55 protein-coding genes and 2 tRNA genes (2 of these 57 cut by a window edge) are annotated in these 55,590 nt (G+C 68.3%); 25 read left to right on the top strand and 32 right to left on the bottom strand.

Translation table 11 applies throughout. The features are described 5' to 3' along the window. The 4 genes in view from AB0P21_RS32035 to AB0P21_RS32050 are tightly spaced (at most 48 nt apart) and all read left to right on the top strand, a layout consistent with a single transcriptional unit that may run on beyond the window. A protein-coding gene (locus tag AB0P21_RS32035; RefSeq protein ID WP_363701441.1) for an ABC transporter permease crosses the window boundary here: on the top strand, positions 1–343 show its final stretch. It extends 482 nt beyond the left edge of the window; 343 of the gene's 825 nt are visible here — the last part of the coding sequence; its start codon lies beyond the left edge, outside the window; it ends in the stop codon at positions 341–343. A gap of 48 nt (positions 344–391) precedes the next feature. Next, the gene (locus AB0P21_RS32040) at positions 392–1,339 is read left to right on the top strand and encodes an SRPBCC family protein (RefSeq protein ID WP_363701443.1); all 948 of its coding nucleotides are present in this window, start codon (positions 392–394) and stop codon (positions 1,337–1,339) included. Further along, positions 1,332–2,600 carry a methyltransferase gene (locus tag AB0P21_RS32045; protein ID WP_363701445.1) on the top strand — a complete coding sequence of 423 codons (1,269 nt, stop codon included), beginning with the start codon at positions 1,332–1,334 and terminating at the stop codon, positions 2,598–2,600. Before AB0P21_RS32040 ends, AB0P21_RS32045 begins: the two co-directional genes overlap by 8 nt. After that, complete coding sequence (locus AB0P21_RS32050) at positions 2,600–3,241, top strand: TetR/AcrR family transcriptional regulator (protein ID WP_363701447.1); 642 nt, start codon at positions 2,600–2,602, stop codon at positions 3,239–3,241. Before AB0P21_RS32045 ends, AB0P21_RS32050 begins: the two co-directional genes overlap by 1 nt. On the opposite strand, the gene AB0P21_RS32055 is transcribed toward AB0P21_RS32050, so the two are convergent. Continuing rightward, the gene (locus tag AB0P21_RS32055; protein ID WP_363701449.1) at positions 3,221–3,922 is read right to left on the bottom strand and encodes a pyridoxamine 5'-phosphate oxidase family protein; all 702 of its coding nucleotides are present in this window, start codon (positions 3,920–3,922) and stop codon (positions 3,221–3,223) included. The two genes, AB0P21_RS32050 and AB0P21_RS32055, sit on opposite strands and share 21 nt — an antisense overlap. A gap of 67 nt (positions 3,923–3,989) precedes the next feature. Here AB0P21_RS32055 and AB0P21_RS32060 point away from each other — a divergent pair, with 67 nt between their 5' ends. Then, positions 3,990–5,357 carry a PLP-dependent aminotransferase family protein gene (locus AB0P21_RS32060; protein ID WP_363701451.1) on the top strand — a complete coding sequence of 456 codons (1,368 nt, stop codon included), beginning with the start codon at positions 3,990–3,992 and terminating at the stop codon, positions 5,355–5,357. Here AB0P21_RS32060 and AB0P21_RS32065 read toward each other — a convergent pair. The 6 genes from AB0P21_RS32065 to AB0P21_RS32090 form a co-directional block, all read right to left on the bottom strand. Beyond that, positions 5,354–6,256: a glycoside hydrolase family 43 protein gene (locus AB0P21_RS32065; RefSeq protein ID WP_363701453.1), complete on the bottom strand. Its 903-nt coding sequence runs from the start codon at positions 6,254–6,256 to the stop codon at positions 5,354–5,356. The two genes, AB0P21_RS32060 and AB0P21_RS32065, sit on opposite strands and share 4 nt — an antisense overlap. Before the next feature lie 101 nt (positions 6,257–6,357). Next, complete coding sequence (locus AB0P21_RS32070; protein WP_363701455.1) at positions 6,358–8,586, bottom strand: family 43 glycosylhydrolase; 2,229 nt, start codon at positions 8,584–8,586, stop codon at positions 6,358–6,360. 25 nt (positions 8,587–8,611) lie between these two features. Beyond that, positions 8,612–9,439 carry a carbohydrate ABC transporter permease gene (locus tag AB0P21_RS32075; protein ID WP_363701457.1) on the bottom strand — a complete coding sequence of 276 codons (828 nt, stop codon included), beginning with the start codon at positions 9,437–9,439 and terminating at the stop codon, positions 8,612–8,614. After that, positions 9,436–10,317 carry a sugar ABC transporter permease gene (locus AB0P21_RS32080; protein ID WP_363701459.1) on the bottom strand — a complete coding sequence of 294 codons (882 nt, stop codon included), beginning with the start codon at positions 10,315–10,317 and terminating at the stop codon, positions 9,436–9,438. Before AB0P21_RS32080 ends, AB0P21_RS32075 begins: the two co-directional genes overlap by 4 nt. Beyond that, the gene (locus tag AB0P21_RS32085; RefSeq protein ID WP_363701461.1) at positions 10,314–11,642 is read right to left on the bottom strand and encodes an ABC transporter substrate-binding protein; all 1,329 of its coding nucleotides are present in this window, start codon (positions 11,640–11,642) and stop codon (positions 10,314–10,316) included. Before AB0P21_RS32085 ends, AB0P21_RS32080 begins: the two co-directional genes overlap by 4 nt. Next, a complete protein-coding gene (locus AB0P21_RS32090) occupies positions 11,639–13,141 on the bottom strand; it encodes an alpha-N-arabinofuranosidase (RefSeq protein ID WP_363701463.1) in 1,503 nt (500 codons plus the stop codon). The genes AB0P21_RS32085 and AB0P21_RS32090 overlap by 4 nt, the downstream gene beginning before the upstream one ends. Before the next feature lie 169 nt (positions 13,142–13,310). Here AB0P21_RS32090 and AB0P21_RS32095 point away from each other — a divergent pair, with 169 nt between their 5' ends. After that, positions 13,311–14,312, top strand: a complete 1,002-nt coding sequence (locus tag AB0P21_RS32095) for a LacI family DNA-binding transcriptional regulator (protein WP_363701465.1) — start codon at positions 13,311–13,313, stop codon at positions 14,310–14,312. Here the strand turns inward: AB0P21_RS32095 and AB0P21_RS32100 are convergent. Then, positions 14,309–15,970 (bottom strand): M14 family metallopeptidase, encoded by a 1,662-nt coding sequence (locus AB0P21_RS32100; protein WP_363701467.1) that lies wholly within the window; start codon positions 15,968–15,970, stop codon positions 14,309–14,311. The genes AB0P21_RS32095 and AB0P21_RS32100 overlap by 4 nt on opposite strands. 166 nt (positions 15,971–16,136) lie before the next feature. Beyond that, complete coding sequence (locus AB0P21_RS32105) at positions 16,137–17,285, bottom strand: NAD(P)/FAD-dependent oxidoreductase (protein WP_363701469.1); 1,149 nt, start codon at positions 17,283–17,285, stop codon at positions 16,137–16,139. 109 nt (positions 17,286–17,394) lie between these two features. Here AB0P21_RS32105 and AB0P21_RS32110 point away from each other — a divergent pair, with 109 nt between their 5' ends. After that, positions 17,395–17,967 carry a TetR family transcriptional regulator gene (locus AB0P21_RS32110; protein WP_363701471.1) on the top strand — a complete coding sequence of 191 codons (573 nt, stop codon included), beginning with the start codon at positions 17,395–17,397 and terminating at the stop codon, positions 17,965–17,967. A 163-nt stretch (positions 17,968–18,130) separates the two neighbouring features. Here AB0P21_RS32110 and AB0P21_RS32115 read toward each other — a convergent pair whose 3' ends face one another. Both AB0P21_RS32115 and AB0P21_RS32120 read right to left on the bottom strand, forming a co-directional pair. Beyond that, positions 18,131–18,868 carry a rhomboid family intramembrane serine protease gene (locus AB0P21_RS32115; protein ID WP_363701473.1) on the bottom strand — a complete coding sequence of 246 codons (738 nt, stop codon included), beginning with the start codon at positions 18,866–18,868 and terminating at the stop codon, positions 18,131–18,133. A gap of 86 nt (positions 18,869–18,954) precedes the next feature. Continuing rightward, complete coding sequence (locus AB0P21_RS32120) at positions 18,955–19,485, bottom strand: peptidylprolyl isomerase (protein WP_363702318.1); 531 nt, start codon at positions 19,483–19,485, stop codon at positions 18,955–18,957. Between the two features lie 254 nt (positions 19,486–19,739). Between AB0P21_RS32120 and AB0P21_RS32125 the strand changes: the two genes are divergently transcribed. Then, positions 19,740–20,516, top strand: a complete 777-nt coding sequence (locus AB0P21_RS32125) for a hypothetical protein (RefSeq protein ID WP_363701475.1) — start codon at positions 19,740–19,742, stop codon at positions 20,514–20,516. A 142-nt stretch (positions 20,517–20,658) separates the two neighbouring features. Here AB0P21_RS32125 and AB0P21_RS32130 read toward each other — a convergent pair whose 3' ends face one another. Continuing rightward, positions 20,659–20,979, bottom strand: coding sequence for a hypothetical protein (locus tag AB0P21_RS32130; RefSeq protein ID WP_363701477.1), 321 nt, complete (start codon positions 20,977–20,979; stop codon positions 20,659–20,661). Positions 20,980–21,142: 163 nt separating this feature from the next. Beyond that, complete coding sequence (locus AB0P21_RS32135) at positions 21,143–21,622, bottom strand: methylated-DNA--[protein]-cysteine S-methyltransferase (protein ID WP_363701479.1); 480 nt, start codon at positions 21,620–21,622, stop codon at positions 21,143–21,145. Positions 21,623–21,733: 111 nt separating this feature from the next. On the opposite strand from AB0P21_RS32135, the gene AB0P21_RS32140 reads away from it, so the two are divergent. The 4 genes from AB0P21_RS32140 to AB0P21_RS32155 all read left to right on the top strand — a co-directional run bounded on the left by AB0P21_RS32140 (position 21,734) and on the right by AB0P21_RS32155 (position 25,924). Beyond that, positions 21,734–22,462, top strand: coding sequence for a DUF4328 domain-containing protein (locus tag AB0P21_RS32140; RefSeq protein ID WP_363701481.1), 729 nt, complete (start codon positions 21,734–21,736; stop codon positions 22,460–22,462). 205 nt (positions 22,463–22,667) lie between these two features. After that, a complete protein-coding gene (locus AB0P21_RS32145) occupies positions 22,668–24,869 on the top strand; it encodes a DUF4328 domain-containing protein (RefSeq protein WP_363701483.1) in 2,202 nt (733 codons plus the stop codon). 4 nt (positions 24,870–24,873) lie between these two features. Continuing rightward, a complete protein-coding gene (locus AB0P21_RS32150) occupies positions 24,874–25,638 on the top strand; it encodes a sugar phosphate isomerase/epimerase family protein (RefSeq protein ID WP_363701485.1) in 765 nt (254 codons plus the stop codon). A gap of 124 nt (positions 25,639–25,762) precedes the next feature. Continuing rightward, complete coding sequence (locus AB0P21_RS32155) at positions 25,763–25,924, top strand: hypothetical protein (protein WP_363701487.1); 162 nt, start codon at positions 25,763–25,765, stop codon at positions 25,922–25,924. Here the strand turns inward: AB0P21_RS32155 and AB0P21_RS32160 are convergent. From AB0P21_RS32160 to AB0P21_RS32200, 9 genes are all read right to left on the bottom strand, one after another. Further along, complete coding sequence (locus AB0P21_RS32160) at positions 25,902–26,930, bottom strand: S-adenosylmethionine:tRNA ribosyltransferase-isomerase (RefSeq protein ID WP_363701489.1); 1,029 nt, start codon at positions 26,928–26,930, stop codon at positions 25,902–25,904. The genes AB0P21_RS32155 and AB0P21_RS32160 overlap by 23 nt on opposite strands. Further along, positions 26,927–27,646, bottom strand: coding sequence for an SDR family NAD(P)-dependent oxidoreductase (locus tag AB0P21_RS32165; RefSeq protein WP_363701491.1), 720 nt, complete (start codon positions 27,644–27,646; stop codon positions 26,927–26,929). The genes AB0P21_RS32160 and AB0P21_RS32165 overlap by 4 nt, the downstream gene beginning before the upstream one ends. 42 nt (positions 27,647–27,688) lie before the next feature. Beyond that, on the bottom strand, positions 27,689–29,866 hold the full coding sequence (locus tag AB0P21_RS32170) for a discoidin domain-containing protein (protein ID WP_363701493.1): 2,178 nt from the start codon (positions 29,864–29,866) through the stop codon (positions 27,689–27,691). A gap of 116 nt (positions 29,867–29,982) precedes the next feature. Next, positions 29,983–30,852 carry an alpha/beta hydrolase gene (locus tag AB0P21_RS32175; protein ID WP_363701495.1) on the bottom strand — a complete coding sequence of 290 codons (870 nt, stop codon included), beginning with the start codon at positions 30,850–30,852 and terminating at the stop codon, positions 29,983–29,985. A gap of 35 nt (positions 30,853–30,887) precedes the next feature. Continuing rightward, positions 30,888–32,207 carry an ABC transporter substrate-binding protein gene (locus tag AB0P21_RS32180; protein ID WP_363701497.1) on the bottom strand — a complete coding sequence of 440 codons (1,320 nt, stop codon included), beginning with the start codon at positions 32,205–32,207 and terminating at the stop codon, positions 30,888–30,890. Further along, positions 32,204–33,220 carry a branched-chain amino acid ABC transporter permease gene (locus AB0P21_RS32185; protein ID WP_363701499.1) on the bottom strand — a complete coding sequence of 339 codons (1,017 nt, stop codon included), beginning with the start codon at positions 33,218–33,220 and terminating at the stop codon, positions 32,204–32,206. The genes AB0P21_RS32180 and AB0P21_RS32185 overlap by 4 nt, the downstream gene beginning before the upstream one ends. Then, entirely contained in the window at positions 33,217–34,068 is an 852-nt protein-coding gene (locus AB0P21_RS32190; RefSeq protein ID WP_363701501.1) for a branched-chain amino acid ABC transporter permease, read from the bottom strand. Before AB0P21_RS32190 ends, AB0P21_RS32185 begins: the two co-directional genes overlap by 4 nt. After that, positions 34,065–34,790, bottom strand: coding sequence for an ABC transporter ATP-binding protein (locus AB0P21_RS32195; RefSeq protein WP_363701503.1), 726 nt, complete (start codon positions 34,788–34,790; stop codon positions 34,065–34,067). The genes AB0P21_RS32190 and AB0P21_RS32195 overlap by 4 nt, the downstream gene beginning before the upstream one ends. Then, on the bottom strand, positions 34,783–35,577 hold the full coding sequence (locus AB0P21_RS32200) for an ABC transporter ATP-binding protein (RefSeq protein WP_363701505.1): 795 nt from the start codon (positions 35,575–35,577) through the stop codon (positions 34,783–34,785). The genes AB0P21_RS32195 and AB0P21_RS32200 overlap by 8 nt, the downstream gene beginning before the upstream one ends. A gap of 159 nt (positions 35,578–35,736) precedes the next feature. On the opposite strand from AB0P21_RS32200, the gene AB0P21_RS32205 reads away from it, so the two are divergent. Both AB0P21_RS32205 and AB0P21_RS32210 read left to right on the top strand, forming a co-directional pair. Beyond that, on the top strand, positions 35,737–38,403 hold the full coding sequence (locus AB0P21_RS32205; protein ID WP_363701507.1) for a LuxR family transcriptional regulator: 2,667 nt from the start codon (positions 35,737–35,739) through the stop codon (positions 38,401–38,403). A gap of 34 nt (positions 38,404–38,437) precedes the next feature. Beyond that, positions 38,438–40,054: a PQQ-binding-like beta-propeller repeat protein gene (locus AB0P21_RS32210; protein WP_363701508.1), complete on the top strand. Its 1,617-nt coding sequence runs from the start codon at positions 38,438–38,440 to the stop codon at positions 40,052–40,054. On the opposite strand, the gene AB0P21_RS32215 is transcribed toward AB0P21_RS32210, so the two are convergent. After that, positions 40,038–41,615, bottom strand: a complete 1,578-nt coding sequence (locus tag AB0P21_RS32215; protein ID WP_363701510.1) for an FAD-binding oxidoreductase — start codon at positions 41,613–41,615, stop codon at positions 40,038–40,040. The two genes, AB0P21_RS32210 and AB0P21_RS32215, sit on opposite strands and share 17 nt — an antisense overlap. Before the next feature lie 93 nt (positions 41,616–41,708). Between AB0P21_RS32215 and AB0P21_RS32220 the strand changes: the two genes are divergently transcribed. From AB0P21_RS32220 to AB0P21_RS32230, 3 genes are all read left to right on the top strand, one after another. Continuing rightward, positions 41,709–42,341, top strand: a complete 633-nt coding sequence (locus AB0P21_RS32220; RefSeq protein WP_363702319.1) for a helix-turn-helix domain-containing protein — start codon at positions 41,709–41,711, stop codon at positions 42,339–42,341. Further along, a complete protein-coding gene (locus AB0P21_RS32225; protein ID WP_363701512.1) occupies positions 42,338–43,867 on the top strand; it encodes a glycerol-3-phosphate dehydrogenase/oxidase in 1,530 nt (509 codons plus the stop codon). The genes AB0P21_RS32220 and AB0P21_RS32225 overlap by 4 nt, the downstream gene beginning before the upstream one ends. A gap of 93 nt (positions 43,868–43,960) precedes the next feature. Next, positions 43,961–44,878 (top strand): DUF4328 domain-containing protein, encoded by a 918-nt coding sequence (locus AB0P21_RS32230; RefSeq protein WP_363701514.1) that lies wholly within the window; start codon positions 43,961–43,963, stop codon positions 44,876–44,878. A 90-nt stretch (positions 44,879–44,968) separates the two neighbouring features. On the opposite strand, the gene AB0P21_RS32235 is transcribed toward AB0P21_RS32230, so the two are convergent. Beyond that, a complete protein-coding gene (locus tag AB0P21_RS32235) occupies positions 44,969–45,700 on the bottom strand; it encodes a protein phosphatase 2C domain-containing protein (RefSeq protein ID WP_363701516.1) in 732 nt (243 codons plus the stop codon). Between the two features lie 229 nt (positions 45,701–45,929). Then, a complete protein-coding gene (locus AB0P21_RS32240) occupies positions 45,930–46,841 on the bottom strand; it encodes an NAD-dependent epimerase/dehydratase family protein (RefSeq protein ID WP_363701518.1) in 912 nt (303 codons plus the stop codon). Between the two features lie 63 nt (positions 46,842–46,904). Between AB0P21_RS32240 and AB0P21_RS32245 the strand changes: the two genes are divergently transcribed. Beyond that, on the top strand, positions 46,905–47,516 hold the full coding sequence (locus AB0P21_RS32245; RefSeq protein WP_363701520.1) for a pentapeptide repeat-containing protein: 612 nt from the start codon (positions 46,905–46,907) through the stop codon (positions 47,514–47,516). 98 nt (positions 47,517–47,614) lie between these two features. Here AB0P21_RS32245 and AB0P21_RS32250 read toward each other — a convergent pair whose 3' ends face one another. Continuing rightward, positions 47,615–48,502 (bottom strand): VanZ family protein, encoded by an 888-nt coding sequence (locus AB0P21_RS32250; RefSeq protein ID WP_363701522.1) that lies wholly within the window; start codon positions 48,500–48,502, stop codon positions 47,615–47,617. A gap of 392 nt (positions 48,503–48,894) precedes the next feature. On the opposite strand from AB0P21_RS32250, the gene AB0P21_RS32255 reads away from it, so the two are divergent. The 6 genes from AB0P21_RS32255 (at position 48,895) to AB0P21_RS32280 (ending at position 53,095) form a co-directional block, all read left to right on the top strand. Next, positions 48,895–49,800, top strand: a complete 906-nt coding sequence (locus AB0P21_RS32255; protein ID WP_363701524.1) for an AraC family transcriptional regulator — start codon at positions 48,895–48,897, stop codon at positions 49,798–49,800. A gap of 42 nt (positions 49,801–49,842) precedes the next feature. After that, positions 49,843–50,490 (top strand): helix-turn-helix transcriptional regulator, encoded by a 648-nt coding sequence (locus tag AB0P21_RS32260; protein ID WP_363701526.1) that lies wholly within the window; start codon positions 49,843–49,845, stop codon positions 50,488–50,490. Further along, positions 50,487–51,566 carry an alanine racemase gene (locus AB0P21_RS32265; RefSeq protein WP_363701528.1) on the top strand — a complete coding sequence of 360 codons (1,080 nt, stop codon included), beginning with the start codon at positions 50,487–50,489 and terminating at the stop codon, positions 51,564–51,566. Before AB0P21_RS32260 ends, AB0P21_RS32265 begins: the two co-directional genes overlap by 4 nt. Positions 51,567–51,788: 222 nt before the next feature. After that, positions 51,789–52,082 (top strand): hypothetical protein, encoded by a 294-nt coding sequence (locus AB0P21_RS32270; RefSeq protein WP_363701530.1) that lies wholly within the window; start codon positions 51,789–51,791, stop codon positions 52,080–52,082. Between the two features lie 158 nt (positions 52,083–52,240). Continuing rightward, on the top strand, positions 52,241–52,600 hold the full coding sequence (locus tag AB0P21_RS32275) for a YciI family protein (RefSeq protein ID WP_363701532.1): 360 nt from the start codon (positions 52,241–52,243) through the stop codon (positions 52,598–52,600). A 150-nt stretch (positions 52,601–52,750) separates the two neighbouring features. After that, positions 52,751–53,095: a hypothetical protein gene (locus AB0P21_RS32280; protein ID WP_363701534.1), complete on the top strand. Its 345-nt coding sequence runs from the start codon at positions 52,751–52,753 to the stop codon at positions 53,093–53,095. Here the strand turns inward: AB0P21_RS32280 and AB0P21_RS32285 are convergent. The 5 genes from AB0P21_RS32285 to AB0P21_RS32305 form a co-directional block, all read right to left on the bottom strand. Then, positions 53,077–53,376 carry a hypothetical protein gene (locus AB0P21_RS32285; RefSeq protein ID WP_363701536.1) on the bottom strand — a complete coding sequence of 100 codons (300 nt, stop codon included), beginning with the start codon at positions 53,374–53,376 and terminating at the stop codon, positions 53,077–53,079. The genes AB0P21_RS32280 and AB0P21_RS32285 overlap by 19 nt on opposite strands. Before the next feature lie 292 nt (positions 53,377–53,668). Then, positions 53,669–53,741, bottom strand: a tRNA-Ala gene (locus AB0P21_RS32290). A gap of 10 nt (positions 53,742–53,751) precedes the next feature. Beyond that, on the bottom strand, positions 53,752–53,880 hold the full coding sequence (locus AB0P21_RS32295) for a DLW-39 family protein (RefSeq protein ID WP_363702321.1): 129 nt from the start codon (positions 53,878–53,880) through the stop codon (positions 53,752–53,754). Positions 53,881–53,917: 37 nt separating this feature from the next. Next, a tRNA-Ile gene (locus AB0P21_RS32300) sits at positions 53,918–53,991 on the bottom strand. Positions 53,992–54,098: 107 nt separating this feature from the next. Next, positions 54,099–54,677, bottom strand: a complete 579-nt coding sequence (locus AB0P21_RS32305; RefSeq protein WP_363701538.1) for a DUF3566 domain-containing protein — start codon at positions 54,675–54,677, stop codon at positions 54,099–54,101. Between AB0P21_RS32305 and AB0P21_RS32310 the strand changes: the two genes are divergently transcribed. After that, positions 54,664–55,116 carry a hypothetical protein gene (locus AB0P21_RS32310; protein WP_363701540.1) on the top strand — a complete coding sequence of 151 codons (453 nt, stop codon included), beginning with the start codon at positions 54,664–54,666 and terminating at the stop codon, positions 55,114–55,116. The genes AB0P21_RS32305 and AB0P21_RS32310 overlap by 14 nt on opposite strands. A gap of 82 nt (positions 55,117–55,198) precedes the next feature. Here AB0P21_RS32310 and gyrA read toward each other — a convergent pair whose 3' ends face one another. Then, on the bottom strand, positions 55,199–55,590 hold the 3' end of the coding sequence (gene gyrA / locus AB0P21_RS32315) for a DNA gyrase subunit A (protein WP_363701542.1). Its footprint extends 2,260 nt past the window's final position; the window shows 392 of its 2,652 coding nt (coding positions 2,261–2,652); its start codon lies off the right edge, out of view — the gene reads right to left on this strand; it ends in the stop codon at positions 55,199–55,201.

The following is a 55,590-nucleotide window of genomic DNA, read 5'->3' on the forward strand; positions in this document are numbered from 1 at the left end:
CGGCCTGCTGGTCGCACTGACCGTCGCACTGACCTGGTTCGGGGTCGCCCTCGGCCTGGTCAGCAAGACAGCGGAGGGCGCCAGCAACATCGTGCTGCCGATCTCGCTGCTCCTCCCGCTGCTCAGCACCACCTTCATCCCGCTCGACGCGATGCCCAGCGGTCTGCGCTGGTTCGTCGAGTACCAGCCCTTCACCCCGATCATCGAGACCCTGCGCCACCTGCTGCTCGACACCCCGCTCGAATCCGGCAACGGCTGGCTCTCGGCGGCCTGGTGCCTGGCCATCGGCATCGTCGGCTACTTCTGGGCGCAGAAGAACTACAACAAGGGCACCGCAGCCTGAATCCGATGGTTTTGAGCGATCGCTCAAAACTGGGTCTATGCTGGCCAAATGACACCGCCACCGGACCTGCCGCCCTACCAGCCACCGCAGTACTCGGCGCCCGAACCGGCCCCGGCTCCACCATCACGGAGCTGGGGCGGTCGTGCGTTCGCGCTCGGGATCGTCGCGGTCACGGCGGCGACCGCCCCCTTTCTCCTCGTCCGCTCCGGCCACGTCGACACCGCCGCCCTCTTCGTCGGGGTGCCGCTGGTACTGGCGGTGATCATCGCCCTCGCGCCGCCGGCCAAGAGCCTGCACGGCCTGACCTTCCGGGTGGTCACCTTCGGCCTGCTGATCACCTCGGCCTTCCTGCACGAGGGCGCCGCCTGCGTGCTGATGGCCGCCCCGCTCGTGTACGGCGTCGGCCACCTGGTCGCCGAGATCGTCCGGCAAGCACGGAACTACGACGCCCGCCGCCGCGCCGCGCTCGCCCTCGTGCCACTGCTGCTCGCCGCCAGCCTCGAAGGCACGGCGTACCGGGTCGACCCGGTGCAGACCGCCGTCACCGAGCGCGTGGTGGCCATGTCGCCGGCAGAGGTCGAGCGGAGCCTGCAGGACGGGCCAGACTTCTCGGCGGTGCGGCCGTTCCTGCTCAGGTTCAGCGGCTACCCGACTCCGACCGGGGCCAAGGGCGCCGGACTCACGGTCGGTTCGGGGTGGACCTTCACGATGGCCGGCGGGCCGATCGTCACCGAGGTGCGCTCCCGGGACAGCCGGCTGATCGAGTTCGTGGTGGTCTCCGACCAGTCCAAGACGCAACGCTGGCTCCGCTGGGAACGCGCTGTTGTCCGGCTGACCCCGCAGGCCAACGGCGACACCGCAGTACGGCTGGAGCTGTCCTTCACCCGTCGGCTCGACCCGAGCTGGTACTTCGGCCCGATCGAGGGCGCGATGGTGGGGGCCGGTCTCGACCACTTCGCCGACTCCCTCGGTCTGGTCGAGGTCCGGCGTGATTGAGACCGCAGTACTGCGCTCGCTCTGCCTGGTCGTCCCGGTCGGCCTGGCCCTGGTCCTGTGGCGGCGGCCGAGCCGACGGATGGCAGGTGCGGCACTCCTGGCGTTCTTGACCGCATTCGTCACCATCGGCCTGGCCAACCAGGTGGCGATGGCCGCTGGGTGGTGGCGCTTCGAGGTGACTGAGGGCCTCTTCCTCGGCGTACCGCTGGACCTCTGGCTCGGCTGGGCGGTTCTCTGGGGACCAGTGCCGCTCCTGATCCGCCGCCGCCCGCCGATTTGGGTAGTGGTGGTCGCCTACGGCTGGCTGGATCTCCTACTCATGCCCCGACTCGACTCCCTGCTCCAGCTCAACCACACCTGGCTGTACGGCGAACTGACCGCCCTGCTGCTGGGACTGCCTCCCGCGCTGCTCATCGGCAGATGGACGACCGACGAGCGCCACCTGACCGGACGGCTGCTGCTGCAGCTCGCGACCTTCACCGGGCTGGTCTTCTGGTTGCTCCCGGCAGCAGTGATGTCTCGCGGCGACGGTAGCTGGAGTCACCTGAGGGAGGCACCGCTGTGGCAGAGCTCCACCGTGCTGCAGTTGATGGCCTTGGCCGCGGTACCGGGGCTGTCGGCGATGGTGGAGTTCGCTACGCGCGGCGGCGGTACGCCGTACCCGTGGGACCCGCCAGGGGCGCTGGTGACGACAGGGCCGTATGCCTATGTCGCCAACCCGATGCAGCTGTCCGCAGTACTGATGCTCTTGCTGCTTGCCGTTGGCACGCACAGCTGGTCGTTGGCCGTGGCCGCAGTCGGCACTGTCGCGTTTGCTCAGTTTGTGGCGGATCCCCACGAGCGTGGGGACCTACGGGAGCGCCTCGGCGACGAGTGGCTGGCCTACGACACCCAAGTGCGGCCGTGGCGGCTGCGGCGTACGCCGTACGCGACGGAGCCCGCTGCCCTCTACCTCTCGGAGACCTGCACGATCTGCCAGCAGACCAAGAGCCTGGTGGAGTCCACCAAGCCGCAGTACCTCGTCATCTGCGCCGCCGAGGGTTATACGGTGACTGGACTGCGCCGGGCGCTCTATGTGCGCCCGGACGGCTTGCAGGCGAGCGGACTGGCGGCTGTGGCTCGAGGGCTAGAGCACGGCGGCCCGGTGTGGGCTTATGTCGGCTGGGCGATCCGGCTGCCTGTGGTCCGTCCGTTGCTGCAGTTGCTGGTCGACGGGATGGGTGGTGGTCCTCGGCAACTGCCGAGAGTTGAGGAGAGCTGATGGCGAAGGACACCCGGGACGGGCTGCTGAACGCTGCGTTGCAGACCATCGCCGAGCGGGGCTTCGCCGGAGCGTCGGCCCGGCACATCGCCGCGGCGGCCGGCCAGAATCAAGCGTTGGTGTTCTACCACTTCGGCACGGTGAACGACCTGATCGCCGAAGCCTGCCGAACCAGTACTGCGCAGCGGATCGCCCTCTACCGCGACGAGTTCGACCAGGCCAAGACCTTCGCCGAACTGCTCGCGGTCGGCCGCAAGGTGCACGTCACCGAACATGCCGAGGGCAACGTCGCCGTCCTCGCGCAACTGCTCGCCGGAGCCCGCGGCAACGAGGTCGTCGGGGCCGCCGTCGCGGACGCGATCAACCTCTGGGTGGTCGAGGTCGAGAAGACGCTGCGCCGGGTGCTCGACGACAGCCCGCTGCTGCCACTGGTCGATCTGAGCGGACTGGCCAGCGCGATCTCGGCCGGATTCGTCGGGATCGAACTACTCGACGGCGTCGACCCCGCCGGCGCAACTCGGGCCCTTGCCTCGCTCGAGCAGCTCGCACTGCTGACCGAGACGCTGCTGACCGAGCTCGACAACCTCGGCCCGGTCACCAGCCGGCTGGTCAAGCGGAAGCTAAAGCCACTCAGCTCGTGAGGCCGACGCCCCGAGCTGGTTGGCCCGGGTCCTGATATGGGCCGGGATCAGCAGGTCGCAGTCGGAGTTGGTGACGGGCTCCTCGGCGACCACCTTGAGCGGGATCACGCCGGTCCAGTGCGGCAGGTCGAGGTCTTCCTCGTCGTCGTTCGCCTCACCGGCGCGGGTTTTGACCGAGGCTTCGGTCAGTGACAGGGCCAGCACCGAGGTCTTGGCCAGCTCCTTGCGGTTCGGCGGACGGACCGAGTGGGAGCGGCCGGGGACCAGGTGGTCGACGATCCGGTTGAGGCCGCGCAGCTTCTCGTCGGGATCGGTGACGAGCCGCGGTACGCCGAAGATCACCGCCGAGCGGTAGTTCACCGAGTGGTGGAAGGCGGACCGGGCGAGCACCAGGCCGTCGGCGTGGGTGACCGTGACGCAGATGGTCTGGTCAGGGGCCGCGACCACACTCCGGGCGGCGACCGAGCCGTGCAGGTAGAGCGTGCCGTCCGGCCCCGTCCCCAGATCCACCCCGTACGCCGTGGGCAGGACCAGCGGGGCTCCGTCGACGACCACGCCGAGGTGGCAGAACATGCCGTCGAGCAGGACGTTGTGCAGCACGGCCCGGTCGGTCGCGGCGCGTTCCTTCGACCGGCGCAGCTTGGTCCGGTCGGTCGGCTGGAGCGGCGAGGTGATGGTCATGAGTCCAGCGTGGCGACTCAATGGCATGCTGGCACGGTCCATTCACCGACGAAACAGGTAGTCCACTTTGGACAGCTCGCTTCCCCTCGTTCTCACTCGCACCGGCAGCGGCCCGCTGCACCTGCAGCTGGCCGAGCAGTTCCGCGCGGCCGTGCGCGACGGGCGACTGCAGGCCGGCCACCGGTTGCCGTCGACTCGCGACCTGGCCCGGGAGCTGTCCGTGTCACGCTCGGTGGCGCAGGCGGCGTACGACCAACTACACGCCGAGGGCTGGATCGCGGGACGGACCGGCTCGGGCACCTACGTGGCGGACGTAGTACCGCTGCAGCCAGTACTACGAACCGCCGCGCGCCCGCTGGCTGCTGCTGAGCCGCCACTGCTCACGCTGCGCCCAGGCATCCCGTACATCAGCCCCACGGTCGATGCCGGCTGGAGACGCGCCTGGCGAGAGGTGTCGATCCAGCCGCCCACTCGCGGCTACGACCACCCGGCCGGGCTACCGGACCTACGGGCAGCGCTGGCCGAGCACGTGGGCCGGGTCCGCGGCATCGCCTGCGGCCCAGAGAACCTGTTGATCACCGACGGCACCTCCCACGGCCTGCGACTCCTGCTGTCGCTGACCCTGCAGCAGGGCGACCGGATCGCCATCGAAGACCCGGGATTCGCCACTGCCGTCTCGGCTGCCCAGCAGTACGGCCTGGAGGTTGTGGATGTCGGTGTGGACGAAGACGGTCTACTGGTCTCCGACCTAACCCCGGACCTGTCGGCGGTTTACGTCACGCCGTCACACCAGTACCCGCTCGGCGGCCGGCTGCCCGTCGCCAGACGCAACGAGCTGATCCGGTGGGCCCGGCGTACCGGGGCGACACTGATCGAGGACGACTACGACAGCGAGTTCCGGTACGACGTAGCCCCGCTACCCGCACTGGCCCAACTGGGCCTCGACCAGGTCGTCCACCTCGGCACCCTGTCGAAACTACTCAGCCCCGCCCTGCGACTCGGCTGGCTGGTCGCCTCCCCGGAGACAGTCACCCGGCTGGCGGCGTACCGGGAGGAGGTCGGCGACTGGCCCGGCTGGCCGATGCAAGCCGCCTTCCTCGCCATGCTCCGCGACGGCTACCTGGACCAGGTGATCCGCCGCTCAAGACGCCTGTACTCCGACCGCCGCAACCACACCTGCGAAGTACTCGCGCCCTACGGCCAGATCGTCGGCCAGGACGCAGGCCTCCACATCACCCTGCTCCTCCCCGGCACCGACGACCGAGCCCTCGCCGCAGACGCTCGCACCGCCGGAGTCGTAGTAGCCCCACTCTCCGAATACCGCCGCTCCGTCCCCGGCCCCCCAGGCCTGGTGATCGGCTACGCCACCCCCACCGACCAAGACTTCCACCAGGCCCTGACCCGCCTCTGCGACTTGCTGGGCCGGAGACGTTAGGGCGTTTCCGGGTTGTTCTTCAGTGGGGGTTGGACGACCGGTATGTCGCCGTTCCAGGTGAGTTCGGACAGCCACATAGCGCGGCCGGGAGGTTCCTGGCCGACCGCGGCCGGGTCCCAGGCGTGGTAAACGAACCAGTAGCGGTTGTCCTTCAACAGCACCATGTTGTGGCCGGGGCCGGCGGCGTCGTCGGACGTCGTCAGGATCGGGTCGGGGGTCTTCTCGCAAGGGCCGGCCGGGGTGGTGCAGAGGGCGTGGCCGACGGCGTACTCCGCCTTGTCGTAGGCGTTGGCGGAGTAGAAGAGATGGAACTTGCCGTTGCGCTCGACCACATACGGCGCCTCGACCAGGTTGCCCTCCCAGGGCAGTGTCTGTTTGATCAGGCGCTTGGTCTCGCCGACCAGGGTCAGGCCGTCGGGTGAGAGTTTCGAGACGTAGATCCAGGTGTCCTGGTCGATCGCGTTGCCGTCGTTCTTCCAGTACAGCCACCACTGGCCGGACGAGTCGCGGAACGGGCTCGCGTCGATCGAACCACCCTCGGTTACCTGACAGATCAGCGGTTTACTCGACTTGTCGACATATGGACCTTTGGCCTCGGTGGCCACCGCGACGCCGATGCACTGCCGCCCGGACGCATCGTCGGAAGTCGTGTAATACATGACGAAACGACCCGATCCCTGTACTGCGACCTCGGGTGCCCAGACCTTTCCGGCTGACGTCCAAGCAGGCAACGACGGCAACGCATCGCCGACCTGGTCCCACTTCACCAGGTCGGTCGACTTCAGGGTCTGGATGTTGCCGAGCGGCCCGTTGGTGGCGAACGCGTAGTACTCCGCGCCGACGGCGATCACCTGCGGATCGGCGAAGTTGCCGTCGTACACCGGATTCGTGAAACCCATCGTCGTCCCCTCAGTAGCCCCGCCAGAATCAACGCCGCCGGGGTCGCTGCTGCACCCCACCGCGATCAAGCACAGCAGCAGCAACCCCGGCCAGCGTGGCATCACTTACTCGCGTAGAACCGCAGGTAGTCGAACGTGGCGACCGGCGGCGGGTTCGAGCCGGTCTGGTCGCCATGCGCGAACAGGCCGAGCTTCGGAGTCACCCCGGCCGGCAGCACCCAGGACGCGCCCCAGGTCCACGCCTTGCCGTCGGTACTCGTCCCGGCGCGATAGACGTGCTCACCAGCCGCATTGCGGTGGTAGGCGAGCCGCATCCACATCGTCGTCGCCTGCCGACCGATCGCCGCACCGCCGTAGCTGGTCGCGCCGTCCGAGGCCCGAGCCACCAGCTCGCGGCCGAACTCGGTCTGCCGGGTGCGCCAGATCGACACGTCACCGAGCCGGGCGAAGTCGTCGTCGTTCAGGTACGCGATCATCCCGGCCTGCTGGTAGTTGCGGATGTCGCCTTCCCCGAGGTCGAGGTGCAGCTTCGTCTCCGCGATCCAGCTGTTCCCGGCCGGCGTCTGGTGGAAGAGCAGCCCGGCGTTGTTGCCCGAGCCGACCAGGTCGGTGTTCGACAACGGCCACGACAAGTTGCCATTAGCAACAACAGCGCGGGCATCCGGCCGAACCCATGACCACTTTTCACCCAACGGTCCACTGAATTCGTCGCCGGCCAGCAACTTCCCAGCCACCGGTACTACGGCCTCACGGCGTACCGGCGCTGCCACCGGACGCACGGTCAGGTTGTCCACCTCAGCCGTGCCCAGCCAACTCACCGGAGCCGACCGCACCTTCAGCCCACGAACCTCCAACCGCGCCTCGGCGTAGAGATCGCCAAGCCCGGCATCGTTCACCCGGGCCGTCACCACATCCCCGGACACCTGCACCACAAGGTTGTTCCACTGCGACCGATCGAAGTCCGCAGGCAGCGCAGCACTCGCGACCTTGCGGCCCGCGATGATGCTCACCTTGTCGCGACCAACACTGACCACGACCGCGCCACCACCAACGACGGTGGTGAAACTGCTTCCCACCTTGACGTTGGCCTCGACCCGCACCGACCCTGCAGGCGCAGACTGCCGCGTTACGGCAGCCCCACGAATGGAGGCGGTAGGTCCACCAAGCGAGTCACCAGCCAGCCTGGTCGCGCCCCGAATCCCACCGGCCGGGTCAGCGGAGTTGATCCCCGCACCCGAGCCCGTGGTCGGCGCCGGCTGAGGCGTGTCGGACGGACCGGCGCCGGCCCGGGTCCGCGGCCAGCCGTCGATCCAGTCGATCCGGTCGATCAGCATCGGCCGCCGGTTGATCCCGAACGGGTCGGTCAGCCACGGCGTCGCGCGATCGATCGCGTGGTAGACGATGTGGTCCTGGCCGGCCGCGTCGGTGATGAACGCGTGGTGGCCCGGGCCGATCCACTTGTTGCCGTTCTGGGTGATCACCGTGGTGCCGCCGACCCGCGACTCGTTCAGGTCGACGCCGTCCTTGTCCAGGAACGGGCCCTTCGGCGAGCGCGAGCGGCCGGCGAAGACGGAGTAGCCGGTGGTCGGGCCGGCGCAGCAGTTGCTGGACGAGCCCATGAAGTAGTACCAGCCGTCGCGGTAGACGACGTACGCGCCTTCGTACCGGTCGCCGATGGTCACCTGGGTCGGCGTACCGACCGAGTGCAGGCCGTCGGGCGTCAGTTCGGTGACGGAGATGCCGCCGTAGAAGCCGCCGGAGTACATGTAGCGGTTGCCGTCGGCCGCGGTGAGCATGGCCGGGTCGATGGTGCCGAAGTAGCCGCCGTTGCCGTCCGGCTTCGGGGCGACGACCGGGCCGTCGGTGGCGGTCCAGGGACCGCTCGGCGTGGGGGCCGTCGCGACACCGATCGCGTTGTCGTTGCCCGGGTTGGCCGCGGTGTCGGTGACGGTGAAGTACATGACGTACCGGCCGCCGAAGTACCGGATGTCGGGGGCCCAGAAGAACGATCCCGGCGCGGCCCAGGCGGGCTTGGTGGCGTCGTTGAAGACCGTGCCGAGGTACTCCCAGGAGCCGAAGTCCTTGGTCCTGGCCATGTGCATCAGGCCGAACGGGCCGTTCGAGACCAGCGGATCGGAGGTGGCGTAGGCGTACCAGTAGCCGTCGCGACCCTGGATGATCGAGGGGTCGGCGAAGGTGTCGGCGAACGGTTTCGAGATGTCGTTCTGGGTGGTGACGGGTGGTCGCGATGGCGCGGCGACGGCAGCCGTGGTTCCGGTGGCTACCGCTGCGACGGCAAGCGCTGCCGCTAGAAAGCGCTTAGGAGGCACGGGCAGGTTCCTCTCACAAAAGTTTTCAGCCTTTGATGCCGCTGCGTGCGACACCCTCGATGACGTAGCGCTGGACGAAGATGTAGAGGATCAGGACCGGGACGGACGCGACGGTCGCGCCGGTCATGATCACCGGGTAGTCGGTGGTGTAGGCGCCCTGGAGCAGCTTCAGCCCGGCCGGCAGGGTGAGCCGCTCGGGGGAGAAGAGCACGTAGAGCGGCCAGATGAAGTCGTTCCAATTGGCCAGGAAGGACAGCACGGTGAGCGTGGCCAGCGCCGGTTTCGCGTTCGGCAGGATGATCCGGGTGAAGACCGTCCACGCGTTCGCGCCGTCGATCATCGCCACTTCCTCCAGCTCACGCGGCAGCGCGAGGAAGAACTGGCGCATGAAGAACACCCCGAACGCGCCGGCCGCGCCCGGCACCACCAGCGCCGACAGCGTGTCCAGCCAGCCGAGCTTGTCCATCAGCAGGTAGTTCGGCATCAGGAAGACGAAGCCGGGCACGAACAACGTCGACAGCACCAGGGCGAAGATCGGCTTCTTGAACCGGAACTCCATCCGGGCCAGGGCATAGCCGGCCATCGACGCGACCAGCACCACCAGCCCCGCGTGCAGGGTGGCGGCGATGAGCGAGTTGAGGAACCAGCGCAGTACCGGGTTCTGGCCGCCGGTGGTGAGCACCTCGCCGTACGCGCGGCCGGTCGGATCCTCCGGCACCAGCGTCGGCGGCACCTGCTGGGACTCGCCGATCGTCTTGAACGAGGTGATCAGCATCCACAGCAACGGCGCGACGAACACCACCGTCAGGAAGATCACCAGCACCCAGAAGCCGACCGAGGGACGCCGCTTCATGACTTCTTCTCTCTCAGCAGGGCGAAGTTGATCAGCGAGACGACGGCCAGGCAGGCCGCCAGCACGTAGCTCATCGCCGTCGCCTGACCCATCCGGAACTGCGCCAGCCCGGTGTCCGCGATCACCATCAGCACGGTCTTGGTGGTGTCACCCGGACCGCCCTGGGTCACCAGCAGCGCCTGGCCGAACATGTTGGCCGACGCCAGGATGGTGATCGTCACGACGAAGGTGAAGACCGGTCGCAGCCCTGGCATGGTGACGTTGCGGAAGACCTGCCAGGGCCCCGCGCCGTCCAGCGCGGCCGCCTCGTACTGCTCGGCCGGGATGTCCTGCAGCCCGGCCAGGTAGATCACCGCGTTGAAGCCGATCGTCCACCACACCGTCATCCCGACCAGCGAGGCGAACGCGTACGGCTGCTCGGTGGTCCAGCCGATCTCGTCGATCCCGACCACCCCGATGATCGCGTTCAGCAGCCCGAAACTGGTGTCCAGGATGTACCGGGACATCAGCCCGACCACCGCGACCCCGAGCACGTACGGCGCGAAGTACACCGCCCGGAAGAAGGTCCGGCCGGGGAAGCGGCGGTTCAGCAGTACCGCGAGCGCGAGCGGCAACGTCACCAGGAACGGCACCGACGCGATCGTGAAGATCCCGGTCGCCCGCATGCCGTGCCAGAACGGCTCGGCCGTGGTCGACTCCGAGTCGAACAGGTCCTTGTAGTTCTGCAACCCGACGAACGGCTTGCCCGGCAACTGGAAGTCCCAGTCGTGCAGGGACATCCAGATGCCGAAGATCGCCGGGCCGATCACGAACAACAGGAACAGCAGGACGTACGGCGCCAGGAACAGGTACGGCGTCAGCCGGTGGTATCCCCTCACGCGCCGTACTTCTTGCGGTTGGCCTCCAGGATCTTGTCCGCGCGACCGGCCGCGTCGGACAGTGCCTTGGCCGGCTCGGTCTTCAGCAGCACCGCCTCGTTGACCGCCTTGTTCAGCTCGGCCAGCGCGTCACCGATGCCGGGAACCGGCGGCGGGAAGTGCAGGTCGTCGATCTGGGTCGCCAGCGCGGCCTGGTCGGTCAGCGCCTTGAAGTCGGTCGACTCGCGGACCTGCTTGCGGGCCGGAACCTGACCGCCCTTGGCCCACTCGAGCGACTTCTGGCTGACGTAATTGACGAAGACGCGGGCCGCGGTGGACTTGTTCTGGTCCGGGGTCTTCAGCTTCGGCAGGCAGAACTGGTGCGAGCCGGCCCAGGCCGCCTTCTTGCCACCGATGTTCGGGATCGGCGCGACGCCCCACTCCAGGCCCTGCTTCTCCTTGAACGTGTTGATGTTCCAGATGCCGTTCCAGACGAAGGCATTCTTGCCGTTCATCACCGCGATGTTGTCGGCGTCCTGGGCGACGTTCTTCGGGCTGTGCCCGTTCTTCACCAGATCGGTGAACCAGGTCAGGCCCTTGACGCCACCCTCCTCGTGCCAGATCGCCTTGCTGGAGTCGGCGTTGAAGAGGTCGCCGCCGTACTGCCAGATCAGGGCCTGCACGCTGAGCACACCGGTGAACTGGAACGGAGTCGCCCAGTGGCCCTGGATTCCCTTGCCCTTCAGGGCTTCCAGCGCGGCGGCGTACTCGTCGGCGTTGGTCGGCGGCTTGGCCGGGTCGAGGCCGGCGGTGGCCATCAGCTTCTTGTTGTAGAAGAACCCGAGCGGGTGTACGTCGAGCGGAATCCCGTACCGCTTGCCGTTGTACTCGCCGGCCTTCCAGACCACGTCGGCGAAGTCCTCCTGCTTGAGGTCGAGCGCCTTGGCCACGTCGTCGAGCGGCTCGATCACGTTCCGGGCCGCGTTGGTGGCCAGCGAGTCCACGTGCATGATCGCGACCGCGGGGCCGCGGCCGCTGCTCACCGCGGTGGGCAGCTTGGTGTAGTAGTCGGCCCACTGCATCACGGTCATCTTGACCTTGATGTTGGGGTGTTCGGCGTTGAACGAGTCGACCAGCTTGCGCATGAACGGGCCGTCACCACCGGTGAAGCCGTTCCAGAAGTCGAGCTCGACGGCCGGGCCGTCGTACCCCTTCGCGCCGCCGTCGCCGTTCGCGGGCGCCGCGCCGGGCTTGCCGGCCGAGCCCGAGCCGCAAGCGGCCAGCGCGCCGGCCGCCCCCAGAGCGCCGATTCCGCTCAGCACGAACCGCCTGTTGATGGTGTTCACCGTGTACCTCCAGGGGAGAGCCTGATCATGTGCCACGACGCAGGGGGCAACGTGGCCGTACAGCTGTCATTGCTGACCTCGGTGCCGTCGACGAGTCGCGGCACCACCCGGTCGGGGTCCTCGGCGGTGTTGACCGCGCTCCGGTCGTCGTCGTACAGCGCCAGGTGCTCGACCACCCGCAGCCCCGGGAACACCGGGAACTCCAGGTCGACCTTGTCGGTCTCGCTCCGGTTCACCACGAAGAGCACCACCTCACCGGTGCTCTCCTCGTACGTAGCTGTGCTCCACAGCGCCGGCACCTTCCCGTACTGCGTGGTGTCGATCTCGGGGCCGTCCACCTCGGTCCGCAGTACGGTCGAGCCGGCGTGCTTCGCGGTCAGCGCGAACGGGTGGAAGATCGTCTGCCGCCAGGCGCGACCGTCCGGCTCGGTCCGGATCGGGCCGATCACGTTCACCAACTGCGCCAGGCAGGCGATCTTCACCCGGTCGGCGTGCCGGAGCAGGGTGATCAGCAGGCTGCCGACCACCACCGCGTCGTCGACGGTGTAGGTGTCCTCGATCAGCGGGCCGACCTCGCGGATGTCCAGGCCGAGCTCGCCGGGGAAGTCCTGCTGCCGCCAGACGTTCCACTCGTCGAACGAGAGAGTGATCTCCTTGTCACTGCGCTTGAGCGCCTTGACGTGGTCCGCGGTGGCGACCACCTCGGTGATCATCCGGTCCATCTCCTCGGCCGCGGCCAGGAAGCTGGCCTGGTCGCCGTCCTTCGGCTCGTAGTACGCGTGCAGGCTGATGTGCTCGGCCAGGTCGTAGGTGCGCTCCAAGACGGTGCGCTCCCACTCGCCGAAGGTCGGCATGTGCCGGTTGCTCGAACCGCAGGCGACGAACTCGACCCGCGGGTCGACCCGGCGCATCGCGTTCGCGGTCTCCTCGGCGAGCCGGGCGTACTCCTCGGCGGTCTTGTGGCCGATCTGCCAGGGGCCGTCCATCTCGTTGCCGAGGCACCAGACCTTGATCGCGTGCGGGTCGGGGGTGCCGTTGGCGACCCGGCGGTCGGCGTTCGCAGTACCGGCGGGGAGGTTGCAGTACTCGAGCAGCTCGACCGCCTCGGCGATCCCGCGGGTGCCGAGGTTCACCGCCCAGATCGGCTCGACGCCGGCCTTGCGGGACCAGGCGACGAACTCGTCGGTGCCGAACTGGTTCGGCTCGATCGCGCGCCAGGCGAGGTCCAGCCGGCGCGGCCGCTGGTCCTTCGGGCCGACACCGTCCTCCCAGCGGTAGTTGGAGACGAAGTTGCCACCCGGGTAGCGGATCGCGGTCACGCCCAGCTCGCGGACCAGCGCCAGCACATCCTCGCGGAACCCGTCCGGGTCGGCCGTGGCGTGACCCGGCTCGTAGATCCCGGTGTAGACGCAGCGGCCCATGTGCTCGACGAACGAGCCGAACAGGCGCCGGTCCAGGGCACCGACGACAAACGCGGGATCAACCGCAAGACGCGCCACAGATCCTCCAGAGAAATCTTTACAACGATTGACATGGAGTTCTACAACGATTGACATGCGCTGTAAAGAGCCGACCATTGAGTCCACTGGTCCTGTCGCCGTGTTGTGACCACGCTCAGCGCAGCGGTGGCATGACAGACTGCGACAGTTCGCGCGGGAGGGAGTCCAGATGGCGACCAGATTGAGTGATGTGGCGGCACGTGCCGGGGTCTCGGTGAAGACGGTCTCGAACGTCATCAACGACTACCCGCACATCACCGCGCACACCCGGGCCAAGGTCGAGGCCGCGATCGAGGCGCTCGACTACACCCCGAACGTGAGTGCTCGCTCGCTGCGCAAGGGCCGCTCCGACTTCATCGCGCTGGCGATCCCGGAGATGGGTTCGCCGTACTTCGCGGAGCTCGGCGCCGCGATCAGCCGGGCCGCGAAGAAGCGTGGCATCACCGTGCTGATCGACCAGACCGAGGGCGAGGCGGCCGGCGAGAAGCTGGTCCTGGACGGGATGCGCGGCCAGCTGATCGACGGCATCATCTTCTCGCCGATCACCACCTCACCGGCCAAGATCGACCTGGCCGCGACCGCGAAACCGCTGGTCCTGCTGGGTGAGCGACACGCGGGCGGCACGCTCGACCATGTCGCGGTCGACTCGGTGCAGGCGTCCTTCGACGCGACCACGCATCTGATCTCGATCGGGCGGCGGCGGATCGCCGCGATCGGAGTCGGCGGCGGCGCGGGGACTGGCGTCGTACGGCGTAAGGGGTATCGGAAGGCTTTGAAGGCCGCTGGGTTGCCGCATGACCCGGCGTTGGAGTTGGCCGGGACGGGGTATCACCGCGAGGACGGGGCCGCGTCGATGCGGGAGTTGCTCGCGCTGCCTGAGCCGCCGGATGCCGTGTTCTGCTTCAACGATCTACTGGCGCTGGGGGCGTTGCGGACGCTGGCTGATGCCGGGCTGTCGGTGCCGGGGGATGTCGCCGTCGTCGGTTTCGACGACATCGAGGACGGCCGGTACCACTCGCCGTCGCTGTCGACGATCTCACCGGACAAGGAGTGGCTGGCGGAGAACGCGGTCGGGTTGCTGCTGGACCGGATCGCGGGAACCGGTGAGGTCGCTCGGCGCGACCTCACCGTCCCCTATACGTTGCAGATCCGCGAGTCTTCTGCGGGTTAGAACGCCGCTGCGCAGGTGGTGAGGTTGGCGGTCACCGAGGCGCCGCGGGCCACGGTGATCTGCCGGGTCTCCAGGACCTGACCGGTCGGGCGCTCACACGTCAGGGTCCACGACTCGGTGCCGCCTTGCTGCACGACGATCGGGCGGGTCGACGGGTTGGCGTGGTACGTGTAGGTGCCGCCGGCCGGGACGGTCATCGTGGTGTCCAGGACGTCCGCGACGTTGGTGCCGTTCCAGGTCTTGGTGTTGAACGATTTCTTCAGCCGCAGTACGGCGCCCGCCGGGCCGGTGCCAGTGATGACCGAGTGGCGAGCCGGGTTGATGGTGCTCTCCGCGGCGATCAGGTAGGCCTCGCGATTCCCCTTGTTCGCGGTGCTTCCCGAGCCGAAGTAGTAGTTCGGAATGTTGCTGAACGCCGGGTGGAAGCTGCTCGCGCCGTGCTCGAAGGTGAAGCCGAGACCGCCGGTCGCATAGTACGACCAGTCCTCGGTGGTGCCGGTGGTGTCGTAGAGCTGGTAGCCGAACTGGCTGGAGTAGCCGTTCTGCGCCGCCATCTGGTCGCCGAGCGACTTGTAGAGCGTCTCGTCGGGGGTCTTGCCGGCGCTCGCGTAGCCGGGCTCACGCAGTACGAGGTTGGAGTAGGTGTGGTTGGTGATCAGCGTGGTCGCCTGGTAGCCCGAGACGAGCGCCTGGATGTTGCGCGACTCGGGCTCGCTGAACGCACTCGCGCCACGGTACGTCTCGGAGGTCAGGCTGGTCGAAGCGCCCGGACCGCCCCAGAAACCGGCGTAGTTGCGGTTCAGGTCGGTGCCGCGCGACTGGTTGGACGACTGCGAGCACTGACCGGCCGACGGGATCTGCCCGTTGGTGATCCGGCAGTTCTTCCGCTTCATCTCGTAGCCGAGCGTGCGGCTCAGGTTGAAGCCGTCGGGGTTCACCACAGGCACGATGACGACGCGGGACTTGTCGAGGATGTTGGTGATCCGCGGGACCACGCCGTCGTTGCGCAGCAGGTCGTACGCGAACTCGATCGTCAACTCACCCGACGGCCACTCCCGCGCGTGGTGCAGGCCCATCATGATGAAGACCGGCTTTCCGCTGCTCACGTTGACGTCCCGGCTGATCTCGATACCGCGGACCGTGCGTCCTTCGAGCGAGGTGTTCTTCAGCGTGATCGGCTTGACCTTGGTCGGGTACTGCTGGGCCAGGCTGGTCAGGTCGTTGTTGAAGTCCGCCAACTGCCGGTACGCCGTACGCCCGCTCGGCAGGGTGGCCAGGATCGCGCGACTCCTCACCGCTTTGGCATAGGCCGCGTCGGCCACCTCACGCTCCTTGTCGGCGCCGACCAGATCGTCCTCGATCACCGACCAGCTGAACCCGGCCAGCTTCAGCAGCCTGCGATCTTGATTGCCATAAGCAACCACATCGACGTACCCCGGCCCAGCCGACTCGGCCAGATCGAGATCAAGACTGGTCAACCGCTTGCGATCGGCCGTAGTCGGGGTGTTGATCCGAAGCAACTGGATCAACTCGGCCTGCTCGTAAGCCTGCACCTTGCGGTCCGGCGGCGGCGCAGCCTGCACATTGGCAGCGCCGACCACAACAGTGGCCGCGATCGCGAGGGGGACAAGTCGGTGCCATCGGGCGGGATGGAACACGGTGACCTCCAGTAGTGAGGTTGTTGCGATGGGTAACTGGAGGGTAGGGGTCCGAGAGGTTTTGGCGGAAGCGCTTCGCCGAAGAGCGCGGGGAAACCCTCGGAGGATCCCTCGGTCGGGCTCGCGCGGGCACCCGCGTCGCGCACAGCAGAAGAGCAGCTGTCGGTCAGCGGCGGCCGATTCCGGCGAGTTGTTCGGCGAAGCCGCGGCGGAACGCGGGGAGAGCGGAGAGCAAGCGCAGTACGGCGTTGCGGAGCGGGCGGGCGAGAGTCGGGACGGTGGCTACCCGAGTCAGACGGTGGGCGAGCGCTACTACGCGGAGGGCTTCGGCGCGACCAGTGAGTGCGTAGTCGTCGAGCTTGGTCTCGTTGCCTGTGGTCAAAGCCGACGAGAGAGCCGAGCTGAGGGTGACGGCGTCGCGGAGGCCGAGGTTCATGCCTTGACCTCCGGCTGGGCTGTGGGTGTGGGCGGCGTCGCCTGCCAGGAGTACGTGGCGGTCGCGGTACCGGTCGGCTACTCGCTCGTGGATGCGGAAGCGGGAGCCCCAGACGACCTCGGTGACAGGGACGGCGGTGCCCTGGGGGCCGCGGAGGTCGAGGAGGCGCTGGGCGTAGGGGAGGTCCGGGTGCTCGGGTGGGTTGTCGATCTCGGCGACCAGGCGGAACGAGCCGTCGGGGAGTGGGGCGACCACCAGCATGCCGGGGCGGGAGAGGTAGAGCTGGACGATGTCGTGCGGGAGGCCGTCCTTCACGCGGACATCGGCGAGGGTGAAGTTGAGGGGCAGCGTGTCCCGGTGGTCGAAGCCGAGGCCGGCGGCGTCGCGGATCTTGCTGTTCATGCCGTCGGCGGCGACGGCGTACCGGGCTTTGAGTACGTCGCCGGAATCGAGGGTGACCTCTACACCGGAGGCATCCTGGGTCACGTCGACGGCGGCGTACGGGCGGTGTACTGAACCGCCCAGCGATTCCAGGCGATCCAGCAGGATCTGCTCGGTGATCTGCTGCGGGACCATCAGAACGAACTGGTACTCCGACGCCAGGTTGCCGAAGTGCAGCGGGATGAGCGTGCGGCCGCCGTCGCGGATGTCGAACTGTTTCGCGTGGATGCCTGCCGACGTGAGTCGCTGGGTGACGCCGAGTTGTTCGAGCATCTCGAGCGTACGGGGGTGGATGACACAGGCGCGCGAGGTGTTCGCGCCGGCGGTCAGGCGGTCGATCACCACCACGTCGTGGCCGTGCTCGACCAGGCCGATGGCTACTGCCAGGCCGACCGGTCCGGCTCCTACGACGACCACCTCGGTCTGCTCCGGGATCATCTCGACGCTCCTTGGAAGGGGAGATCAACAGTTGTTGGCCAACGCTTGTTGACTTCACCGTAGAGGAGTCGGCTAGCCGGGTCAACACCTGTTGACCTACGGTGGGGACATGAGTCAAGCAGCACCGGAGAAGAGGTCGGCCGACCGAACTCGAGGCGTGATCCTCGCCGCCGCCCGGGAGCGGTTCGCCGCGGACGGGTACGAGCGCGCGACGATCCGGGCGATCGCGGCGGACGCGGCAATCGATCCGGCGATGGTGATGCGGTACTTCGGCAACAAGGAGAAGCTCTTCGCGGCGGCAGCGGAGTTCGATCTGCGACTGCCCGACCTGAGCCGACTGCCACGCGAGGAGGTCGGGCCGGCGTTGACCAACCACTTCCTGGATCGGTGGGAGGACGACGAGTCACTCAAGGCGTTGCTTCGGGCGAGCGTCACCAACGAGGCGGCGGCCGACCGGATGCGGCAACTCTTCGCCGACCAACTCGGCCCGGTGATCATGACGCTCGCTGATCCCGCTACCGCAGGTACGAGGGCCGGGCTGGTGGCCAGCCAAGCACTCGGCTTCGCGCTCTGCCGCTACGTCCTGGCGCTACCGCCGGTCGCAGCACTCAGCCGCGAGGAAGCGATCGCTTGGCTCGGCCCCACCATCACCCGCTACCTGACGGGCAGCCTCGCCGACTAACCCCACTCACTACCGACGAACCTCGCCGACTGACCCACCCGGCGGTGAGCGCCTCGGGCTGACCCCGCCGTCAGTGCTGTCACGGCAGCGGGACGAGCGACGAAGGAGCGAGGGAGCTGGGGGGTGGGGAGCAGGCGACGAAGGAGCCGGCGGGGGCGTGTTTCTACCTGACCTTCGAGCGCCGGCGCTTCGCATCCTGCAGAAACAGCCAAGCAAGAGCAGCACCAACGACAAACCCGCCCAGGTGCCCCTGCCACGAGATATTCGGGATCGCGAAGGAAATCACCGCGGTGATCGCCACGTAAACCAGGATCCACGTGGTCTCCAGCCCCCGCGCCTTGCTGATCACCAGCAACGCGCCGACCAGACCCAGCACCGCGCCGGAGGCACCAAGGGTCCCCTGACCCGGCGCGCTCAGCTGCCAGACCGCCACGCCGCCACCGAGAGCGGACGCCAGGTAGAGCACGGCGAACCGGAGCCGTCCGAGCATCTGTTCCAGCATCGGGCCGACCTGGAAGAGCATGAATAGGTTCGAGAAGATGTGGAAGATCTGCACATGGGTGAAGGCCGACGTGAGCAGCCGCCACGGCTCGGACTCGACCAGGAACGGGTAGAGCACCAGGTCGTTGAGTAGTTGGTCGGTGCCGGTCTGCACGACCAGGAAGACCATCACGTTCAGCGCGAGCAGCGTGTACGTGACGATCGGAGTGTTGCCGCGGGCGACACCGCCCAGCGACGTACGGGTCCTGGGGACCGACTTCACGCCCTCGTTGAAGCACGACGGGCACTGGAAACCGACCGCCGCACTGTTCATGCAGGCCGGGCAGATCGGCTTGTCGCACCGCTGGCAGCGGACTCCTGCCGGTCGATCCGGGTGCCGGTAGCAGACGGTCTCGATCACGCCAGGTCCTCCGCGGTCGGGAAAGGTGCGAGCCGGCCACCTCGACGGTGGCCGGCCCACGGTGCCTTACAGCAGACGGTCTGTGGTCAGACGGTCTTGCGCTCGATCTTCACGCTGGTGATCACGATCGGCTCGGTCGGCCGGTCGCCCGCCGTGGTGTCGGCGGTCGCGATCGCGTCCACGACCTTCTTCGAGTCGTCGTCGACGACCTCGCCGAAGATGGTGTGCTTGCGGTTCAGGTGCGGGGTCGGGACCACGGTCACGAAGAACTGCGACCCGTTGGTGCCCTTGCCGAACTGGATGCCCGCGTTCGCCATCGCCAGCAGGTACGGCCGGTCGAACTGGAGCTCCGGGTGGATCTCGTCGTCGAAGCTGTAGCCCGGCGAACCCGTCCCGGTGCCGAGCGGGCAGCCGCCCTGGATCATGAATCCGTCGATCACCCGGTGGAAACCGAGGCCGTCGTAGAAGCGCGCGGTGCTCGCCTCGCCCGTCGTCGGGTCGGTCCACTCCTTCGTGCCCTCGGCCAGACCGACGAAGTTCTGCACCGTCTTCGGGGCGTGATCGGGGAACAGCTTGATGACGACGTCGCCCTTGGTCGTCTGCAGCGTCGCGAACAGTTCTTCGGCCACGAAATACTCCTCATCGGTTACGGCTTACGACTTCGATCCTGTCACGGCCTTCAAGTTCCGGCCTCATCGACGTGCCCAGCCTGTGATCCAGGGGCATCTCAGGGTGCGGTCGGAACGTTTATCGGCCGGGTACGTCGTACGATGCAGAAGAAGCCGGATCTGTCCAGAAGTCGAATCGAAGCGTCCATGCCGCCGATGGGCTGAAGAGCCGTCCACCAAGACGGGCGGCACGAGGAGGAACCGTGGGTTTGTTGAAGTCCAAGGGCCGGGTCGAGACCGCGAAGGACAAGGTCCGACCGCTGGCCGAGTCAGCCGTGGGCAGCGCACGGGACCGTGTGTCGCCGTACGCCGAGAAGGCCGTCGACCGGGTGTCGCCGTACGCCGAGAAGGCGGTCGAGCGGGGCGCCAGCGTCGCGCACGCGGCGGTCGAGAAGGCCGGGCCGGTGATCGACGACGCGCTGCGCAAGGTCGGTCCCGCCACCGAGCACGCGGCGGAGAAGGCGCGGGAGCGGTTCAACGACGACGTACTGCCGAAGGTGACCGCCGCCCTCGCGACGCTGGCCGCCGCGGCTGAGCCGGTCATCGAGGAGAGCTCGCGCCGGGGCAAGGCCACCGCGGCCGCGCTCAAGGGCGAGATCGAGGTGCCGAAGAAGAGCCACAAGCTGCGGAAGGTGGTGCTCTTCCTGGGCTTCGGCGCGCTTGCTGCCGCGGCAGTGAAGAAGCTGCTGACTCCGCCGGAGCCGGCCTGGCAGTCGACACCGACCAGTGGACGCGACTACAGCTCGGCCCCGGCCGGTACGACGTCGCGCCCCGCTGCTGACAAGCCGGCCGCTGCCGCGCCGAAGGCCGAGTCGACGGCGGGCACCACGTCCGCCAACGGCAAGACCGAGGACGCCAAGGCCGAGACCAAGGTCGAGGAGGCCGCCAAGGCTTCGTCGAACGGTACGGCCAACGGTTCGGCGAAGCCGAAGCCGGCCGCGCCGCGGAAGTCGACGGACACCAAGCCGACCGACTCCTGATCGTCGGCGGGCTGTTCCAGGCCTGCCGACCAGCACCGCAACGGCGAAGGCCGCGACCCCCAGGTGGAGGTCGCGGCCTTCGTTGCGTGCACGGGCCGCCCGTTCGCGAGACCGGCGGCCGGATCGTCTCCGTGCTGAGCAGTTACGCGTCCGCCGGGTCGTCTTCCTGGCGGTCCGGGCGGCTGTTGTGGATCCGGCCGGCCGACAGCAACTGGGTGGCGTAGCGGTGCGTGATGCAGGGATACGTGCCACCGCACTCGAGACAGACGGCGTGGTTGCGGTGCAGCCACGGAAGGACGCCGAACCGTTTGATCTTGGTCAGCGGCTCACGGTCCGGAGCGTGCAGCTGAAGAGCCGACCGGGCCGCCTCCTGGATCTCCGGAGCGGACCATTCTTCGGCGCTCTTGTCCATCAGATCGCTCAGGTCGTCGTGCGGCGCCGAGCTGGATGGGGGTTGGGTCATCTGTGTCGTCTCCGGGCAGGTCGGGGCGGAACCAGGGCGTGATCGAACCGTGTCAGCCCGATCGCACACGGCGACATTAGCGCCTGACCGATCAATCACAGCCATTGGTCCGGCCCGATCGGAAACTTCTTTACGCTCCGGCCGGAACTTCTTCACAGATTGTTCAGAGCCACGCGGTTTCGAGCGTGATCCGGGCCTCGAGCTCGAGCAGAAAACGCTTGGTCGGAATCCCGCCGCCGAAGCCGACCATCTTGCCGCCGGCGCCGACCACCCGATGGCAGGGCACCACCACGGCAATCGGATTCCGGTTGCAGGCCACCCCGACCGCGCGGGCGGCGCCGGGGTCACCCAGCGCCTTGGCGACGTCCCCGTAGGTCTGCATCTCGCCGTACGGGATCTGCTTGAGTCGCTCCCAGACAGCGCGCTCGAACTGCGACCCGCTGCGCACCGACAGCGGCAGGTCGAACTGGGTCAGCTCGCCGGCGAAGTACGCCTTCAGTTGCTCCTCGGCAGCGGTCAGCAACTCGTCCCGGGCCCGGTCCGGCCCGAGGTCGATGGCGCCGAACCGCAGCCGGCACAGACCGTCGTCGTCGACGGCGAGGGACAGCTCCCCGACCGGAGAATCGAGCACAGACCAGCGCATGGCTCTATCGTCCAGCCCGGGACCGACACTTTCCAGACCGCACCCAAGGTTCTCGTCCGATCACTGTCTGTGTGCTATTTCTGTTTTTCCTCTTCTTTCCAGGAGGTGCGGATGACCGGTCAGCCGCCGATGGATCGGTGGTTCAGCTCCGAGCAGGCGATGGGCCTGGCTGCCTCGGTGCTGATCGGCGTGGTCACGGTGCTCGGCTGGGCCACCGCGTGGTCCGACTGGTACTCCTACCGGACCCTGCGCCTGTACGCCGGTGACGAGCGCCGGCTCGACCAGGCCGACCTGGTCTCCGGCCTGTTCGGCATCATCGCCGCCCTCGCGCTGCTGGCCGCCGCCGTGGTCTTCATCGTCTGGCTCTGGCGGGTCCGCTGGAACGCGGAGATGTTCTGCAGCGGCGAGCACCGGCTGACCCGCGGCTGGGTGCTCGGCAGCTGGATCTGCCCGGTGGTGAACCTCTGGTACCCGAAGTGGGTGGTGGACGACGTCGTGGCCGCCAGCGACCCACGGACGCCGGCCCACACGCAGACCCTGCGCGGCATCCCCGGCACCCGGCTGGTGTGGGCCTGGTGGCTCACCTGGGTGGTCGGGCTGGTGCTCGACAACGTCGCGCAACGCAGCGTGCTGGACGGCGAGCCGCAGCTCTCCGAACTCCGGACGAATGCTGTGATGTCGTTCATTTCCGCGGTCAGCACCACCGCGGCCGCGGTACTCGCAGTAATGCTGATTCAGCGCGTCAACGAGCTTCAGGCGCGCCGCCCGTGGACCCCTTGGTGGGCCCAGGATCAGGCGGATTTCCCGCTCGGCCGCGGTTTCCAGCCGCCCGCGGGGTAAACCGAACCGTCACGGACGGTCGACCCAGTCGTTACAAGTGGTGATGGGCCTACGAAAAGACCGTGTTAAGTCGATACCCTCCGTGCTGGCATCGGCTCCACAGGGGTACTTACTTCGTGGTATCAATGTTGCTCGGTCACGCGGGGGCAGGATTCGACCGAAACGCCGAACAGACGGAGTTCCAGCAACGCGAGGGACGCAAGACGTGAGCCACCCGCAACGAGCAGTTCTCTCTGCTGTTGAAGATCGAGATGAGTGGCAACCACATGCCGCCGAGGAGTTCCAGCAGGTCAGCACGGTCGGCAAGATCGCGATCGGCCTGCTCGGCGCCTCGACGGTCACGCACCTGCTCTGCACCTGGTCCGACTGGAACACATACGGCGTCGTCAACACGTACCTCAGCGGCGGTCCCGGGGTCGACAACCCGGACCTGAACCGCGCCGACGCGATCTCCCGCGTCACCGCGATCCCGAACGTCATCATCTCCGTCGCCGCCGCCGTGGTCTTCGTGATCTGGCTGTGGCGGGTCCGGGTCAACTCCGAGGTCTTCTGCCAGGCCGACCACCGCCGCAGCCACGGCTGGGTGCTGGCCAGCTGGTTCTGCCCCGGACCGAATCTGATCTATCCGAAACAGATCGTCGACGACATCTGGCTGGCCAGCGATCCGGCCACCCCGGTCTACGCCGACGACCTGCGCCGGCTCAGGAAGCCTCTCCTCACGAACGTGTGGTGGGTCGCCTGGGTCGGCGCTCTCGTGTTCGACGTGGTGATCCGCCGGGCCCTGATGTGGATGGAAGCCACCATCGGCTCCCTGCGCGGGATCGCCCTGGCCGGTACGGCGTCGCTGATCCTGACCGCTGTCTCCGCCGTCGCCGCGACGCTGATCATCCGCAAGATCAACACCATGCAGACCACCCGCGAGTGGATGCCCTGGTGGGACCAGCGCGAGCCGAAGCTGGTCGCCGTCCCGTCGTACCGGGTGGCCGCCGACGACGACACCTCCGAGCAGCCCGCGATCGCCGAGCCGATCGCCGCCCCTGTCTCCCGGCCGCAGCCGACCCGGGCCCTCCCCGCAGCCCCCGCCAGCAGCTCACTCAACGGCCCGCTCAACGGCCCAGCCGGCGGACCAGTCGGCGGCCCGCTCAGCGCTCCCCCCGCTGTCGCCGAAGAAGCGCCGAAGTGGAGCCCGTTCGCCCCCGCAGCTCAAGCCCCCGCAGCACCAGCCCCTGCCGCCCCGGTCGCCCCCGCGCCCGCCGCCGCGGCCTGGGAAGAGACCGGCCCCGCCACCGAGCAGTTCAGCCCGGTGGAGAGCTGGCGCGAGGACACCGGCCAGGTCATCGAGGCGACCCCGTCGTACCAGCAGACCGCCTCCGGCCTGGAGACGCCGACCTGGTCGACCCCCTCCGCGCCGTACACGCCGACCCCGGCCAACGACCTGCTCTCCGCGCCGCTGCCGAGCTGGCAGGCCGAGACCGTTGCACCGCCGTCGCTCGCCCCGGCCCAGCCCGACCCGTACGCGTACCAGCCGGCCGCCCGCGCCACGGAAGAGCCGTCCTGGTCCAGCTCGTACTCCGAGCCCTACTCTGCCGGCTTGTCGTCGTACAGCGACACCACCTCTGACTACCTGACCTCCACGGAGTCCGCACCCGAGCCTGAGCCCGCACCCGTTGCGCGCGCTGGTCGCAGGGCCGCTCGGGTCGCGGTCGACAGCCCGTCGACGGTCCAGCAGGCTGCAGTCTCCGACTCGGACAGCTACTACCAGCAGGCACCGTCCCTCCCCGCCCAGGACGACTACCTGACCCCGTCGAAGCCGCTCCCGTCGGTCCCGTCGTACGGCCCGGAGCCGACGTACACGCCGGAGACCAGCTACAGCAGCCCGGCCCCGAGCTACACGCCAGAGCCGACCTACACCAGCTACGACAGCCCGGCCGTGCCGCCGAGCACCCCGGACTACGACACGTCGTACACCTCGGACTACTCGTCCAGCTACTCGTACTCCGAGCCGGCAGCCCCGGCCGCCCCGGAGCCGACCTACACGTCGGACACCAGCTACACCTCGCCGTCGTACGACAGCTACTCGTCGGAGAGCTCGTACGACACGTACAGCTCGAACACGAGCTACGACTCGTACACCCCGGCCACCGAGACGCCGGAGACCTCTTACACGGCGCCGGACTACAGCACCCCGAGCTACGACAGCTCCTACAGCCCGACCTACCCGCAGGAGAGCTACTCCAGCGACTACTCGTCGGACTACAGCAGCACCTACTCCGACCAGCCGGCCGCGGACCAGCCGTACTCCTACGAGGCCCCGGCCGAGCCGGCCGCACCGGAGAAGAGCGACTCCGAGAAGGACGACTCGGAGATCACCGCACCCCGCACTCACCCGCGTCGGCGCTGGGTCTGACCGAGTGGCTTCACTCGGCTTCTCCACGCTCGGCTGCCCAGGCGAGCCCCTGGACCACGTCCTGGAACTCGCCAAGCGCTACGACTTCACCGGCCTGGAACTGCGGACCGCCGACGACGAGTTCACGCACGTCGGCCTGACCGCCGCCGAGCGACGCGAACTGCGCACCCGGATCGAGGACGCCGGTCTGGAGATCCTCGCCGTCAACAGCTACGTGCACCTGTGCGCAGTCGAGGAGCAGCCGCTCGAAGCCCACCTCGAGCTGGCCGCCGACCTCGGTGCCCGTGGGGTCCGGGTCTTCCCAGGAGACGATCCCGAGTTCACCGGCGCGTCCCCGAGCCCCGGCGAGATCCGCGCACTGGACCGCGTCACCTCCGCCTCGAAGGACTCGCGCATCCTGCTCGAGACCCACGACTCACACTCGGCCGGCGCCAAGATGGCCGCGCTCTGCCGGCTGCTCGACGCCGAGGCGCCCGGGCACAACGCGAAGGTGATCTGGGACAGCGCCCACACTTGGAGTCACGGTGAGACGCCCGCCGAGGCGTTCGAGCTGCTGGAACCCTGGATCGACTTCATCCAGATCAAGGACGAGGACCCGGTCGACTACCGGCCGGTCCCGATCGGTACCGGCGGCTACCCGATCGCCGACCTGCTGACCACCCTCGAGGGCACCGACTACTGGCTCTCCCTCGAGTGGGAACTGAAGTGGCATCCGCACCTGCCGCCCCTCGCCGAAGCGTTGCCCGCCACCCGCGCCTGGCTGGCCTAGGCCACAATTTCGCGTCGGCGCATGACGTTGGGCACCTATCACTCGTCTAAGGAGTGAAGTCCCAACGGGGGACCTTGCAGGTAAGGACATTCATGATGCCTCTCGACATCGGGCGGTGGCCGAGGTGAGCCCACGGGCCGTCGACAAACGGGCCCGGCCCGGCAACGACGCCACCCCAGGTCCGGCCGGACCACCATCGACCCTCAGCGCGACCGATTTCGACACCGCCGAGCAGGCCGTCGTCAAGGTCGACAAGGTTGAGGTCACTGACGGAGCAAAAGACTGACGTCTCCGAATTCGTGCCACAGGTAGGAGTGCTCGAGGGCGGCGTCGTACGCACGTTGGACGACGTCGCCTCCGACTACCGACTCCAGCAGGAGCAGGTGAGAGGCCTCCGGCGCATGCATGCCGGTGATCAGCCCGTCGACGACGGTCGCCGGGTGATCGGGGCCGAGCACCAGGTCGGTCCAGCCCTTCGACGCGACCACCTCCGGCCGAGCAGCCGACTCGATCGCCCGCACTGCCGTAGTACCGACTGCGATCACTCTGCCGCCGTTGGCCTTGGTCCAGTTCACCAGCCGCGCAGTGTGCTCCGATACCTCGTACCGCTCGGGCAGCGGCGGTTCGTGGCTCTCCAGTGACGACACTCCGCAGTGCAGCAGGATCGGAGCGATCAGTACTCCGGCAGCCGCCAACTGACTCACCAGCTCGAAACTGAACGGCCGGCCGGCACTAGGCATCTCAGCCGAGCCAGGCTGGTTCGCAAACACCGTTTGGTAGAGCGCAAGCGGCCACTGCTTTCCGACGTACTTGTAGGTGATCGGGCGCCCGTTCCGCCACAAGTAGTTGACCACGTCCGCCGCCGGCGGCTTGGCCCGCCACAACCGGCGACCACTCGGCTCGTAGGGCTCAAGCAGCGTCAACACTCCCTCAGGCAACTCCACCTGATCGCCTGCTGCACCACCGAACAACGGCAGGCCACCGTTGCGGAGTTCGACCACCCAGTTGCCGTCGTCCAGTGCGGTCGAGAAGTGCACAACCACGGGCGCGACACCGGAGCCGGTGATCCAGGAGCCGTCGACCGCAGCCCCCAGCGTCCCCGAGGTGTTGACCAGCAACAGGTCACCCGGTCGCAGGTGCTCACCGATCCGGTCGAAGCGAGTGTGCGTGACGCTCGCCCCCTCCGCGACCAGCAGCTTGACCTGATCCCGAGCCAGCCCGCGCGCCTCCGGCGGCTCGACCGCGTTCAGCTCGTCGGGCAGCGTGAATCTGGTCTGCGGATGGACTGTCACGACGCCACCGCCGCAGCGAACTCAGCGGCACGGTAGCGACCACTGGCCGGCCGACTGTCCAGCAACCGCAGAAACGCCGGTACTACGCTCGCCGGCTCCGGCCGATCCGAGATGTCCTCACCAGGGAACGCCGCCTGGTGCATCGCCGTCCGGAGATCACCCGGATCGACCGCGTAGACAGCCAGCCCAGGATGCTCCGCCGCCAGTACTGCGCTCGCATGGTCCAGCGCCGCCTTCGCCGAGCCGTACCCGCCCCAACCCTCGTACGCCTCGACCGCGGCATCCGAGCTGAGGTTGATCACGATCCCCGCGGCCTTGCTCAATTCGGGCAGCAACGCCTGGGTCAATGCGATCGGCGCGACGACGTCGACCTCGTAGACCCGCCGCAACTCCTCCAGATCCACACCCGCCAACGGCTGCAGCGGACTGGCCCCGAGGTAGCTCGCGTTGTTGATCAGCAAGTCGAGGCGGCCGAGCTCACCCACCGCGTCGACCAGGTCGGCCCGATGCTCGGCATCGGTGACGTCCCCGGCCAGCGGAACCACCTCGGTTCGGGCGGCCAGCGCGTCGGCCGCGTTCTTCAGCGCATCGGCACCACGGGCGTCGATGATCAACGCCCAGCCACGTTCGGCCAGACCGTGCGCCAGCGCGAGGCCGAGCCCCGCACTGGCGCCGGTGATGAGGGCAACGGGACGAGTCAGAGATTCAGAGGTCATGCCCGTTACCCTCATACCTCAAGCGAACTTGAGGTCAAGCAGTCAGCTCCCGTAGATCTCGTACTCCGACAGCTGGCCGGCCGGCCAGCCCGTGTTGCCGGTGAAGGTGAGCCGCACCCACCGGGTGTTCACCGTGGCCGGCAAGGTGATCGTCGCCGCATTGCCCGCACCCGGATCGAAGGTGCGACCCGCTGCTCCGGCCAACTGGGTGTACGCCGAGTTGTTGGTGCTGCCGAGCACCTGGATGGTCTGCGTCCGCGCACCCCAACCCGGCGGGAGCTTCAGGACCAGCCGCTTGACGTTCAGGTTGCTGCCGAGGTCGACGGTCAGCGACTGCGGCCAGCTGTTGTTGGCACTCTCCCAGTAGCTGCCGGCGTTCCCGTCAACCGTGTTGCCTGCAACGTAGTTCTGATTGAAGCTGGTCGCGGTGACTTGCTTGCCTGCAGCAAGGTTTCCGGTCGGCTGACCCGGGTCGGTGCCACCACCGCTGCCCGGCTCGACCCAGCTGCAGCCACTCCAGGTGGAGTCCAGCCCGCTGTTGCCGGAGCCGCGGGTCAGTGAGAACGTGCCGCTCGGGTAGGCACAGTTGTAGACCGCGGCTCGGCCGATCCCGCTGGCCGCGACGTTGGTGACGGTCGCCGCGCCGGTGGTCTCCGCCTGGAAGGCAAAGGTTCCGGCGCCTTCGATCGAACCGCCGTCCACAGTGACGTTCTGGACCCGCCGACCGGCGCCGCCACCGTCAACGAACTGGTACGCCGACCAAGGGCTAGCCACCAGCCGGTTGTTGGTGAACCGAACCTGCGCGTTGATCTGGGTGTCGTACGCGTCCACCCGGATCGCGCCGTGCGGGTGGTTCTGGCCCCAGTTCGGGTTCATCGCGCCGGTCCGGATCAGCGTGTTCCCGGAGACGTTGATGGTGCCCGCGAGCGGGAAGAACGGCGACGCGAAGGACTGGTTCGAGATCGCGATGCCACCACCGAGCGCGTTGGTGTCGGAGATCAGGTTGTCCCGCACGGTCAGGTCGGTGCCGCCGTAGATCGCGATGCCGTTCGCCAGGTTCGGCTGCACGATCGTGTTGTTGGCGAAGGTGCTGTTCCGGTTCGCCGCGTGCAGCGACCAGGCGGCCAGCGCGTCGTCGCCCTGGTTGCGGAGGAAGTTGTTCCGCACCTGCACGTTGTACGCGGTGCCGTTCAGGTTCAGGCCGTCGGCGGTCATGTCGTAGAACCGGTTGTTCTCGACCACCAGGTTGTCGTTGTTGCCGGTCAGCCACAGCCCGACCTTGAGGTGCTGCAGCCAGAGGCCGGAGACGACCGAGTTCGGGCCGAGGCTGCCGTTGACGAAGTTGTCGGGCGAGTTGTCGTTGCGCTCGGTCACCTCCCCGATCACCGCGAAGTCGTGCAGTTTCACGTTGCCGCCGCCGTTCGGGCGGTCGATCAGGTGGCTGCTGAGCAGGGTCGAGTGCCAGCGGCCGGCGCCGCGCAGCGTCACCCCGTCCGGGTTGATGGTGCCGCCGACCCGGAACCGGCCGGCTGGGATCCACACGGTTCCACCAGAACCGCGGGCGCTGTCGATGGCACTCTGGATCGCGCCGGTGGAGTCGTTGTTGCCGTTCGGATCCGCGCCGCGATCGGTGATCGAGATCGAGCCACCAGGCTGACCGGCGGGACCGGCCACGTTCTCGAACTCGACATCATCGATCGTGTACGGACCGGCGGTGTTCTCGCCGTCGACCTGCAGCTTGATCTTCGCGCCCGCGTTGACGGTCTGGCCGAGTTGCAGCCGGGCGTGGTCGTAGAGCTTGTGAGTGCGCGACCCGGCGATCCAGCCGGTGTCGACGAAGCTGTACTTCGCCGTCACCGCCAGGGACTGCGAGAGCTTCTGGCCGTTGACGTAGACCGACAGCGTGCCGGTGCGGCCATCCGGAACGGAGTACGCGACGTTGATGGCGTTGGTGGTCCCGGGGGCGGTGAACTCGACGTACTGGCCGCCGCTGAGGGTGACCGCCTGGCGGTTGGAGGCCTCGGCGGCGAGCGTTCCCTGGGCGTAGCTCGGGCCGATCTTGCTGCCGTTGGTGGCGGCACTCTCGGCCTCGAGGATGGTGAAGGGGAGGGAGGCGCCGGCCGCTTGGATCGCGGCCGGCGCCGCCTGCACAGGGAGCGCGGTCAGGCCGGCTCCGGCGGCCGTCGCGAGCGCGACGGCCAGATACGGATACTTATGCATGAGTGGTACGGCCTTCCTGGGGGGCGGACGGAGGGCAATGTCCGCACACCTTAAGGAAGGACATAACTCATTGCAAGACTTCGACTACGTCTTGCAAGTTATTAACAGACAGTGATCTAGGAGTGCGGGCAGGTGTCCCGGTACTCCGCGATCGTCAGGCTGGCCGAGGGCGCCGGGCAGAGGAACTGCTCGTACCTGGTGTCGTTGTCGATGAACCGCTTGAGCCACGAGATGCTGTACTTCGCGATCGTGGTGTTCGAGCTGTTCGGGGTGAAGTGGCTGGCGCCGCGGAGCTCGAGGTACGCCTTGTCCAGCGAGGACGGCAGCGAGGTGTAGAACCGCGACGAGTGCGACGAGACCGGCGCGATGGTGTCGCCGTCCGCGCCGATCACCAGGGTCGGCACGGAGACCTCACCCCAGGTCTTGTCGGTGTGCCACCCGGTCAACGGGATCGCCGCCTGCAGAGCCGGCCGCTGAGCTGCGGCGCGCAGCGTGCCACCACCGCCCATCGAGTGGCCCATCACGCCGAGCCGGGTCGCGTCGATCCGGGTCCGGACCGAACTGGTCCGGGTCAGGTAGTCCAGTGCTGCCAGCAACTGGGTCGCCCGGCTGTCGGGCTGGTCGGAGGTGGTGTTGGTGTCGATGGTGAAGACCACGAAGCCCTGGGAGGCGATCCGCGGGCCGAGCCAGGCGATCGACGACTGCCTGGCGGTGAAGCCCGGTGCGATGGCGATCGCGCCGAAGGTCCCCGCGGAGGTGCTGGTCGGGTAGTAGATGGTGCCACCGCCGAACCCGGAGACGGTCGACGACACGGTCGTGGTGGAGACCGCGAACGAGCCGCGGCTGGCCTCGATACTGGAGTTGGTCGGGGCGGGGCCACGCTCGTACGGGTTGTCGGCGGCCTGGACGGAAGGCGCGGTGACGGCGACGGCGCCGACCAGGGCGGCCGTCAGCGTCAGTGTCGTGAGTACGTTGCGAAGTTTCATGGCGTACACATCCTTCTGGGTTGGGGCGGTGGACATCACTGGCCGACGAGGTTGATCTCCTCCGGAGTCGATCGCTTCTCCTCGTACGGCGTCACCTCGCCGGACTCACGATCGGTCACCCTGGGCTCCTGCAGCGTCTTGATGCTGCCGTCGGCAGCGAGCTGGAACACCAGGGCGCCGGTGTAGCCGGCGTGGTCGTCTTTGCTGAAGGCGAACGGCGTCAGGCCGGGGCCCTTGAGCTCACCCGAGCTCATCGCGTCGATCAGCTTCTGCCGGGTCAGGTCCTTGCCGGCGGCCTTGAGCACCTGGCCGAAGGTGTAGGCCTGCACCATCCCGTAGAGCAGCGTGTCGGTGAACGGCTCCTTCGGGATGTACTTGTCGTGGATGCCACGGAAGAACTTGGTCCACGGGTCGTCGGCCGAGCGGGAACTCGGCAGGTACCGGGTGCCGATCAGGCCGGTCAGCAGCGCGGCGCCGAAGACCTGGGTGCCACCCTGCTTGGCGAACTGCTCGACCAGCCCGGTCAGTGTCGCCGGGTCGGCCCCGATGCTGCTCACCACCAGCTGCGGTTTGTAGCCGAGCTTCAGCGAGGTCAGGATCGTCAGCGCGGTGAAGGCCGGGATGCACTCGCAGACGACCACCTCGGCGCCGGAGGCCTGCAGGGCCGAGATCTGCGGGGTCACGTCGGTGTTCGCCGGGTCGTAGGTCTTCCGGGCCACGATCTGCGGCTTGATGAACTGGTCGAGACCCTTCTGGGTGTCGGCCCCGACGTCGTCGCCCTGGACCAGCAGGCCGACCTTCTTGCCGGCGAACTTCTCCTTGATGTACTGGCCCTGGACCTTGCCCTCGCGGGTGTAGTCGACCTGGTAGCCGAAGGTGTTCGGGTGCTTGTCCGGCGAGTTCCACATCAACGCGCCCGAGGAGACCAGCAGGTCCGGCACGCCCTCGGCGGTCAGGTAGTCGAGGACCTTCGAGTGCGTCGGAGTTCCCAGGCCCCCGACGATCGCGAAGACCTTGTCCTGCAGGACGAGCTTCTTGACCACCTCGACGGTCCTGGTCGGGTTGTAGCCGTCGTCCTCGACCTTGTAGGTGATCTTGCGGCCGTTGATCCCGCCACCGTCGTTGAGGTGGTCGTAGACCGCCTTGGCGCCGACGGAGATCTTGCTGTACCCCGGCGCGGCCGGCCCGGTGAGCGGTTGGTGGGTGCCGATCACCACCTCGGTGTCGGTCACCCCAGGAGCAGCCTCACCCTTCTGGCCGCCGTCGTTGGCCGGCGTCTCACCGGCTCCGCCGCAACCACTGAGCACCAGCGCGGAGGCCAGGGCCACCGCAACGGCAGAACGTTTGTTTCTCATTGTTCTCCTCGGTGAGAGGGAGCCGGGCGTCGTACCCGGCTCCAGACCTTGCGCAGGCCGCCTTGGATCCCCGCCGGGAAAGCGAGGACGATCACGATGAGCACCACGCCGTACAGGGCGAGTGGGAGGTTGTCGGACAAATCGCTGCGCAGGCTGAACAGCTCGGCGAGGTCATCGGTCCAGACCTGGATGTAGACCAGCGCGATCGCACCCCAGAGCGCGCCCCACAGACTGCCGAGGCCGCCGAGTACCAACGCGGCCAGCAAGCTCAGCGACAGTGCCGGGGTGAAGGAACCAGGTGCGGCAGTGCCGAGCAGGAACGCTTGCAGGCCACCCGCCAGGCCACCGCACGCCGAGCTGACGAGGAACGCGAGGATCTTCGTCCGGCCGACATGGATTCCGGCCAGTGACGCGGCGACCTCGTCGTCACGCACAGCCCGCAGCGTGCGGCCCAGCCGACCGCGAGCGAGATTCGCCAACACCACAAGGGCAAGCAGGACCGCCAGCCAAACGATCCACGCCTGCCACCGAGTAGCCGGTACTGCGCTGAGCCCGGCCGGCTGACTGTTGACCGTGAAGCTCAGCCCGTTGCTGCCCGCCAGCAGGTCCGGGAACCGTTGCGTGACAGCAGGAAGCCCGACGGCTAGCGCCAAGGTCGCGCCTGCCAGGTAGGGACCGCGCAGCCGGGCGGCCGCAGCACCGGCCAGCAGCCCGGCGAGCCCACCCGCGACGGCCGCCAGGAGGAGATCGACCCAGATGGGGAGCGCCGGCACCCGGAGTACGAGGAGGGCGACGGTGTAGGCGCCGATGAACATGAAAGCGCCGTGGCCCAAGGAGATCTGGCCGTTGAAGCCGGTCAGCAAGGCCAGTCCGGCGACCGCGATCAGGTAGTAGCCGACGGTCGCGATCCGCAGGTTGGTGAACGGATCCGTGGCGAAGGTGAGTAGGACCAGCAGCACCAGACCGGCCAGCGCCGCGAGCAGATGAACCACCACCGGGGGAAGTTTCATCATGCCCGCCTGGCCGTCGCCCGGCCGAACAGACCCGTGGGCCGGATCGCGAGCACTGCAACGAGAATCGCCAGCGCGGCCAGTGGCACCAGCTCCGGACCCAGCAAGCCCGACACGTAGGACAGGCCGAGACCAACCGCGAGACCGCCGATGATCGTGCCGAGCGGATTGTCCAGCCCGCCGACCACGGCCGCGGTCAGCGCGTAGACGAATACCTCGTCGAGCACGGTCGGGGAGATGAACGGCGGGATCGCCAGCATTCCGGCCAGCGACCCCACGGCCGCGGCCAGCCCCCAGCCGATCGTCAGCATCACCCTGACCCGTACGCCGAGCAGCCGCGCGACCTCAGGATTGAACGCGGCCGCCCGGAGCCGCAGCCCGAGCGCCGTGAACTTGAACAGCAGCAGGACTCCCGCAGCTGTGACGACCACCGCGAGTACGGCGAACAGATCGCTGGCGGAGAACCGGCCGCGGAAGTCGAACGCGTACGAGAACGAGTGCGGCTCGTTGGACCAGATCATCCCCGCTACTGCCTGCAGCACGAGCAGCAGGCCGAGCGTCACGATGATCGCGCTCAGCTCACCCGCGTTGCGCAGCGGCCGGATCAGCAGCCGCTCCACGGTGACTCCGAGCAGCGTGCCCACGACGATGGCGACGGCGAACCCGAGCCAGTAGCTGCCGGTGCCCTTGGTCACGGAGTACGCGAGGTAGCCGGAGATCAGGGCGAGGGCGGGCTGGGCGAAGTTCACCACGCGGGTCGCGCGGTAGATGATCACCAGCGACAACCCCAGTGCGGCGTACACGGCACCGCTGGACAGGCCGGCCACGGTCAGGTTCAGGAAGGTGGTCATCCGGTCCCCTTGAGCCGCAGGCCGAGGTAGGCGTCGCTCAGCTGTTCGTCTGCGAGGAGCGTGGCAGCGTCGTCCGACGCCACCAGCTCCCCGAGGCCCAGCACGAAGCCGTGGTCCGAGACGGACAGCGCGCTGTGCGCGTTCTGCTCGACGAGCAGAACGGTGAGGCCGGTCTCCGCGCGGAGGTCGCGAAGGACGGCCATGATCTTGGCGGTGACCAGCGGCGCGAGCCCGAGGGAAGGCTCGTCCAGCAGCAGCATCCGCGGCCGGCCCATCAGCGAGCGGCCGATCGCCAGCATCTGCCGCTCGCCACCGGACAGCGTGCCGGCCGCCTTGTCGAGCCGCGGCGCCAGCGGCGGGAACAGCTCGAGCATCTCGGCCAGGGCGGCGGCGCGATCGGCTCGGTCGCGCCGCCAGAGCGCTCCGAGCCGGAGGTTCTCCGCCACCGTGAGCTCGGGAATCACGCCGCCGCCCTCCGGAACGTGGGCGATCCCGGACCGGGCGATCTGGTCGGCCGGCAGGGCGGTGATGTCCCGGCCGAACGCGCTGATCCGGCCGGAGGTGGCCCGGATCAGGCCGCTGATCACTCGCAGCAGCGTGGTCTTGCCCGCGCCGTTGGCGCCGAGGACGGCGGTGATGCTGCCCTCCTCGACCCGGAGCGTCACGTCCTTGAGCGCACGGACAAGTCCGTGGTGAACGGTCAGTCCCTCGATCTCAAGCACTCGACGGCTCCCCGGGTGCGAGGCCCAGATAGGCGTCGGCGACGGCCGGCGCGGCCCGTACTTCGTCCGGGGTGCCGGTCGCGATCACCTCGCCGAAGTCGAGCACCACCACCTCGTCGCAGACCCCCATCACCAGATCCATGTGGTGCTCGACCAGGACGACCGCGGTCCTGCCGGTCAACGCGCGGATCCGGGCGGCCAGCTCGTCCGTCTCCGCCATCGACAACCCGCTCGCCGGTTCGTCGAGCAGCAGCAGCTCCGGCTCGGACACCAACGCCCGGGCGAGCGCGACCCGTTTGCGGGACCCGTACGGGAGCGCGCTCGGTGGCAGGTCCCGGACGTCGGCGAGATCGAGCTCCGCCAGCAGCCGAAGCGCTCGGGTCCGCAACTCGTCCTCGTCCCGCGCGGCTCTCGGCGTACCGAGCAGAGCGGCCACCGACCCCGTCCGGGCGAACCTGCCGGCGCCGGTCATCACGTTCTCCAGCACAGTCAGCCCGCCGAACAGGCCGAGACCCTGCAGGGTGCGTGCGATGCCGAGCCGGGCGAGCTGGTCCGGACGATGGGCGGGCAGCGCCCGGCCCTTCCAGCGCAGTTCGCCGGCCTCCGGACGGAGAAACCCGCAGACCACGTTGAACAGGGTCGTCTTGCCGGCGCCGTTGGGGCCGATCACGCCGACCACGCTGCGCGGCTTGATGCTCAGCGAGACCTCACGGAGTGCGATCAGGCCACCGAACCGGACGGTGACCCCAGCGACGTCCAGAAGCTTCTCTGGGGAAGCGTTAGTCATCTGACTCCTTCCCACCGGGCGACTGTGAGCAGCAGTCTGTGCCGACCGCCTGCTGGGGGGCATCGGTGGAACCACCAGTCATGTGGTCCTGAATCGTCACAGGGGGTAATTCGGCCTGGGCTCTTCCGTGCGCGGCGATGGCGATCTTTACTGATGGGTATGTCTGCCGAGGTCGTACTCCGCGGGCGTGACCAGGAGCGCGCCACCGTGCAGGAACTGCTGGACGCCGCTCGATCCGGTCAGGGATCCGCCTTGGTGATCACCGGCGGCCCTGGCACCGGCAAGTCCTTGCTGCTGAAGGACGCTTCGACGGCCGGGTTCCGCGTGCTGACCGCGCAGGGCGTGCCGGCCGAGTCCACGCTCGAACCCGCCGGCCTGCACCGCGTGCTGCAACCAGTGGCCGACCAGCTCCCGGAGTCATTGCGCCAGGCAACAGGTCTGGCCCCGGGGACTCCGCCTGACACTTTCGCCTTGCACACCGAGGTCCATCGACTGCTCTGCGAACTGGCGGCCGAGCAGCCGGTTCTCGTCCTCGTCGACGACGCCGGCCGGCTCGACCGTTCGTCGCTGGAAGCCCTGGCGTTCCTGGCTCGCCGAGCCACCGACCACCGGCTCGCGGTGCTGTTCACCCTCGAGCCACAGCGAGGCGAGAATCCGCTGACCGGTCTTCCCGTGCTGGCCCTCGGACCGCTCGAGGACCCAGCCGCGATGGAGATCCTGTCCGACCTCAGTCCGCTGGGCCTGTCGGAAGACTTCGCCGAAGAGGTCCTTCGCCTCGCCGGCGGCAACCCGCTGGCACTGACCGAGCTGGCCGGCACGGGCGAGCTACCGCCGGACAGCGCGCTGCGAGCTCGCCTCCGAGCCCGTTTCCACACCCTGTCGGACGATGCCCAGCGACTGGTCCTGCTCGCAGTGGCCGACGAGGACCTGGAACTCGACTCAGTGATCCGCGCCGAGCTGGAGACCGAGGCGCTGGAGGAGGCTCGCGCCAGCGGCCTGCTCGTACTCCGCGGCGAGCACGTCGAGCTGGCGACCCAACTCACCCGCTCCGTACTGCGGACCGAGGTCCCGGTGGCCGACCACCGGCAGGCTCACGCGCTACTGGCTTCGGTCCTCGATTCCGAGCAACACACCTCGCGCTGGTTGTGGCATCGCGCCGCGATGAGCCGCAAGGTGATCGAGGGTCAAGCCGACGAACTCGGCGCCGCGGCCGCGCGGGCACGGCGTACGGGGAACTATCCGGCGGCGTCGCTGGCCTCCGAGCGCGCTGCCTCGCTGGCCAGGGCGCCACAGGACAAGGCCGCGCACCTGATCGCCGCGGCCGCTGATCAATGGTCGACCGGAAAGCCACGACGGTCCCGCGCGATCCTCCGCGAGGCAGCCATCCACGTGCGCGGGCAAGAGTTGCGTGGCTTGGCCGACTTCGTGCGCGGCGGAATCGAGCTGGGCGACAGCGTCCCCGGTACTGCGGTCCGCAGCCTGCTCAAGGCTTCCGACGAACTGCTCGACTCGCACCGCCCGTTGGCCATCACCGCTCTGGTCTTCGCCGCGGAGGCAGCCAGCATCGCGGGGGACCAGGCTGATCACGCCACCACTGCGGCGCGCGCGGCGACACTTCGCCGTACGGACGAACCGCCGGCCACGGCGCTGATGTTCGACCACCTCGAGGGGATGGCTGCCACCTTCGCCGGTAACCACCTCGCTGCCGGGCCTGCGCTGGAGCGGACTATCCGGCTGGCGACCGAGCTGCCTGATCCGCGCTCGAAGATCTGGGGGAGCCAGGCGGCGTACGTGCTGGGGCGTGCCAGCCGATCGTTGGAGCTCGCCACCCAGGCGGTCGCCGCGGCTCGCGACACCGGGATGACTTCGCTGGTGCCGTGGGCGCTGGTCTACAAGTCGCTGGCCGCGCTGCTGCTCGACCAGCACTCGATCTCGCTGGACTGTTCGCTCGAAGGCGTGCGCGAAGCCACCTCGATGGGACAACCCAACACCGTGGTCGACCATCTGACGATCCTCGCGCTGATGGCCGCGTTGCAGGGCGACAAGACCACCGCCGTTCATCGGCTGCACCTGGCCGCCGCCGACGTCACGCGTCGTGGCCTCGGTCGGCCGAGCACGTTCGGGTCCTGGACGTTGGCGTGCGTCGACCTGGTCGACAACCGTCCTGCCGACGCGCTCAACCGGCTGCGTCTGCTGGCCGTCGACACCGGTCGCGTGCATCCCGGGATCAAGGTGATGACCGCGCCGCACTTCGTCGAGGCAGCAGTTGCCTGCGGCAGGCAAGCCTCGGCCGCCAAGGTGTTGCAGCAGTTCGAGGGCTGGGCGGTCGGCACCGGCTGCCCAGCCAGACTCGCGCTGTCTCACCGCTCGCACGCCCTGCTCGCCGGTGCCGGTCCGGCGGCCGACGAGCACTTCCGCGAGGCGATCCGGCTGCACCGAGCAGGCGGTACTCCGATGGAGCTGGCCAAGACCGAGTTGTTCTACGGCCACCGGCTCCGTCGCGATCGTCAGCCCAAGGCCGCGCGGGAGCATCTGCGCGACGCGTTGCGGATCTTCCAGCAGTACGACTCCGAGCACTTCGTCGGCCTGGTCCGCGCGGAGCTACGGGCCTCCGGCGACACCATCGCGCCGACCCGGACCGCCGTCGCCGCCGAGCTGACGCCGCAGCAGTCGCAGATCGCCCACCTGGTCGCCGAGGGCGCGACCAACCGGGAGATCGCGGCGCAGTTGTTCATCAGCCATCGGACCGTCGAGCACCACCTGCGCAACATCTTCGCCCGGCTGGAGGTTCGCTCCCGGGTCGAGCTCGCCCGGCTGCTGGGATAGCGGCCGGAACCCTCGGCTCTGACACGATGACGAGGTGACGAGCTCAGCAGATCAACGGAATGCACCCTGGCGCGGTTGGCAGCGGGCGGCGCTGGTCGCACTGGCCGTGCTGGGCGCTCTGTTCGCCTTCGGGCTCGCCCTCGCGTCGCTCGAGGAGTCCTGGCGGGTTCCGGACTTCCCGCCGGACCAACTCTGGCTCGCCATCGTCCTGCTGGTCGTCGCACTGGCGGCCGTCCCGCTGCTGTTCCGCTTCTCCCGCCGCAAAGGCCGTACTGCGCGGATAGTGGACGGCGCAGTGACCGCGGCAGGAGCCCTCGGAGTGATTGCCGTCCTGTTCCTCGCGCCGGACACGAATCCGGCGGTGGGCATCGGTCTGCGAGTGCCTTTGTTGCTCACCGCATCGGTCTTGCTCGCCGTCGCCGGTGTCGCGTCGATGGTCGCGTCCAGGCTCGAGCCGGCGCCTTCCCTCAACCTCGGGCAACTGCTCGCCCGGATCGCAGTACCGGTGGTGCTCGTGCTGGCGATGATCTTCGGGGTCGCGCCACTGTGGCGTTCCTTTGCGTTGACCACCAACGAGTACGTCAGCGGCACCCGGGGACCGGTCACGCCGAGCACCCGCTCAGCGCTGACCGGCGAGGTCGCCTGGTCCAGTACGTCGAAGGGCTACAACTCGGACGGCTTCCGCAAGGCCGTCGGTACGGCGTACGGGATCGCCACCAGCCGGACGATCGGCAGCGTCGAGATGCTCGATCCGACCACCGGCGAGCTGCGCTGGCGGTACTCGCGGTCGGACTCCGACGGCCTGCCTGACATCTGGGTGACCGGTGACGGAAGCCAGCTGCTGGTGTCCTTCGACGATGTCGGCTTCCTGGTGCTCGACGCCGACACGGGCGAGCGCAAGGCCGCCTGGCCCGGCGGTGCTCGGGACAACGATGTGCTGAGCGCCGATCCGCTGGTCACCGGAGGATCCGTCAGCAAGGGCTCCGACAAGCTGTACGGCACCGACACCGACGGCAATCACCGCTGGACCGTCGAGCCCGGTCGCTGCACCAGCATCACCGCCGTGGCGACAGCGGACACCGCAGTGGCGTCCTTCAACCGCAGCTGCAACAAGGAACCCGACGAGCTGACCGGGCTGGACCTGAAGAGCGGCAAGAAGCTGTGGAGCCATGCCGAGGACTGGAAGGCAGACCCGCTGGCGATCGGCAGCCTGATCGTCGGGCTGCAGTCGGCGCGGGAACTGGTCGGCGTGGAGGCCCGGACCGGCGAGGTGAAGTGGCGTTGGCCGCTCCCCGCGGCGCTCGCCTGCGAGACCAAGCTCCACCGGTCGGGCGCGCAGATCGTGCTGCTCAACTGCCCGTCGAACACGGACAAGACCCAGACGACGGTGACCGTGATCAACGCCGGCACCGGCGAGCTCGCCTGGCAACGGACCGCGCCGATCGACACGTCGGCCAAGCCTGCAGTCACCGAGGACGGCCGCGTGGTCGCCTTCGTGGAGCTGCCGAGCGGCTGCCGGCTGGACGTGGTCGAGGAGTCCGGCTACCGCGCGGTGCCGGTGCCGAAGGAGGTCCGGTGCAATCAGGGCGTCGAAGCTGTCGGCAATGTCGTGCTGGCGCGGGGCAAGGACTCTCTTATCGCGCTGGAATGAGGATGCCGGGGTTGAGGATGCCGTTCGGGTCCAGCACCTGCTTGACCGCCTGCAAGGCCTCGATCGCGAGTGGGCCGACCTCGGTGACGTAGGCATCGCGATGGTCGGTGCCTACGGCGTGATGGTGGGTGATGGTCCCGCCGGCGGCCGCGATCGCCTGGCTGGCCGCGGCCTTCGCCTGCCGCCACTGGGCGACCGGGTCGTCGGTCTGGGCGGAGAGCACGGTGAAGTAGAGCGAGGCTCCGGTCTCGTAGACGTGCGAGATGTGGCAGAGCACGACCGGCGGTGTGCCTTGCCCGGACAGTGAGCTGACCAGCGCATCGGTGACGGCTGCCTTCAGGGCCGGCAGCGTCGACCAGAAGCCTGCTGTCTCGAGCGTCTCGACCAACGCGCCTTCGTCGAGCAGGGGATCGCGGAGATAGGGAGCCCGGTACCGGCCTTGCCGCCAGGTCTCGCCAGGTCCCTCGCCGACAGACTGGCCGCCGGCCGCTGTCAGGACCTCGGCCGCCTCGGCGCGGCGTACCGGAGTACGGGGGCCTTCGAAGCCGACGATGGCCAGTGCGCCGCCGGGGCCGCCGGCGAGGACGTTGGGGTCGGCCAGGTTGATCGCTGTCTCGGCCTCGTCGGACAGGCGCAGTACGGTCGGCAGTGGTCCGTCCTGAGCCAGTTGGCGCAGCGCGGCGAGGCCTTGATCGAAGGAGTCGAACCGCCAGCCTTCGAAGGACCGCTCGGTGGGACGCGGGCGGATCCGGAGTACGACGCTGGTGATGATGCCGAGCGTGCCTTCCGAGCCGAGCACGAGCTGGCGGAGATCCGGGCCGGCCGCCGACATCGGCGCGCGACCGAGCTCGATCGTGCCGCTCGGCGTGGCCAGGGTGAGGCCGACGACCATCTGGTCGAAGCGCCCGTACCCCGCGGAGGCCTGGCCGCTCGACCGGGTCGCCGCGTAGCCGCCGATGCTGGCGCCCTCGTAGGACTGCGGGAAGTGCCCGAGCGTGTAGCCGCGCTCCGCGAGCAGTGCCTCAGCAGCGGTACCGCGAACGCCCGCCTCGATCGTCGCCGTCCTGGAGACCTCGTCGACCTCTCGTAGCCGGTTGAGCCGCTGCAGGTCTACTGCGACGAACTGTGTGCCTTGCGGCGCCAGGCCGCCGACTACCGACGTGCCACCGGCATAGGGGACGACAGCGACTCCCTGCTCGGAGCAGGCGGTCAGTAGAGCCTGTACGTCGTCGTGAGAGCCGGGGTAGACGACTGCGGCCGGCATGTCGGTGGTGTCGCCCGCACGGTGGCGCAGGAGATCCGGGGTCGAGTATCCGCGCGTGTGGGCCCACCTGGTGTCCAGGTCGGTCTTCACGTGCTCGGTACCGAGCAGCTTCTCCAGCGCAGCCGTGACCTCGGTACTAGTGCCCGCCTCGTCCTTCGGCGCGGTCTTGGCGCGTGGGCGGCGTACGCCGAGGTGTTTGAGCGCCTCCAGCGCGGCGGCGGGCAACTCGACCACCTGGGCTGGGTCGCCCCAGCGGCCGGGCGTGAGGTTGACCACCAGGAGGTCGGACTCGGTCATGGGAGGCTCCCGCTCTGGGGTGTTCGGAGGTAGCGTCACGCAAGGGTCACAGCCCTTGTCGTCAGCCAAGTCGCTGATACACTCTGACGTGTGATGTCTCAGCGTAGCAGCGAACCCGATACCTCCTCCAGCTCGACCGGGTCGTCGCGCCCGACCCCGGCCAACGCCATCGGCGAGGAGCGGATCCTGGACGCGGCGTACGAGTTGCTGCTCGCGATCGGCATGCGCCGGATGACGATGGCCGACATCGCCCGGCACGCGGAGGTCTCCCGGGCGACTCTCTACCGGCGCTGGCCGAACGTGCAGGCCGTGGTCGCCGCGCTGATGACGCGCGAGTGGACGACCGCGCTGGTCTCCGCCTTCCAGCCCGATGCCGTCGACGGCCGGGCCCGGCTGGTCGAGGGCGTGGTCGAGGTGGTCGCCAAGACCCGGACCCACCCGCTGATGCGCAAGATCATCGAACTGGACCCCGAGTTCCTCACGCCGTACCTGCTGGAGCGGCGCGGCAGCAGCACGGTCGCGCACCTCGCGCTGGTGAAGGCCGGGATCGAGGCAGGTCAGGCCGACGGTTCGATCCGGGCCGGCGATCCCGACTGGCTGTCACGGCAGATCATCCTGGTCTCGCTCGCCTCGGCGGTGTCCGGGCCGGTGCTGGCCGAGCCGAAGGAGTACGCCGACCTGGACGAGGAGCTGCGGGTCATGCTGGTCAGGTATCTGCGGCCATGATCTCGGTGGGCAACTCCAGCCTGAACGCGGCCCGGCGGACGCGTGAGCTCGACTGGCTCGACACGACCGGCCGGGTCGACGTGCTGGTCATCGGTGGCGGCGTCACCGGCACCGGAGTCGCCCTCGACGCGGCCGCCCGCGGCCTGACCGTCGCACTGGTCGAGAAGCACGACCTGGCCTTCGGGACCAGTCGCTGGAGTTCGAAGCTCGTCCACGGAGGCCTGCGGTACCTCGCCTCCGGGCACGTGGCGATCGCGTACGAGAGCGCAGTCGAGCGCGGCATCCTGATGAAGACCACTGCGTCTCACCTGGTCCACCCGGTGCCGCAGGTCGCGCCTTGGTTTCCACAGGCCAGATATGCCCAGGCCGCCATGCTGCGCGGCGCGTTCCTCGGCGGCGACGTACTGCGCACCTTCGCCCGCACGAGCGACGACTATCTGCCGCACTCCCGCCGGATCAGCTCCGCCGAGGTACTGCGCTACGCGCCGACCGTGCGACCCGACAAGCTGCGAGGCGGCTTCCTCACCTGGGACGGTCAGCTGTACGACGATGCGCGGCTGGTCGTCGCGATCGCGCGGACCGCGGCGTCGTACGGGGCTCGGGTGATCACGCATTGCGCGGCCGAGCAGGTGACCGGGCGTGGGGCGGTGCTGGTCGACCAGTTGTCCGGCCGATCGGTGGAGCTGGACGCCGGCATCGTCATCAACGCGACCGGGATCTGGGCCGATCAAGTTGCCTCTGGCATCAAATTGCGGCCGAGCCGGGGGACGCATCTGGTGCTTCCGCAGGCGGCGTTCGGTGGGCTGTCCGCAGTACTGACCGTGCCGGTGCCGGGGGAGTTGCGGCGGGTGGTGATGGCGATTCCGGCGCCTGATGGGCGGGTTTATGTCGGGTTGACCGATGAGGACGCGCCTGGGCCGGTGAGTGATGTGCCACGGGCTACCGAGGCTGAGATCGACTTCTTGCTGGCGACGATCAGCGCGGCGGTGCGGGTGCCGCTGACTCGGGCCGATCTGCTCGGGACCTATGCGGGGTTGCGGCCGCTGCTCGATACCGGGCATCACAAGACTGCTGATATCTCCCGGCGGCACGCGGTGATCACGAGTCCCGATGGGGTGGTGACGATCGTGGGCGGCAAGCTGACGACGTACCGGCGGATGGCGCAGGACGCGCTTGATGCCGCGCTGGCCCAGTCCTCGGTCGAGGTGCGGCGGCCTTGTCTGACGCATCGGATTCCGTTGGTGGGGGCGGCTGATCGGGTGCAGTTGGCGGCAGTGCGGGCGCCGTCGCGGTTCGTCGATCGGTACGGCGTGGAGGCGACTGACGTGATCGCGGTCGAGCCGGAGTTGCTGGAGCCGGTTGCTCCTGGGTTGCTGACCACGCATGCGGAGCTGCGGTTCGCAGTACGGCATGAGGGGGCGTTGACCGAGGACGATCTGCTGGATCGGCGGACCCGGATCGGGTTGTCGGCGGTGGATCGGGCGTTGGCGCTGCCGGCGGCGCGGGAGGCGTTCGCGGCTGTGTGACGTTTGCTGGGTGAGTTGCAGCTATTGGCCTGTGGACAACTGCGCCGGGCTCCCATCAGCGGGTTAACTTGTTGGTGTGGGGAGGTGAGGCGCATGAGCCAGCAGTACCCGGGACCGCCCGGTTATTTTCCAGCGCCTTATCCGGCCCTGGCACCGAAGGTCTACCAGTCGTTGCGGCGGATCACGGTGGCCTTCGTCGTGCTGATGGTGCTGACCACGATCGTCACCGCTGTGCAGGCGGTGCTGATGTGGCGGTCGTACGACGAGGTCAAGCGGTTCATCTTCGGGTTGCTCTCCGATGACGAGCTCGATCGGGCGGTCGGGTCGGTGGCCGGCGCTGGTCCGCTGCTCAATCTGGTGGGGTTGCTGTTCCTCGGGACCACGGTGGTTTTTCTGGTCTGGCTGTGGCGGGCTCGGGAGAACAGTGAGATTTTGACGCCTGGTCCGCCTGGTCCGCCTGGTGCTCAGCGGCTGGGTGGGCATCGGCATGAGCACGGGTGGGTGATCGGTGGCTGGATCTGCCCGATCGTCCAGTTCTGGTATCCGCTGCAGGTGGTCGAGGACGTCGTGCGGGCCAGCCAACCGGCCGACGAGCCACCGCAGAGCCGGGGGCAGGTCAAGACGCTGCTCTACGGCTGGTGGACCGCCTGGTCGACGTTCTGGGTGATCATCGTCGGCGGTGGCAGCTTTGCGATGCTCAGTGTGCTGGTCTGGATCGTGCGGGTGGTCGACCGCGCGGAGGCCGCCGAGGACAGCGGTGATTACCTGGACCTCTACGACCTGCAGAGCTTCATGGTCCGGCTGGCGCTCGTGGTGAACATCGGCTTCACCATCGCCGCGGTGCTGCTGGCCGTCGCCGGAGCGGCGATCGTGCTGCTGATGATCCGCACCAACTCGTGGCAGGACGGGCGGATGGCGGCGCGGTTCTCCCAACCTCCGGCTGGGCCGCCGCAGTACGTGCCACGGCCGGAGTTTCCGTCGTACACGCAGCGATCACCGTGGCAGCGGTAGGCCTGGCAGCGGTAGGTCTGGCAGCGAGGTAGGCCTGGCAGCGAGGCTATGCCTGCGGTAGGCATGGCAGCGGTAGGTCTGGCAGCCAGGCTATGGCTGCGGTTGGCCCGCCTGCGGCGGCTCTGTCTGCCGTAAGCGGCAGAGGACGGCGGTCGCGTCGTCGTGCCGCTTGCCCCGGAACGCCGTCGGATCCGCCGCCGCGTCGTACTGCCTGACCTGGTCGATGAGGGTTTTCGGACCAGCTGTATCGATGAGGTCGACCAAGTCCTCCCAGGAGTGGCCGTAGCGCTCGGAGTAGCGGGAGGCGCCGTCGGTCAGCAGCGCGACCAGCTCGACCGCCGCGCGGTTCGTCGTACCGGTGACTGCTTCGTAGGCCGCTTTGGGTTCGGTGCTGGCGACCCAGAAGCCACCCGGCTGGTTACGCAACCGGCGTACGGCCTCGAAGGTGTACTCCGGCAGCAGGTCGACCCGGTTGTCGGCCAGCACGGTGACGCTGCGGTCGGGAGCGCGCAGCACAACCGGCGAATCGGCCAGCACCAGATGCTCGACCTGCTCGTCACCAACTCGCACCATCGCGACTGTGGACGACGGACTGTCGGGGTTGGCCAGGTCGCAGGTGTCAGCGTGCGCACGCCGTACTGCGGTGATCGCGTCGGCCAGCAGATCCGCCAACGGCGCCTCCGATCGCGCGAGGAGCGGGAGCGCCAACTGGGTCCCCAACCGCGCCACCAACCAGGCCACCGAGTGCACGCACCCCGAGTCGAGCTGAGCCGGCGCGGTCGCCCCGTCGAGCACGACCACAAAGTCCGGCCCGCTGATCACCAGGTCTTCGTTGGGCCCTGACCGATCAGGTGCTGGCTCACAGACTGACCAGATATCCACAGGGCGTGTCTCCTTGTCTCGTGCAGTCGCGAGCAGGTGCTCGGTGCGGTAGCTCGGCGTGCTGGAGCGAAGGCCTCGATGTTTTTCCATCGTGGTCTTTGCTCCAGTGCGTCGAGGTGCCGTGCCGAGTGCCGCGCAGCACGCACGAGGCAAGGAGACACGCCCTGGCTCATTCTGTGGGGCGGGCGGTCCAGGTGTCGGCGAGGGATTGGTCGAGGGGGATCTTGCTGGACCAGCCGAGGTGCTTGCTGATCAGCGTGGTGTCGGCCTGCTGCCAGGCGACCGCATCGGCGGGGGAGCCCGCGTGGCCGGCGTGGACCTGGCCTTCGATGACCTTCGTGGTCGTCCCGCTGCGCTCGATCAGCCTGTGGACAGCGTCGCGGGCGAGCGTCGCTTGACCCGATCCCACGTTGAGCACCGCCGGTAGCTTGCCCTCCGCTGATGCGACGGCGACCACCGCCTCCGCGACATCCCGAACGTCCACATAGTCGCGCCACGCCTCCAGCGAGCCGAGCTCGATCGTGTCGGTGGTGCCGAGCTGACGCAGTACTCGGCCGAACAAAGTGCTCGGCGGCGAACCGGGTCCGGTGATGTTGAAGGAGCGGAGCACGATCGCGTCGGCGCCGTTGCGCTGCGCACGCAGTACGAGCTCGGAGCCGGCCAGCTTGGTGTACCCGTAGGCACCGCCCGGCTTGAGCTCAGCCTGCTCGTCCTGACTGCTGCCGCGCGGCGCTCCGCCGTACTCCGCGGCCGAGCCGATCTGGATGAATCGCGCGTTGCCGGCATGACTGTTCATCGCGGACAGCAGCGACTGGACGGCGACCACATTGCCCCGGGTCAGCTCGAGAACATCACCATGGGTAGCGGCCGCGGCATTGATGATCACCGTCGGTTTGTAGAGGCCGAGCTGAGCGTCCAGCGCATAGCAGTGCCCGGTGGCCAGGTCGAAGCGCCGATGCGGATCACCGGTACTCCGGGTGAAGCCGCGGTGCTCGATCCCGCGCTCCTTGAGCAGCCTGCAGATCGCGCCGCCCAAGAATCCACCGGCGCCGAACACCATCACTCTCTCTGAAGCGGTCACACCACTCATCCTCCACTTTGTCGGTGGGTCAGGGCAGACTTCGGCGCAACCTCAAGGAGACGCATGGCAGACCGCAGCGGTGGCAGGACCGCGCCGAAGACCGAATCGACGATCCGGGACTGGGACGACGCCGACCCGTCCGGGCAGACGTACACCCGGGTGCTGTTCATCGACTCGGACCTGACCGAGGTGGACAACCAGCGCGGGGTGTTCGAGGAGTGCGTCTTCCGCGGCGTCCGGTTCAACGCGTCGACGCACACCGACGCCGCGTTCGTGAACTGCACCTTCGTCCGGTGCTCGTTCTTCGACAGCACCTTCACCCGGTGCAAGCTGATGGGCAGCATGTTCGACGACTGCACCTACAACCTGATGAAGGTCGAGGGCGGCGACTGGTCGTTCGTCGGCCTGCCCGGCGCGGACCTGCGCGGCGTCGAGCTGACCGGCACCAAACTGCGGGAGGCCGATCTCACCGGCCTGCGCGCGAGCAAGTCCGTACTGCGCAACGTCGACCTGTCCGGCGCATCGCTGCAGCGAGCCGACTTCACCGGCGCCGACCTGCGCGGCTCCGACCTGTCGACCGTCGATCCACTCACGGTCGGTCTCAAGGACGTCATTGTCGACCTGCCCCAGGCCATCGTGATCGCCACCTCGCTCGGGTTGGAAGTACGCCCCTGAACTGCCCCCGGACGAGGGCGTGCCTGTGGATATCTTCAGGGTTATGACCGTTCATCCCCCGGTTCATCCACAACCTGTGGAAAACCATCCAGGCATCCTCACCGGGCCCGGGCAACAGGTCGGGCCGGGGGCCGGGCGGGAGTCTGGGCCGGGACTCGCACCGAGGCCAGAGCCGAAGCCCGGGCTGGAGTCTGGGCCGAGGCCGGAGTCTGAGCCGGGGTTAGGGCCGGGGCCGGGGGCGCGCCGGTGGACGGGGCTTGCACCGGGGCCGGGCCCCGCGCTGGGGTCAAGGCCCGGCCTGGAGTCAGAGCCGAAGCTCGGGCCGGAGCCCCGGCCGGAGTCTGAGCGGGAGCTCGAGCCGGAGCCCGGGCCGAGGTCAGGGCCCAGGGCAGGGCGGGTGCCAGCTCGCCGCGGCGGTGCCTCGCCGCGGGGCGCCGTACCAGGATCGCGCCGTGCTCCACGACATACACGGGACTCACCAGCGGGACCGGCCGGATCGCAGCTCGCAGGGCAACCTGCACTCCCGCCGCCAGGCCGACACCGACGAAGGCACCGAGCGTGTTCGTGATCAGGTCATGTAGCTGGCACGAGCGACCAAGCGTCGGAATCAACGCCTGAATCGCCTCGACCGCCGCCGACATCCCGATCCCGGCGGCGATCCCGTCAGCCGGCCGCCCGCTCGCCAGCGTGATCAGCGCAGCAGCAGGAATGAACAACAGCACGTTGAGCAACCCCTGCATCGAGGTGAGCCCGCCAGTAGTGGTCAGGTGAGTGCCACAGGTGCCGATCCCCGGCACCCGATGCGCGGTCGGGCTGAGCGTGGCCGCGAAGATCAGCGCGAAAGCGGCAGGCATCAGCAGCGACGCGATCCGGGGCACCGCGGCACCGGACCGGCGCATCGACGAGATGGCGATCGGAGCCGCCATCCCGGTCAGCACGATCCAGGTGTCCAGCAGATGCGGAATGCCGCGATAGGTCTCGAGCACGCGTCCGGAACCTCCGTAGTCGCCGGCCCGCGCAGTCCCGGTAGGTGTCCACGCGAATCACGTCGTCAGTGGTTGAGCCCGCTGTTCCTTCCTCAACAGACACTCCGGGGTGCGCACACACGACCGCTAGGCCACCCAGGACATCTGCACGCACCCGCAAACAAACAGTGAGCACGCCGTGACAATCCGTACACGAACTGTCACGGCGGCATTGTTTAGATCGATGCGCAAGGCAATCAACTAGGAGCCTGAGGCAACTTCCACCCCCGCCCGGGCTCACCTGCCCGCAGGTCGACGACCAGGAGCTGGGAGAGGTTGATCTTTCCTCGCTGGTTCTTGCCTGTTCCGATCACTCCGGCCCGGATCAGGCCGCTCTGTGCTCTGATGTGAAGATGCCCGACAGCGCAGCCCTGCTCACCGAGATCCGCGACCTGATCGCGACCCACGCGCGCCCCGACCTGCGGACGCCGGTCGACGGCCTGTTCGTCTCACGGGTGGAGACTTCGGCGCAGGAGCACTCGCTGACCGAGCCGCTGCTGGTGGTGATGGCCCAGGGCGGCAAGCAACTGCTGCTCGGCGACCAGATCTTCGAGTACCGCGCCGGCCAGGTCCTGGTGGTCACCGCCGACCTCCCCATCACCGGCCACTTCATCGAAGCCACCCCACAGACGCCGGCATTAGGCCTAGGTCTCGTACTACGCCCCGCCACCATCGCCCCGCTCCTCCTGGAGTCCGCCGCCGGCCAGCGAGCTCGGGCGACGCCCACCGGCCCAGCGATGGCGACAGGCCCCGCCAGCCCCGAGCTACTCGACGCGGCGGCTCGCATGCTCCGCCTGCTCGATTCACCCGACGACGCCCCCGTGCTCGCCCCGATGATCGAGCGAGAGATCCTCTGGCGCCTGCTCACTGGCCAGTACGCCGACGTGATCCGCCAGATCGGCCTGGCCGACAGCAGCCTGACCCACATCAGTCGCGCGATTCGCTGGATCCGCGACAACTACGCCGAGCCGATGCGCATCGCCGACCTCGCCAGCCTGGCCGGCATGAGCCCTGCCGCCTTCCACCGGCACTTCCGCGCCATCACTGCGCTCAGCCCGCTGCAGTTCCAGAAGCGGATCCGACTGCAGGAAGCCCGCTCGCTGCTGACCGCTCAGCCCGGTGATGTCGCGGGAGTCGGCCACCTGGTCGGCTACGACAGCCCTTCGCAGTTCAACCGCGAGTACCGCCGGCTGTTCGGCGTACCGCCTGGTGCCGACGCCACCCGACTCCGGCAGAGCTCTCAACCACACCTCCCTTGACGATTTGTCTTGAATCTGGACTAATCGTCTAGACTCGTCCGCATGGAGATCTCGGCGGACGATGAGCCCGACGCAGTACTCGCAGCGCTCACCCAGGTGGTCGACGGGATCGCCGCGACCTTCGGCCGGTCCTGCGAGGTCGTGCTGCACGACTACCGCCGCGCAGACGCCTCGGTCGTCGCCGTGGCCGGCCGGCTGACCGCGCGCGAGGTCGGCAGCCCGATGAGCGAGATCGGCCTGTCGGTGCTCGCCAAGGGCGACGGCGCCACAGCCGAGCTCAACTACCTCACCCGCACCTCCGATGGTCAGGTCCTCAAGTCCTCGACCCTGCCGCTCAAGGACCGCAGCGGTCACCTCTTCGGCGCCTTGTGCCTCAACGTCGACGTCACCCCGCTCTGGCAGGCCCGCGATCTCCTCGGCGACCTGGCCGGCGACGAACCGGCCGAGTTGCCCACCACCACCTTCAGCTCCGACTTCGACGACGTCGTCGACGCAGTACTGCGCAAGCAGGCCCACGAGCTCGGCAAGCCGGTCACCGCGCTGACCCGCCCCGAGCGGATGACCGTACTGCGTGCGCTCGACCAGCGCGGCGCGTTCGCAGTACGACGTGCGGCTCCGCGGATCGCCGAAGCCCTGGGGATCTCCCGCGCCTCCCTGTACGCCGACCTCGCAGAATGCCGCCGCCCATGACCAACCCGCCCACGCCGTACCTGAGTCTCGACCGCTCCCGAGTCGAGGCCAACATCGCCCGGCTCTCGACCCACCTGCGCTCGCTCGGCGTCCCGCTCCGCCCGCACGTAAAGACCGCGAAGTCGATCGATGTCGCCCGCCTGCTCTTCAACGGCGGCACCGGCCCGCTGACCGTCTCGACCCTGCGCGAGGCCGAAGTCTTCGGCGACGCCGGCTTCACCGACATCCTGTACGCCGTTGGCATCGCGCCGGACAAACTCGATCGCGTACGCACCCTGCGGGACCGCGGCATCCACGTGACGGTCCTGCTGGACAGCGTCGCCCAAGCCTCAGCGGTCGCTGCCCAGGGCATCCCGGCTCTCCTGGAGATCGACTGCGACGGCCACCGAGGCGGCCTCCGTCGCGGCGACCCCACCATCGCCCGGATCGCCGACATCCTCGGCGACCACCTCACCGGCGTACTGACCCATGCCGGCGAGTCCTACTTCGCCCCCTCGACAGCCGACCTCACCGCAGCCGCCGAACACGAACGAGCCACTGCAGTCTCGGTAGCCGAAGACCTCCGCGCCGCCGGCCACCCCTGCCCAGTAGTCAGCGTCGGTGCCACCCCCACCGCCCACTTCGCGGCTGACCTCACCGGCGTCACCGAAGTCCGCGCCGGCAACTTCGTCTTCTTCGACCTCTTCATGACCGGCCTAGGCGTCTGCACCCAGGCCGACCTCGCCCTCTCCGTCGTCACCACCGTCATCGGCCACCGCCCCGACAAAGGCTGGATCCTTACCGACGCCGGCTGGATGGCAACCTCCCGAGACCGCTCCACCGCCAGACAACCTGTCGACCAGTACTACGGCGTAGTCACCAGCCTCGACGGCACAGTCCTCCCCGACCTACTCATGACAGACGCCAGCCAGGAACACGGCATCCTCTCCATCCGCCCCGGCAGCACAAGCGTTCTCCCCGACCTCCCGATCGGCACCCGCCTGCGAATCCTCCCCAACCACGCCTGCGCCACCGCAGCCCAACACGACGGCTACCACCTCGGCGACACCTACTGGCCCCGGATCCACGGCTGGTAAGGAGTTCCCCCACGCTTATCAGCAAACCCCTCCGCTGACGGAGATACTGCTGCCATGCGCATTCGCTGCTGTCTAACGGCTCTCGGATCGACTGCAGCCCTGGTGGCTGCCTTCAGCGGCTGCTCATCCTCCACACCGCCTACCCCACCAACACCCCCACGCGCCTCCGTCGAGTTGGCGCCCCTCCGGATCATCGAGTCCGACACCTCGAGCCGGAGTGGCATGGAAGCAGCCCTGACCGGCACCCTGACCGCCGACGAGAACAACTGCGTCCGCCTGACCTCAGGCACGTCGGGACAGTACGAAACGACCCCCGTCTGGCCGCAGGGCTACACCGTGCAAGGCGATCCGAAGTCCTTCGAGATCCTCGACGCCGACAACAAGGTGGTCGCCCAGTCCGGAGCAACCTTCACCTTCGGCGGAGGCGGCGGCGACAAGTACCAGGACACCTGGACAGAACCAGGCTGCCTCAACGGCACCCACCTGTGGATAGTCGGCAACATCTCCAAGAACTAGACCTACCTGAGCACCGGCCTGCCACCCGGTTGAGGCGATCTCTCGCGCCCAGCCGAGCATCTGTGAAACTTCTGCTGACGCCCTGTCGTATCCGCCGGGCGCCGTTCGTTGCGTAGGTGGAGGCGGACAGCGGGTCCGCGCTAGCTGAAGGAGCAGACATGCCCGAATACCTTCTCTACTTCAACCAGCAGTGGGTTGGTGACCACACCGAGGAATGGTTCCGCGGCCGCGGACCGCTCGCGATGGCGGTCGTGAACGAGATGAAGGATGCCGGCGTCTACGTCTTCGCCGGCGGCCTGGAGGAAGAGGACGGCCCCGTCTACCACGCCGACCCCACCAGCGGCGACGTCGTGCTCACCGACGGCCCGTACGTCGAGTCCAAGGAGTTCCTGGGCGGCTTCGCCATCGTGAACGTGCCCGACGACGAAACCGCCAAGCACTGGGCCGGCAAGATCTCCGAAGGCTGCGGCTGGCCCCACGAGGTCCGCCGCTTCAAGCCCCGCCCAGATTCCAAGTAGCCATCCGTGGGCTCGCCGGCCGCACTCACCGGCGACCGGCCGAGCCCACCGACACCAGCATTTACAGGCGATCTGCGCCCCTTAATAGATCGCTGCAGGTCCATGCAATCGCGGTGCGCACCCCTGGTCGCATGTGCCAGGCTTCCCACCATGACCACCGTCCGACGAGTGCTTGCGGTGCTGGCAATCGCCCTAGCCCTCGCGGGCATCTGGTTGGTATTCGACAACCCCGACATCCACGGCACCAGCCGAGCCGACGACTACACCTGCCTCGCGCCCTACGACACAGTGCTGAACAAAGCCAACAACTTCCCCGGCGGCGAACCCCCACCAGACGGCGAAGACATCGCACACCGCTGCCGCCAAGCGGGCAAAGACCGCTTCGCCCTAGCCGTAGGCAGCGCCTCCGCGGCCGCAGTCGCCGGCGTCGCCCTGCTGACCCTCCGCCGCCGACAGCACAGCCTGACAGCCGACCGTCAGTCGTCCGGCGGATAGAAGTCCAACCAGACAAATCCATCCACGCTGGCCAAAGCCTTGACGAGCGTCTCCGGAAGAGTCATCGCGCGCTGCCCCACCGCAGGACTCCAACTGCAGAACAAGCGGACAGTAGATCCGTCACCGCTGACGACTCGCGGGAGGTGGGTCTCGCGTAACCAAACCTCCGCGGCATCCAACTGCTGCTCCAGCCCAGCACCCGGCATGTCAGCGCTCTCCACAATCCCGCCCGCAGAGTTAAACACCGAGATCGACGTCTGCGCCCACTCCTCACTTGTCACCAAGGCATGCTGCCAGAGCCAACATCCGGCCGCTGACCCCACGGCAGAAGACAACCCGCACCCAGGCACCCACCGCGACGAAGGAGCGGCACTCGCGCGACGCAGGAGCGGCACTCGCGCGACGCAGGAGCGGCACTCGCGCGACGCAGGAGCGGTCCTCGCAAAGGGTGGGTGGGAGCGCCCAGAGCGGGGAGCGACGAAGGAGCGAGCGGGCGCCGGGCGCGCGGGGCACTTCCGGAGTACAAAGCAAAAAGCCGGCCCCAGAAAGGAACCGGCTCTCGACTCAAGGTTGTGGAGACGAGGGGACTCGAACCCCTAACCCCTGCCTTGCAAAGGCAGTGCTCTGCCAGTTGAGCTACGCCCCCGCGGGGTGATTCAGCGACCTGGGGTGACCGGGTCGACGGCCTCGGCCCACAGGTCCTGCTCGGCGCGGGACTGCTGGGACTTCTTGTAGACGAAGTATCCACCGATGCTCGCCACCAGGACCAGCGTGATCTTCTTCAGCATCGGGGATCTCCCTTGGATCTTTGACGAACAGGGGTGGGCCTAACAGGATTTGAACCTGTGACCTCTGCCTTATCAGGGCAGCGCTCTAACCAACTGAGCTATAGGCCCGCAACTGCGGGGACGAACCTCGGAGAGATTACCGCACCCGGTGCCTGGCTCCCAAATTGGATTCGATCGGGCCGCTGGACGGCCCGATCGAAGCCGGGTCCGGAGGCTCAGTCTTCCGAGGCGAGCGTGACTTCGAGGCCGCCCAGCAGGGTGGCCGCGATGTTGTAGAGGAACGATCCGAGCGTCGCCAGGGCCGTGATGATCAGCACATCGGCACAGGCCAGCAGGGTGGTGAAACCCATCACCTTGCCGGTGTTGATGTACGTCTCGATCTGGAACGGGTCGGTGCCTTCCTGGTTGCCCAGGACCTCGCGCACGGTGTTGTTGATGTTGTCGAAGACGCCGGCCGCGCCGATCGCCGACCAGACGATGAAGACGGCCACCCAGGTGACGATGCCGAACGCGATCGACAGCAGGAACGCGGTCTTCATCACCGACCAGGGGTCGATCCGCGACAACCGCAGCCGCGCCTTCCGGGTCTGCGGCCGCGACGAGGTCTTCGGCTCGGCCGCGGGCTTGAAGTCGTCCCGCTTCTCGACCTTGGCCTTCGGCTCCGCGGTCTGCGTCCCGGAGGTCGCCGACACCGCGGAGTCCTTCAGCGCGGAGGCCCGGCCGAGGACGGCCTGCTTGGCCGCGTTCAGCTTGTCGCTGAACGACTCCGCCGGAGTGTGCGTGGGCGTCGCCAACTTCCCGACCTGCCCGTACGACGAAGTGCCGGGCTGCCCGCCGCTCGAAGGCACCCGCTGCTCCGGGCGACCCGGAGTACTCGGGTTGCCCGTGGGAGTCGGGTTGCTCGGCCGCAAGGTGGCCGGCGCCGGAGCACCAGCCGACGAAGCGCCGGAGCCGGCGAACGGGCTCGACGAGACCGGCGGCTTGCCCGACAGCGGCCGGACAGGCGGCTGCTGCGGCGGCCGTGAGGACTGCGACGACTGGGACGGCTTCCCCGCGTTACCGGCAGGCGACGACGTCGGAGCCGGCATGGACGGGGTTGCGGACGGCCCACCCGGGCGCGGCTGCTGCCGCGCGTCGGGTCGCTGGCCGTTCGCAGTACCGGGTCTGGGCTGGCCGTTGCCGGTCGGAGTGTTACGACCGTTGGAGGCCGGGGTGGCAGTTGGGGTGGACTGACCCTTGCCCGAGCCGCTTTGCGGCCGCTGGGACTTGGGGCTGTCCGCTCCATCAGGCCATGTCGGCCTCGCGCGGTTGGTCATCAGGTGCCCTCCTGGCCGGCTTCGTCGTCTTCGACGGTAGCCGCGCCGTCGACGTCCGTCGAATGCTGGTCATCTGAACTGACGCTCGTGGGGGCCTGTTCGGTTGTCGAAGCGTCCACATCCTGGGCAACTTCTTCCGTGCCCTCGACCGCTTCGGCCTCGTCGTCACCGACCGTGAGGTCGGTGTTACGCGCGATCGCGACGACGGCGTCCGACTCGCCGACACCGGCGAACTTCACGCCCATCGTGTCGCGGCCCTTCACCGGCACGCTGTCCACCCGGCTGCGAACGACCTGGCCGCTGTTCTTGATCGCCAGCACCTGGTCGGAGTCGACGACGATCAGCGCGCCGACCAGCGACCCGCGCTCGTCGTTCAGCTTGACCGCCTTGA

The organism is Kribbella sp. NPDC056861 (assembly GCF_040687575.1).
Taxonomy (GTDB): Bacteria; Actinomycetota; Actinomycetes; order Propionibacteriales; family Kribbellaceae; genus Kribbella.

What these genes read in the sequence shown, in the direction of transcription:
- AB0P21_RS32040 (WP_363701443.1), top strand. Translation starts at nt 392, where the DNA reads ATGACACCGCCACCGGACCTGCCGCCCTACCAGCCACCGCAGTACTCG.
- AB0P21_RS32050 (WP_363701447.1), top strand. Translation starts at nt 2,600, where the DNA reads ATGGCGAAGGACACCCGGGACGGGCTGCTGAACGCTGCGTTGCAGACC.
- AB0P21_RS32055 (WP_363701449.1), bottom strand. Translation starts at nt 3,922, where the DNA reads ATGACCATCACCTCGCCGCTCCAGCCGACCGACCGGACCAAGCTGCGC.
- AB0P21_RS32065 (WP_363701453.1), bottom strand. Translation starts at nt 6,256, where the DNA reads ATGGGTTTCACGAATCCGGTGTACGACGGCAACTTCGCCGATCCGCAG.
- AB0P21_RS32075 (WP_363701457.1), bottom strand. Translation starts at nt 9,439, where the DNA reads ATGAAGCGGCGTCCCTCGGTCGGCTTCTGGGTGCTGGTGATCTTCCTG.
- AB0P21_RS32095 (WP_363701465.1), top strand. Translation starts at nt 13,311, where the DNA reads ATGGCGACCAGATTGAGTGATGTGGCGGCACGTGCCGGGGTCTCGGTG.
- AB0P21_RS32105 (WP_363701469.1), bottom strand. Translation starts at nt 17,285, where the DNA reads ATGATCCCGGAGCAGACCGAGGTGGTCGTCGTAGGAGCCGGACCGGTC.
- AB0P21_RS32110 (WP_363701471.1), top strand. Translation starts at nt 17,395, where the DNA reads ATGAGTCAAGCAGCACCGGAGAAGAGGTCGGCCGACCGAACTCGAGGC.
- AB0P21_RS32130 (WP_363701477.1), bottom strand. Translation starts at nt 20,979, where the DNA reads ATGACCCAACCCCCATCCAGCTCGGCGCCGCACGACGACCTGAGCGAT.
- AB0P21_RS32135 (WP_363701479.1), bottom strand. Translation starts at nt 21,622, where the DNA reads ATGCGCTGGTCTGTGCTCGATTCTCCGGTCGGGGAGCTGTCCCTCGCC.
- AB0P21_RS32140 (WP_363701481.1), top strand. Translation starts at nt 21,734, where the DNA reads ATGACCGGTCAGCCGCCGATGGATCGGTGGTTCAGCTCCGAGCAGGCG.
- AB0P21_RS32165 (WP_363701491.1), bottom strand. Translation starts at nt 27,646, where the DNA reads ATGACCTCTGAATCTCTGACTCGTCCCGTTGCCCTCATCACCGGCGCC.
- AB0P21_RS32170 (WP_363701493.1), bottom strand. Translation starts at nt 29,866, where the DNA reads ATGCATAAGTATCCGTATCTGGCCGTCGCGCTCGCGACGGCCGCCGGA.
- AB0P21_RS32175 (WP_363701495.1), bottom strand. Translation starts at nt 30,852, where the DNA reads ATGAAACTTCGCAACGTACTCACGACACTGACGCTGACGGCCGCCCTG.
- AB0P21_RS32180 (WP_363701497.1), bottom strand. Translation starts at nt 32,207, where the DNA reads ATGAGAAACAAACGTTCTGCCGTTGCGGTGGCCCTGGCCTCCGCGCTG.
- AB0P21_RS32185 (WP_363701499.1), bottom strand. Translation starts at nt 33,220, where the DNA reads ATGATGAAACTTCCCCCGGTGGTGGTTCATCTGCTCGCGGCGCTGGCC.
- AB0P21_RS32190 (WP_363701501.1), bottom strand. Translation starts at nt 34,068, where the DNA reads ATGACCACCTTCCTGAACCTGACCGTGGCCGGCCTGTCCAGCGGTGCC.
- AB0P21_RS32200 (WP_363701505.1), bottom strand. Translation starts at nt 35,577, where the DNA reads ATGACTAACGCTTCCCCAGAGAAGCTTCTGGACGTCGCTGGGGTCACC.
- AB0P21_RS32205 (WP_363701507.1), top strand. Translation starts at nt 35,737, where the DNA reads ATGTCTGCCGAGGTCGTACTCCGCGGGCGTGACCAGGAGCGCGCCACC.
- AB0P21_RS32215 (WP_363701510.1), bottom strand. Translation starts at nt 41,615, where the DNA reads ATGACCGAGTCCGACCTCCTGGTGGTCAACCTCACGCCCGGCCGCTGG.
- AB0P21_RS32220 (WP_363702319.1), top strand. Translation starts at nt 41,709, where the DNA reads ATGTCTCAGCGTAGCAGCGAACCCGATACCTCCTCCAGCTCGACCGGG.
- AB0P21_RS32225 (WP_363701512.1), top strand. Translation starts at nt 42,338, where the DNA reads ATGATCTCGGTGGGCAACTCCAGCCTGAACGCGGCCCGGCGGACGCGT.
- AB0P21_RS32230 (WP_363701514.1), top strand. Translation starts at nt 43,961, where the DNA reads ATGAGCCAGCAGTACCCGGGACCGCCCGGTTATTTTCCAGCGCCTTAT.
- AB0P21_RS32245 (WP_363701520.1), top strand. Translation starts at nt 46,905, where the DNA reads ATGGCAGACCGCAGCGGTGGCAGGACCGCGCCGAAGACCGAATCGACG.
- AB0P21_RS32255 (WP_363701524.1), top strand. Translation starts at nt 48,895, where the DNA reads ATGCCCGACAGCGCAGCCCTGCTCACCGAGATCCGCGACCTGATCGCG.
- AB0P21_RS32260 (WP_363701526.1), top strand. Translation starts at nt 49,843, where the DNA reads ATGGAGATCTCGGCGGACGATGAGCCCGACGCAGTACTCGCAGCGCTC.
- AB0P21_RS32265 (WP_363701528.1), top strand. Translation starts at nt 50,487, where the DNA reads ATGACCAACCCGCCCACGCCGTACCTGAGTCTCGACCGCTCCCGAGTC.
- AB0P21_RS32270 (WP_363701530.1), top strand. Translation starts at nt 51,789, where the DNA reads ATGGAAGCAGCCCTGACCGGCACCCTGACCGCCGACGAGAACAACTGC.
- AB0P21_RS32275 (WP_363701532.1), top strand. Translation starts at nt 52,241, where the DNA reads ATGCCCGAATACCTTCTCTACTTCAACCAGCAGTGGGTTGGTGACCAC.
- AB0P21_RS32280 (WP_363701534.1), top strand. Translation starts at nt 52,751, where the DNA reads ATGACCACCGTCCGACGAGTGCTTGCGGTGCTGGCAATCGCCCTAGCC.